Below are 57,671 nucleotides of genomic sequence, written 5' to 3'. Positions count from 1 at the left end.
TCAAAGAGCTATAAAATATGGAGAGCATAAATTAAATAATTTTTTGAAATTTGAATACGATAATTTTATAGAAAATGAAATTGATAAGGAATTAATGGGAGAAGATAGCATTTATTTAAATGTAATATTAAATGAAAATGGTATTTCTTATAATTTAAATAAAAAAAATATAGAACAAAAATTAAATGAAGAGTTTCAAAATGGTTATAAAAAATTTTTTTTAGAAAAAAGTAAAAAATATAATTTTATAAAAGATATAGAAAAAATAAATGGTAATGGTTTGAAAATAGATTTAGTAGATGATTTAGTATATATAGAAAATAATAGAATAAAATTTAAAATATCTTCTTTGTATAAAAAAAGAAAAATACGAAAGGAAATAACTTTGGATTTTTACATAAAAATACCTAATAAAGGAAATGTAGATAAAAATACAAATGAGTTCATTGAAGTTAGAAATTGGATTAGGAGGAGATAGTTGTGAATAATAAAGGAGTGTGACTTTGATAGAGCTTTTATTATGTCTTTGTATAATTTCTATATTATTGTCAATATCTATTTGTAAATTTTATTTAAAAGATTATAAAATAGATTCATTTGTAAGACAGCTTTGCACTGATATAAGATATGTAAGAATAAAAAATATTAATTCGGATTATTCAACTTATATTTATTATAAGAAAAAGCCTAATGGAGTAAATTCTTATGTATTAAGGGAAGATGGAAAAGATAAAAAAGAAGTTGAACTACCTCAAAATACAGATATTTATTATTCTTGTTCTAAGGTAATATTTAATTTAACAGGTTCTCTGAATTATCAAGGAGATACTATAGTTATAATTGATAGAGATAACAATAAAAAAAGAGAAATTACTATAATTCCCTTTAGTGGAAGAACTTTGATTAAAGAATGTATTTATAAGTATGGAGAAGATATATATGAATAAAAAAGGTTTTACACTTATGGAAGTTATAGTTTCATTAGGACTTACTAGTATATTACTACTTTTATTATTTAATGTTATGTTTTTTAATATAAAAATACTGAAAAAAACTGAAGCTAGAATAGAAATTCAAGAACAAGCTCAATTTATAAAGGAATTTATAGAAGATAAATTGCATATTTCTTCGGGGGTTGATAGTATTATAGATGTAAATGGACATAAAATTAAGAATAAAAATTTTAATAAAGGAGAAATAAAGGAATTAAGGTTTATATTATCAAATAATATAGAAGGAATATATATAGATAATAAGAGAAAAAAGATGTTTTATAGAAGGAATTTGTTGTATAATGGATATGAAATTGGTGATTATGTAAAAAAATTTAATGTTGAAAAAATAAGTGAAGGTAAGGGAATAAGGGTTTGTTTAGAAATGGAAAAAAATAATGAAATTATGAATGTTGAATTTTTGGTTTATTTTAGGAATTATTGTATATCTTAATTTAAGGGAGAGATTAAAATGTACAAATTAAAAAATTATATGGAAGAAATGGTGGATGTTATTTTAGAAAAAGTTTTGCAAAAATATGAAGGGATTTGTAAATGTGAAAAGTGTATTTTGGATATAAAAGCTATAGCTTTAAATAATTTATCACCTAAATATTGTGTAACTCAAAAAGGAAAAGTTTTTGTAAAGTTGAATGAAATGGATAGTCAATTTAATGCAGATATTATGAATCAGTTGGTAAAGGCAATTGAAATAGTTAGTAAAAATCCACATAGTGGGGTTGAGTAGTTTGAAAAATATAGTATTAATAGGATTTATGGCAACAGGAAAAACTACAATAGGGGAAAGTCTTTCTCAAAAAATTAATGCTGATTTTATTGATACTGATTTACTTGTTGAAGAAATAGAAAATATGAGTATTAACAATATATTTAAACAAAAAGGAGAAATTTATTTTAGAGATTTAGAAACTTTTATATTAAAAAAAATAGTTGGTAGAGAAAATATAGTACTATCTACAGGTGGAGGAATAATAGAAAAAGATATTAACATAGATTTGTTAAAAAAAATTGGAATTGTAGTATGGTTAAATGCAAGTAAAAATACTATAATTAGAAATTTGAAAATGTCAAATATACAAAGGCCTTTGTTGGAAAATGAAAATTTAGATAAAAAAATAACTGCTCTTTTGAATAATAGAATTGATAAATATAAAAAAGCTTCTGATATAATAGTAGATGTAGATGATAAAAATATACAAGAAGTAGTTTTTAGTATACTATTCAATTTAAATAAAGTATGATATTATAATAATGGTAAAAATTATATTTTGAGGTGTTTTTGTGAAGAAAATATTGGTTGTAAATGGACCTAACTTGAATTTATTAGGATTTAGAGAGAAAGATGTATATGGAAAAAGCAGTATTGAAGATTTAGAAATTACTATTTTAAATGAATGTAAAAAGCATGATGTAATTGTGGATTTTTTTCAAAGTAATTGTGAAGGAAAAATTATAGATAAGCTTCATGAAAGCATTGGAGTATATGAAGGTATAATAATAAATCCAGGGGCTTATACACATTACAGTTTTGCAATATACGATGCAATAAAGGCTATAAATATACCTACAGTTGAAGTTCATATTTCTAATATTTACTCACGAGAAGAATTTAGACAAAATAGTGTTATAGCCAAGGCTTGTATAGGACAAATATCGGGATTTGGTTTTTATAGCTATGTGCTTGCGGTATATTCTTTAGTTGATTATTTTAAAAAGGGGGAAAATAAATGAATAGTAGAATAAAAAATCTTAAAAATGAAATGAAGAATAGAGATTTAGATGCAGTTTTAATATATAAGCCTGAAAATAGAAGATATATTTCTGGTTTTACAGGAACTGCAGGATATGTGCTTATAACAGAAAGTAAAAATATGTTTTTTACAGATTTTAGATATGTACAACAGGCTTCAAATCAATGTAAGGGGTTTGAAATACTTGAAATATCAAGAACAAAGCCTATAACAGAATATTTACTTGATATGAATATAAAAAAATTAGGATTTGAAGATGATTATATGGATTTTTCTACATATTCTAAATTCACTAATGAACTTAAGGATATAAATTTTGTACCTTTAAAAGGTTTAATGCTTTCTTTAAGAGTTGTTAAAGATGAAGAAGAAATAAATACAATAGCAAAAGCTGCTAATATTGCAGATGAAGCTTTTGATCATATATTAAAATTTATAAAACCAGGAATTTCTGAGAAAGATATAGCTTTAGAAATTGAGTATTTTATGAAGAAAAAAGGTGCTTCAGGTATATCTTTTGATTCTATAGTTGCTTCTGGAAAAAGATCTTCTCTTCCACATGGAGTTGCAAGTGAGAAGTTAATAGAAGAAGGAGATTTCTTGACATTAGATTTTGGTTGTATATATAATGGATATTGTTCTGATATGACTAGAACTATAGTTGTGGGAAAAGCAAATGATGAGCAAAAGAAAATATATGATATTGTATTGAATGCTCAAATTAAAGCTTTAGAAGCTATAAAGCCAGGGATTACTGGTTGTGAGCTAGATAAAATTGCTAGGGATGTTATAACAAATGCAGGATATGGAGATAAATTTGGACATGGGCTTGGCCATGGCGTAGGTCTTGAAGTTCATGAAATGCCTCATGTAAATTCATTAGGTAAAAATCCATTATTACCTGGTATGGTTATAACAGATGAACCTGGTATTTATATTCCTGATTTTGGAGGAGTTAGAATAGAAGATTTGGTTGTTGTTATAGAAGATGGATATAAAGTATTATCTAACTCACCTAAGGAATTAATAGAATTATCATACTAAAAAATTAAATAATGGAGGGATAATAATGGTTTCAGCAGGAGATTTTAGAAAAGGAGTTACTTTTGTAAAAGATGGTCAACCATGTTTAGTAGTTGATTTTCAACATGTTAAACCTGGTAAAGGAGCAGCATTTGTTAGAACGAAATATAAAAATTTAAAAACGGGAGCTATAAGGGAAGAAGCTTTTAACCCATCTGATAAATTCCCAAAAGCTCACATAGAAACAAAACAAATGCAGTATTTATACAATGATGGAGAATTATATTATTTTATGGATAATGAAACTTATGATCAAGTACCTTTAAATTATGAGCAAGTTGAAGAAGCTATAAAATTTTTAAAAGAAAATGATAATGCTACAATTAGATTTTATGAAGGGCAAGCTTTTCAAGTTGAAGCACCAAACTTTGTAGAACTTGAAGTTGTAGATACTGAACCAGGAGTAAAAGGGGATACTGCAACTAATGTAACAAAAGCAGCAACAGTTGAAACTGGAGCAGTAGTTCAAGTACCTTTATTTGTAAATAAAGGAGATAAAATAAAAATAGATACTAGAACAGGAGAATATTTATCTAGAGTTTAATGTACCTTCTTATTGGATATAATATATATATCTTAATATGAATAGGGAAGTTAAAATTATAATAAGGAGGTATATAATATGCAATATTTATATGAAAAAGTAGCATATTTAAAAGGATTGGCAGAAGGCTTAGGAATTGACGAAAGTAGTAAAGAAGGAAAACTTTTAATGCAAATAGTTGATGTTTTAGATGATTTTGCTGATGCAATAGTTGAAATTGAAGAAGAACAAAGCGAAATGGCTGAATACATAGAGTCGATAGATGAAGATTTAGAAGATCTAGAAGATGAAGTATATGAAGATGATATTGACGATGAAGAATTTGAGTATATAGAAGTTGAATGCCCGAATTGTGGAGAAGAAGTTGAAATAGATGAAGATTTACTATACGATGAAGATGTAGATATTCTTTGCCCAAATTGTAAAGAGGTTATATTATTTGCAGAAGATGAATGCCACTGCCATGAAGATCATGATTATATTGATTGCCACTGTGGAGAGCATGAAGAGAAATAAAAGAGAAATTTGCATAAAAAATGACTGCTTTTAGCAGTCGTTTTTTATTTAAATTTCTTTGCAATAATGTATTAAACATAGTAAACTATAATTTGAAAAAATAACTTAAAAGCAAATTGTTTATATAAATAGTGATAAATATAATAAAGAAAGGAGGAACTGTTACTCAAATATGAGTAATAGTTAATATAATCATGTTAAAAAATGATGTAAAAAATTTTATAAAAAAATTTGAAGAAGAAATACAATATAAATTTAAAAACAAAGATTATTTAATAGAAGCATTAACTCATAGTTCTTATGCAAATGAAAATAAAAAAAGCAATATAAAATACAATGAAAGATTAGAATTTTTAGGTGATTCAGTACTTGGAATAATAATAAGTCATTACTTATTTGTAAATCAAAAGGATTTACCAGAAGGAGAACTTACAAAGCTTAGAGCAAATATAGTATGTGAAGAGTCATTAAGTGATGTAGCAAAAGAATTAAATTTAGGGAAATATTTATTATTAGGAAAAGGAGAAGAAATAAGTGGAGGACGAGAGAGAATATCAATACTTGCTGATGCCATGGAAGCGATTATTGGAGCGATTTATTTAGATGGAGGGCTTGAAGAAGTTACTGAATTTGTACTTTCTTCTATGAAAAATACAATACATGATTCTATAAAAGGTAAAATATTTAGAGATTATAAAACTTATCTTCAAGAAATTTTACAGAGTAAAACAACTGAGAAAATATTTTATAATGTAATAGAAGAATTTGGCCCAGATCATAATAAAAAATTTATAGTTGAAGTAAAATTGGGAGATCAAATATTAGGTAAAGGTGAAGGAAAAAGTAAAAAAGAAGCAGAACAAATGGCTGCAAAAGAAGCATTAAAGAAGGTTGATAAGCGATGAAAAGAAGGATAATACCTATATTTGTACCTCATAGAGGGTGTCCACATGATTGTATATTTTGTAATCAGAAAAAAATAACAGGAGTATGTACTGATATTAAAGAAGAAGAAATAAAAAATACAATAGAAAGTTATTTAAAAACTATAGATAAAAATTATCACATAGAAATTGCTTTTTTTGGAGGAAGTTTTACTGCAATAGATATAAAAATGCAAAAAAAGTTTTTATCTATAGCTAAGAAGTATGTGGATAAAGGGATTGTAAAAGATATAAGGCTTTCTACAAGACCTGATTGTATAGATGAAAATATTCTTGAGGTATTAAAAGAAAATAAGGTTACTATTATAGAACTTGGAGTTCAATCAATGAATATAGATGTTTTAGATGCTAGTATAAGAGGTCATAGTGATTTAGATGTTGTAAATTCATCGAAATTAATAAAAAAATATGGATTTAAATTAGGACTTCAAATGATGGTAGGTCTTCCTTTAGATAACGAGCAAAAGTGTATATATACTGCAAAAAGATTTATAAACTTAAAACCGGATTTTGTTAGAATATATCCGACGTTAGTTGTAAAAGATACTGGACTTGAAAAGTTATATAATCAAAAAAAATACAAACCATTTGATTTAGAAGAGACAATAGAAATAGTAAAAAAGCTTTTAGTTTTATTTTATACAAATAATATAAACGTTATAAGAGTAGGACTTCAACCTACAGAAGATATAACACTTGGAAGGGATGTAATTTCTGGGCCGTATCATCCTTCAATAAGAGAACTTATAGAATCTAGAATTTATAGAGATTACATTGAATTTATTATAAAAAATAAAAATATAAAAGAAGAAATAATATTATATGTAAATAAAAAAAATATATCTAAGATAATTGGAAATAAAAAGAATAATATAAAGTATTTAAAGGAAAAACATAAGATAAATTTGAAAGTTAAAGAGAAAAAACTAGATTTTGACGAAATTTGTTTTAATTACAATAACATAGAATATAAAACTAATATTCAAAAAATTTACAACAAATTATATGATATTTATAAATTCTAGTATGGGGGGATTTTTTTGTATTTAAAAAAATTAGAATTAAAAGGCTTTAAATCCTTTCCTGTTAAAACTGATATTGTATTTGAAAATGGCATAACATCAATTGTAGGACCTAACGGAAGTGGAAAAAGTAATGTATTAGATGCAATTAGATGGGTTTTAGGTGAACAAAGTATTAAAAGTTTGAGAGGAGATAAGTTAGAAGATGTAATATTTGTCGGTTCAGATACTAAAAAACCTATGAATTATTGTGAAGTAATACTTACGATAGACAATAAGGATGGGATTTTAGATATAGATTATAGTGAAGTTGCTATAAAAAGAAGGGCGTATAGATCAGGAGAAAGTGAATTTTATATAAATAATAAACTTTGTAGATTAAAAGATATAAAAGAGCTTTTTTTAGATACAGGAATAGGAAGAGAAGGATATTCAATAATTGAGCAAGGAAAAATAGATGAAATATTGAGTAATAATTCAAATAATAGAAGAAGAGTATTTGATGAAGCGTGTGGAATATCTAAATATAGATATAAAAAGCAAGAAGGAGAAAAAAATTTAAAAAATACAAAAGAAAATCTAGATAGAATAAATGACATATTTTATGAAATAGAAAATCAGTTAAAACCTCTAGAAATCCAAAAGGATAAATCTTTAAAATATATGCGATTAAAAGATGAATTAAAGGTATTAGAGGTAAACAATTATATAAGAGAAATTGAATTTTTGGATTTACAATTAAAAGAATTGAATAATCACAGTAAAATACTTTTAGATCAATTAAATGAGTCTAGTGAAATTAAAAATAAGCAAGAGCAAGAAATTTTAAATTTAGAAAAGGATATATCTTTTTTAGAAGAAAAAATAACTGATTTTAATGAAAATATACATAAATTAAAAGCAGAGATAGATCATAAAACAGCAGATTTAAACTTATTAAATGAAAAAATAAAAAATATAGAAAATAATAAAGAGAGAAAAGAAAAAGAATTAATAGAATTAGAATTAAAAAGAGAAAAAAACGAACAACAGTTATGGGTTTTATTAGATGAAAATAAAAAGTTGAATTTAAATTTGAAAAAGTTAGAGGAACAAAGTAATTTTGTTCAAGAAAAAACAAGTAAATATAGAGAAGATTTAAAAATAAAAGAAGAAAAAGTAGAAAGTTTAAAAAACAATATAATAAATTTATTGGACGAAAAAAATGAAAAAAATATAAGACTTTCAAGTTTTAATACTAATTTGGAAAATATACAAAATAGACAAGCTGAACTAAAAAAAGAATTGAAAGATATAAATTTAAGGGTAGCTGATATACAAAAAGAGTTGAACAAAAATTTAAAATTGAAAAATGAATACAATGAAAAATTGAATAAACTTGTAAAAAACAAAAATATAGAAATAAATAATTTGAATAAATTAAAAAGAGATATAAAAGAGATTGAAATAAATATCAATAATAAAAATTTGAAGATAAATGAATATAGCTCAAAATTAAATATATACTATGAAATGGAAAAACAGTATGAAGGATTTAATAAAGGTGTAAAACAAGTACTTAAGAATAAAAATTTAAAAGGAATATTTGGTGCAGTAGCTGAAATTATAAAAGTTCCTAAAAAATATGAAACAGCAATAGAAGTAGCATTAGGAGCTGTTGTTCAAAATATAATTACACAAGATGAAGTTAGTGCTAAACTTGCAATAGAGTATTTAAAGAAAAATAATTTAGGGAGAGTTACATTTTTGCCTTTAAATATAATAAAAGGAAAAAAGATAAATGTAAATGAAGTTTCAAAGTTTAAAGGTTTTTTAGGAATAGCAAGTGATATTGTAGAATGTGAATCTAAATTTCAAAATATAATAGAAAATGTATTGGGAAGGACTATATTAGTTGAAAATATTGATGTAGCTATAAAACTTGGAAAAATTATTAATCATAAATATAAAATAGTTACGCTTGAAGGTGATGTATTTAACGCAGGAGGAGCTTTGACTGGAGGGAGTATTAGAACTGTAAATAATTTGCTTTCAAGAAAAAGAGTTATAAGAGAATTTGAACAAAACATAAGTGATTTTAATATTGATTTGGAAAAGCTTATAAGGGAAAAAAGTATTTTAGAAAATAAATTAGAAACTAAAGAAAAAGATATATTTAATTTAGATATTGAAATTAAAAATCAAGAGAAAATAAACTTAACTATCGATTCTAACATTAACAAATTAAAAGAAGATATATATAATCTAAATAATATAAAATTAAAATTAGAGAGAGAAAAAAATGGGTTAAAAGAGAATTTAGATTATACAAATAAATGTATAGGTTCCTTGAAAGAAGAAATAAATAAATTAGAAGAAGAAATATTGAAATTAGAAAAAGAAATTAAATATATTACACAACAAAAAGAAAATAATAAACAAAAATATGAAAAGGACTTAGAAATTTTAAACAATACGAATCTCGATTTTGCTAAACTTTCTCAAGTGTATAAAAATAATGAAAAAGAAATACATAGAATTAATGAAGAAATTGATAATATAAAAAAAGAATTAAATCAAAAAAAAGAGGAAATTAAAAAACATCAAATGGAAAGAGAAGAATTAGGAGAAAGATTAATACTTATAAAAGTAGAGAAAGAAGAACTTAAAGAGAGAATAAATGATGTTGAGAAAAAATTTAAAGAATATAAAAAAGAAAAATTAATAATTTTAAATGAATTAAAGAATAAAAAGGAAATTTTAAAAAATACAGAAGAAAAATATTTAGATTTAAAAGAAAGTTTATATAAGTTAGACAGCAAAATAGATAAATTAGAAGTAAGTCAAGAAAATTATTTTAATAATCTTTGGGAAAATTATGAAATGACTTTTCATGATGCATTAAAATTAAAAGTTGATAATATTGATGTAGATAAAAAGAAAATAGAAAATATAAAATTACAGATTAAAAAATTGGGAAATGTAAATTTAGATTCTATAGAAGAATATAAAGAAGTGAAGAAAAGATATGATTTTTATAAAGAACAAAAACAGGATTTAGAAAAATCTATACAATCCATAGAGAAGCTTATAAGAGATTTAGAAATAAATATGAGAACAGAATTTAGTGTTAATTTTGAAAAAATTAACAAACATTTTATAGTAGTGTATAAAAAATTATTTGGAGGAGGACATGGTGAACTTAGAATAGTTGATAAATCAAACATACTTGAAAGTGATATTGAAATAATAGCTCAACCTCCGGGAAAAAAATTAAAAAATATAAATCTTTTATCAGGAGGAGAAAAAGCTTTAACTGCTATATCTATACTTTTTGCAATACTTCTTACAAAACCAACTCCTTTTTGTATATTAGATGAAATAGAAGCACCTCTTGATGATGCAAATATATATAGATATGGTGAATTTTTAAAGGAATTATCTAAAAATACACAATTTATAATTATTACTCACAGAAGAGGTACTATGGAAGTTTCTGATTATATATATGGAGTTACTATGCAAGAAAAAGGAGTATCTAAAGTAGTAAGTTTGGAATTAAAACAAGCAAAAAAAATGACAGAAGAAAATGTTGGTTAGGAGGGAACTTTGATGTTTAAAAAAATATTTGATAAGTTTAAAAAAAAGGAAAATGAAGAATTAAAAAATAGCGAGGAATTAGAACAAGAAAAAACTGTAGAACAAGAGGAGATTGTAGAACGAGTTGATGAAGAAGAAAAAGAATATGAATTAAATGAAAAAAAAGAAGAAAATTCTAATAAATTCAGTTTATTTTCAAGATTAAAAGAAGGATTATCTAAAACTAAAAAAGGAATTACAGATAGAGTAGATAATCTTTTGAAAATCTATGTAAAAGTAGATGAAGAATTATTTGAAGAATTAGAAGAAATATTAATAACTTCAGATGTAGGGGTTAATACTACTATGAAAATCGTAGATGAACTTAGAGATAGAGTTAAGAGCAAAAAAATAACTGAGAGTTTTAAAGTTAAAGAGGAACTTAAGGATATATTGACTAATATTTTAATAGATGAAGAAAGCAAGCTCAATATAGAACCTTCTCCGGCAATAATATTAGTTGTAGGAGTAAATGGAGTTGGAAAAACTACTACTATAGGAAAAATGGCTAATAGATTTAAAAAAGAAGGTAAAAATGTTCTTTTAGCTGCAGGAGATACATTTAGAGCAGCAGCTATAGATCAACTTGAAGTTTGGGCTAATAGAGTAGGTGTAGATATAGTTAAACATTCTGAAGGGTCTGATCCAGGAGCAGTTATATTTGATGCTATAAAGGCAGCAAAATCTAGAAAAGCAGATGTTTTAATATGTGATACTGCTGGTAGACTACATAACAAAAAAAATCTAATGAATGAATTAGGAAAGGTATTTAAGATAGTAAATAAGGAATATCCAGATGCTACAAAAGAAATTTTACTTGTAGTAGATGCTACTACTGGTCAAAATGCAGTTTCTCAAGCTAAGGTTTTTAAAGAAGTTGCTAATATTACAGGTATAGTTTTAACAAAACTCGATGGGACTGCTAAAGGTGGAATAGTTCTTGCTGTAAAATCAGAACTTGATGTTCCGGTAAAATTAATTGGTGTAGGAGAAAGAATGGAGGATCTTCAAGATTTTAATGCTAAGGATTTTGTAAACGCATTATTTGGGGATGAAAATGAATAAAAAAATGTTGACAATATGATTTATATAATATAAAATACTTCTGTAAAGGTTGTGAACTTTACACTTATATTTCTTTAGGAAGTGTTAATATGAATCTAGATAGGGCTATAGAGATTAGTATTCTATTTGATTTTTATAAAGAACTTTTGACTGAAAAGCAAAGAGAAGTAGTTAATTTATATTATAATGAAGATTACTCTTTAGGAGAAATTAGCGAAAATCTTAACATTTCAAGACAAGGGGTATATGATACTTTAAAAAGAGCAGAAAAAATTTTGCAGGAGTATGAAAAAAAATTACAGTTAGTTAAAAAGTTTAATGAAAGAAATAGATGGGTTGAATATATATATAAAGAAATTGTCGATATAAAAAAAGATATAAAATCTAGTAAAGACTGTTCTATTTTAGTCCCTAAGATTGAAAATTTAGAAGAAATTTGTAGGGAGTTGTTAGGATGATTTTTGAAGGATTAGCTGAAAAACTTCAAAATACTTTTGCTAAATTAAAAGGCAAAGGTAAATTAAGTGAAAAAGATGTAAAAGATGCTATGAGGGAGGTAAAACTTGCACTTCTTGAAGCAGATGTTAACTTTAAAGTTGTAAAAGATTTTGTAAATAAAGTTAAGGAAAGAGCTGTAGGACAAGAAGTAATGGAAAGTTTAACTCCTGGGCAGCATGTAATAAAGATTGTAAATGAAGAACTTACTGATTTGATGGGAAGTGTACAGAGTAAAATAAGTTTTTCTTCAAAGCCACCAACTATAATAATGTTGGTTGGACTTCAGGGAGCAGGTAAAACTACAACAGGTGGAAAGCTTGGAGGGCTTTTTAAAAAACAAGGAAAAAGACCTTTATTAGTTGCATGTGATGTATATAGACCTGCTGCTATAAAACAATTGCAAGTTGTTGGAGAAAAATTAGATATTCCTGTTTTTTCTATGGGAGATAAAGAAAATCCTGTAAATATAGCTAAAGCTGGAATAAGTCATGCTGTTAAAAATAATAACGATTTAGTTATTATAGATACAGCTGGTAGACTTCATATAGATGAAGGTTTAATGGATGAACTTAAGAATATAAAATCAGAAGTTAAACCACATGAAATACTTCTTGTTGTAGATTCTATGACAGGACAAGATGCAGTAAATGTAGCTCAAAGTTTTAATGAAGCTCTAGGAATAGATGGAGTTGTACTTACAAAGTTAGATGGAGATACTAGAGGAGGAGCTGCACTTTCGGTAAGAGCAGTTACAAATAAACCTATAAAATTTATAGGTATGGGAGAGAAACTGGATGATTTAGAACCGTTTTATCCTGATAGAATAGCATCTAGAATTCTTGGAATGGGAGATGTTCTTTCTTTAATTGAAAAGGCTGAACAAGCTATAGATATAAAAAAAGCTAAAGAATTAGAAGAAAAAATAAAAAAACAGGAATTTGATTTTGAAGATTTTTTAACTCAAATGGAGCAAATAAAAAAATTAGGACCTTTAAATAAAATTATAGAAATGATTCCTGGTATAAGTGGAGCAAAAGAACTTAAAAATATTGATTTTGATGATAAAGAAATAGTTAGAATACAAGCTATCATACAGTCAATGACTAAGAAAGAGAGAAAAGATCCATCGATATTAAATGCTAGTAGAAGAAGAAGAATAGCAAAAGGTAGTGGAACTACAGTACAAGAAGTAAATAGGCTTGTGAAACAGTTTGAACAAACTAGAAAAATGATGAAGCAATTTGCTGATTTAGAAAAAAGCATGAAAAAGGGAGGAAAATTCAAATTTCCTTTCTTTGGAAGATAGATTAAAATTTTAAGGGAGGTGAAATAAATGGCAGTTAAAATAAGATTAAGAAGAATGGGTGCTAAGAAAAAGCCTTTTTATAGAATAGTTGTTGCTGATTCTCGTGCTCCAAGAGATGGTAGATTTATAGAGGAAATAGGATACTATAATCCTGTATCTGAGCCAAAGCAAATCAAAATAGATGATGAAAAGGCAACTAAATGGTTAAAAAATGGTGCTCAACCAACTGATACTGTTAGAGCATTATTTAAGAAAAACGGTATTATTGAATAATTGTATAAGTATCCTTCTAATAGGAGGTAGAAGTCATGGGAGAATTAGTAGAAAAAATAGCTAAATCTCTAGTTGACAACCCTGATGAAGTAGTTGTTAATGAGATAGAAGGAACACAATCTGTAATTGTGGAATTAAAAGTTGCCCAAGAAGATATGGGTAAAGTGATAGGAAAACAGGGTAGAATTGCTAAGGCTATTAGAACTTTAGTAAAAGCCGCTGCTGTTAGAAAAAATAAAAAAGTAAGTGTTGAAATCATACAGTAAGGATTAGGGCAAACCTAATCCTTTTTGTGTATTTTTAAATTGATAAATGTAGAGTAGGTGATTTTATGGTAAAATACTTTAAAGTTGGACAAATAGTAAACACTCAAGGATTAAAAGGAGAAATGAGAGTATATCCTTTGACTGATTATAAAGAAAGATTTGAAGAATTAGATTGGGTATATATTGGTGATGATTTAGATACAAAATATGAAATAGAAAAAGTAAGATATAAAAATAATCTGGTAATATTAAAAATAAAAGGAATAGATAATATTAATGAAGTAGAAAAAATAAGAAATGAATATCTAAAAATACCTAGAGAAAATGCAAGAAAGCTTGAAGAAGATGAATATTTTATAGCTGATTTAATAGGAATTAAAGTTTATACTGTAAAAGGTGATTATATAGGAGTATTAGATGATGTAATACAAACAGGAGCTAATGATGTATATATTATAAAAAATGAAGAAGGGAAAGAATTTTTAATACCAGCTGTTAAACAAATTGTTCCTGAAATAAATATAGAAGAGAAAAAGATTATAATAGATCCAATAAAAGGAATGATTGATTAATGAGATTTCATATAATGACATTGTTTCCACAAGTATTTAAAGGGTATTTAAGTGAAAGTATAATAAAAAGAGCAGTTGAAAAAAAGAAAGTAGAAATATATTTGTATAATATAAGAGATTTTTCAAAAAATAAGCATAAAAAAGTTGATGATTATCCATTTGGAGGGGGAGCTGGTATGGTTATGACTCCTCAGCCTATATATGATACATATAGGCATATAGTAGAAAAATTTGATATAAAAAATCCAAAAGTTATATATTTGACTCCAAAGGGAAAAGTGTATAATCAAGAATTAGCTCAAAACTTTTCGACTGATAAAGATATAATACTTCTTTGTGGACATTATGAAGGTGTAGATCAAAGAATAATAGATTTAATTGTAACAGATGAAATTTCTATAGGAGACTATGTATTAACAGGTGGAGAACTTCCTGCGCTTATATTGGTAGATTCTATATCAAGACTTATTCCTGGTGTTTTAGGTCAAGAAGAATCTTTTATGGAAGAATCTTTTAAGGATAATTTGCTTGAATATCCACATTATACGAGACCAAGAGAATTTATGAAACAAAAAGTGCCTGATGTATTACTTTCTGGAAATCATAAAAAAATAGATGAATGGAGAAGACAACAATCTATAGAGATAACTTTAAAAAGAAGACCTGATTTAATAAAAAATGCGAACATTACTGATAAAGATAAGAAATATATAGAAAAAATTAATAAAAAGTATTGAAAATGATTTATTTTCGTGATAAAATCTAAAAGGTTGAAAATTACGGACGTTCCTCTGATATAAAAATTAAGAACGTCTAGGATAGGAGGAAGTAAAATGATGGACATAATAAGAGCTATCGAAAATGAACAATTAAGAAATGATTTACCAGAGTTTGGAGCTGGGGACACAGTAAGAGTACACCTTAAAATTAAAGAAGGAAAAAGAGAAAGAATTCAGGTATTTGAAGGTGTAGTTATTAAAAGACAAGGTGGAGGAGTTAGAGAAACTTTCACTGTAAGAAAAATATCTTTTGGTGTAGGGGTTGAAAAAATACTACCTGTTCATTCGCCAAAAATTGAAAAAATTGAAGTTGTAAGAAAAGGTAAAGTTAGAAGAGCTAAAATCAACTATATTCGTGAAAGAGTTGGTAAAGCTGCTAAAATTAAAGAGGCTAAATAGTTTGTTTAATGGGGACTGTTATTCAGTCCCTTTTAAATTATATTTTTCTGATAAATAAAACATAAATTAATAAAATGGATGTGATAATATGGAAAATATGAATGACAGTATGAACATAAATTGGTATCCTGGTCATATGAAAAAGACCAAGGATTTATTAAAAGCTAATTTAAAGCTTATAGACGTGGTTGTAGAGCTTTTAGATAGTAGAATACCTTATAGTAGTAAAAATCCTGATATAGATAAGATAATACAGGGAAAACCAAAAGTTGTGGTATTAAATAAATCAGATATGGCTGATTCTGTAAAATTAAAAATGTGGCAAGATTATTATTCTTCATTAGGTATTAAAGCTATTCCTGTAAATACTATTAAAGGAGAAGGTGTGGATAGAATAATAGAAGAATGTAAAAATGTTACAAAGGAAAAGATGAAATCTTTAATTAAAAAAGGAAGGAAAGAAAGACCTATAAGAGTTATGATTGTTGGAGTTCCTAATGTTGGGAAATCATCACTTATAAATAGGTTAACAGGTAAAAAGAGTACACAAACAGGAGATAGACCCGGAGTAACTAAGGGAAAACAATGGGTTAAATTAAAAGGGAATTTAGAACTTTTAGATACTCCTGGAATATTATGGCCGAAGTTTGATGATGAACAGGTAGCTCTTAATTTAGCATTTACAAGAGCTATAAAAGATGAAGTGTTAGATGTAGAAACTCTTGCTTTAAAACTTATAGAAAAATTAATGGATATAGCTCCTGAAAATTTAAAACGAAGATATAAATTAAATGAATTGGGAGAAACTCCTTTAGATATAATGAATGCGATTGGAGAAAAAAGAGGGTGTTTTATGGCTGGTAGAGAACTAGATTATACTAGAATTGCTAATATGATTTTAAACGAGTTTAGAGAAGGAAAAATAGGAAATATAACTTTAGAAATTCCGGATGATGTAGTTGATAAATAGAGGAAGAATAATTCTTTCTCTATTTTTTTAAAATTTATAGATAATACAGTTATATAGGGAGATGAAATTATGTTTGAAAATATGAATGTAAAGAAAATAAATGAATTTATAAATAATGTAGAAATAAAAGATTATGTGAAATATATAGATATGCTAAAAAATGATAAGAGAAAGTCTGTTCAAAAGATAGCTTTAAAGCTTTCTAAAAAATTAGATGATATAAAAAAAGAAGAAGAGAGAATTGAAAAATTAAAAATATATGAAAGAGAAGGATATAATAGTGGATATAAATATATAGGTGGTGTGGATGAAGCTGGAAGAGGGCCACTTGCTGGTCCTGTAGTTGCTGCAGTTGTAGTATTAAATGAGGATACAGTGATAAAAGGAATAAATGATTCTAAAAAATTAAGTGAAAAAAAAAGAGAAGAATTATTTGAAATAATAAAAAAAGAAGCAATAGATTATGGCATAGGAATAGTTGGCAATGAAGAGATAGATAAATTTAATATTTTAAATGCAACTTATATGGCTATGAAAAAGGCGTTGAATAATCTTAAAAATAAGCCGGATTATTTATTAGTAGATGCAGAAATTATACCGAATGTAGGTATACCTCAAAATTCTATAATACAAGGAGATGCTAAATCAATATCAATAGCTGCAGCAAGTATACTTGCTAAAGTTACTAGGGATAAAATAATGTGCGAATATGACGAAATATATCCTGAATATAGATTTTCAAAACATAAAGGATATGGAACGAAAGAACATTATGAAGCTATTGAAAAATATGGAATAACTTCTATTCATAGAAAGTCTTTTTTAAAATCTATTTTAAATGGTGATTAGTATGAGAATTTCAGGATATACTGATTTTAATTTAAGAGCAATTTTATTAAAAAATAATGTTGAATTAGTTGAGTTTTTAGAAAAAAATAGTGTATTTACAGGTAAGGTAATAGATGTAAAGTCAAATACAGTTAAAATTTTACTTCAAAATGGAAAGGAGTTTTTAGCAAATAGTAATATACCACTTGAAAATTTATTAGGTGAAGAAGTTAGTTTTAAAGTTTTAAAAGGAGTTAGCGGGTTTGTTCTTCAGCCTAAAATAGAAGGAACGTCATTTGAAAAAGAGTTGGATTTAAAAATAAATAATTTGATAAATGAACTTAATATACAAAGTAATAAAGAAAATAAAGATTTAATAAAGGAAATGATAAAACAAAATATACCTGTTAATAATAAAAATTTTAATTTTTTAAAAGAAAATATAGTATCGTTTAAAATTTTATCTAATTTATCGGAAGAACAAATACAAAATTTAGATAAGGATATTGAAAATATAGAAAATAAGGAAATAAGAGAAATAGTTAAGAATATGTACATAAATAAAGAAGGTAAGAATATACAAAATATTTTAGGAGAATTAAAAAATTTAAATTTAGAAGAAAAAGATATATTATTTTTGTTTAAAAATAATTTTAAATTAAATACTGAGAATATGAAAATATTAGATAGTTTTTTGAAAGGGGAAAATATTGGAGATTTATTAAATAAAATTAATTTTTTATTTAATAACAGTAAATTAAATTCTAAAAATATAAATTTTGATGAAAATAGTTTTGAAGAAATAGTTTCTTCTAAAGGTAAAGTTTTTGTCAAAGAAAATAAAAATATTAAGGATATAATTAAAAGTATTATAAAAGATTTTGAAGTAGATAAAGAAGTTAATATTAAAGAAATGAAAAAAAATTTAGAATATTTAATAAAAAGTTTGGGATTAAAAAATGATATAAAATTGGGAGAGATGGAAGAAAAGGAATTGAGTAATATAAATCAAAAGTTGGAATTTTTAAATAATATGTCAAATGAGTATATGTATTTTCAGATACCTTTTTATTATAAAGAATATAAAAATTTAGCTGAAATTTTGATAAATGATAAAAATACAAAAAAAGAAAAAAATGGTAGAGCAATAAGTATATTTATATCATTAAATACCAATAATTTAGATAGGGTAGATAGCATATTAAATTATTGCAATAAGGAACTTAAAATTTTATTTAGGATGAAAAATGAAAATATATTAAAATTATTTAAATTAAGTGAAAATAAATTAATAAATGTATTAAATAAAGTAGGAATAAAAAATATTAAGATTAGTTATAAAATTAAAGAAGAAAGTGAAAGTATATTAAGTAATTTAGAGTGTATGAATAATAAGTTTTCTAAATTTGATATATGGGTGTGATTTTATGGAATTAAAGAAGGGAATTAAAATTGCGACTGCTTTAAAATACAATATAGATGAGTATAATGCGCCAAAACTTATAGGTAAGGGAAAAGGAAAAGTTGCAGAAAATATAATACAAAAGGCTAAGGAAAATAAAATACCTATATATGAAGATGAGAAATTAGCAAGACAGCTTGAAAGTTTGGAAATAGGAGATGAAATACCTCCTGAGCTTTATGAAGCGATTGCTCAGATTTTAGTGTTTATTGCTGATATAGATTCTAAAAAGGGGCATTGATATGAATAATAGAGAAAAAGGTATTTTAGGAGAGAAAATAGCAAGTGATTATTTGATAAAAAATAATTTTAAAATATTACAAAAAAATTATAAAACTAAGTATGGAGAAATAGATTTAATAGTTTCAAAGGATGGAAAGATAATATTTGTAGAAGTTAAATCGAGAAATTCATTGAATTATGGTTATCCAAGTGAGTCTGTGAATTATAGGAAGCAAAGCAAAATAATTTATACTGCAAAACATTATATATTATCTAATAATATAAAAAATAATGATTTTAGATTTGATGTAATTGAAGTATATTTGAAAAATAAGAATATTAATCATATAGAGAATGCATTTTGGGGTTATTAGGAGGAAAACAGTATGTTTTGTAATATTAAAAGTGCTTGTTTGTTAGGAATAGATGGATTTATTGTAGATGTAGAAATAGATTTATCTAAGGGGATACCTGTATTCAATATAGTTGGACTTCCCGATGCTTCAATAAGAGAATCGAAAGAAAGAATAAAGTCTGCTATTTTAAATAGTGGATATGATTTTCCGAATTGTAGAATAGTTATAAATTTATCTCCTGCTGATATAAAAAAGGAAGGACCTTATTTTGATTTAGCCATGGCTGTGGGCATACTTAATAGAAACTATGATTTTAATGAAGAATATATTAAAGATAGTTTATTTTTGGGTGAATTATCATTAGATGGAAAACTAAAAAAAATAAGAGGAGTACTTCCTATAATTATTGAGGCTAAAAATAGAAAATTTAAGAGAGTATTTCTTCCATTAGAAAATATAAAAGAAGCATCGTATATAGATGGAATAGAATTGTATGGAATTAAAAATTTAATAGAGTTAATTGGTTTTTTAACAAATAAAAGGAAATTAAATATATATGTAAAAGAAAAAATAGATTTAAAAGATGAATATAAATTAGATTTTTCAGATATAAAAGGAAATTATTTTGTCAAAAGAGCAGTTGAGATAGCGGCAGCTGGAAATCATAATTTGTTAATGATAGGTCCGCCAGGATCTGGAAAAACAATGATTGCCAAGAGAATTAATACAATACTCCCAGATATGACAGAGGAAGAAATTATTGAAGTAAGTAAGATATATAGTGCAACTGGGCTTATAGATGAGAATATAGGAATTATTACTAAAAGACCGTTTAGGTCTCCGCATCATACGATAACAAAAACTGCGCTTATTGGTGGCGGAAATGATGCGAGACCTGGAGAAGTAGTACTTGCTCATAGAGGGGTATTATTTTTAGATGAACTTTTGGAATTTGATAGAAAAATTTTAGAAACTTTAAGACAACCAATAGAAGATAAGTATGTTAATATATCTAGAGTTAAAATAAATTTAAAATATCCTTGTAATGTTCTTTTAATAGCTTCTATGAATCCTTGTCCATGTGGTTATTTTGGAGATGCAACTAAAGAATGCAAATGTTCAACTAGTGAAGTAAAAAGGTACTTAAATAAAATTTCGGGGCCATTACTTGACAGATTTGATTTGTATGTTGAAGTTACATCTTTAAATTATGATGAATTTCAGAAAAATGAAGATGTAGAAAATTCGAGTCAAGTAAAAAAGAGAATAGAAAAAGCACGAAAAATTCAAATGGACAGATATAAAAATGAGAATATATTTACAAATAATGAAATAAACTCAAAAGATATTGATAAACATTGTTGTTTAAATAAAGAAAGTAAAAATTTTATTAAAAGTGTGTTTACAAAATATAAATTTAGTTCGAGGAGTTATTATAAACTTTTAAAAACAGCGAGAACTATAGCGGATTTAGAAGGAGAAGAAAAAATAAATGTAAATCACATATCAGAAGCTTTATCTTTTAGAAAGGCGTATTTTAATTATTGGGGATAATAAGAGAGAAAGGAACTGTCTTTTAAATTGATTCAAGACAGTTCCTTTATTGCTAAAATAATCCAAATATAAATGAAATTACAGCTATTCTAAAAAACAAACTAGTAAGAGAAGTTATAACACCTATTGTAATTGCCCAATATCCAAGTTTTTTTGCATCAGAATATATTGCAATTAAGCCTAGTACAATTCCAATTACTCCAAATGTTATAGGAGAAGTAAATAATGACACAATAGAAGATAAAATAGCTAAGTAACCAATTATATTTGATTTTTCAAATGTATTGTTGTAAGTTTCATTTTTAGTATAATTAGGAGTAAACTCTGCACCGTATTCTACATTGTTGTTGAAATTTTTGTTATTGTGTTTTTTACTCATTAAATCACATCCTTTTTATTTTATAGTGTTTAATAATAGTCTTTTCATTTTTTTGAATAATAATTAGTTAAATTATTACAATTTTAATTTGTAGTTATCTTTTTTATTTTGCATTTTATATTATTTAATGTATAATGATAGTTAAAATGTACATAATATCCATTAAATTATTAATTTGAGGTGGCTATTCATGAAAATTGATGATATATACCTTTTGTTGTGGCATATAAATGGAATAGGATATAAAACTATTCAGAAATTAGAAAATTATTTTAATGGATTTGAGAATTTTTATGAGGTAGATAAAACTGAAATATATAAAATTCCAAATATAAGTTTAAAAGTAAAGGAAAATATAGTAAACTATAGAAGTTCAACTTATTTAGAGATGATAAAAGAAAATATGTATAAAAATAATATAAGTTATATAACTATAAATAATCCTAGATATCCAAAAAAATTGAAAAATATATATAATCCACCATATGTACTTTTTGTTAAAGGAAATGTAGATATATTAAGTGAGTTTAGCATAGCCATGGTTGGCTCTAGAAAACCTACAATTTATGGTATTTGGTGTGCAAAAAAATTTAGTAGTGAGTTATCATCATTAGGGATTAATATAATTAGCGGAATGGCTTTAGGAATAGATTTTTATAGTCATTTAGGTTGTTTAAATAACAAAGGGAAAACTATAGCTGTTTTAGGTTCTTCTATTGATAAGGTATATCCAAAAGAAAATATAAACCTTATGAATGATATAATAGAAGATGGTGGAGCTGTAATTTCTGAATATCCTTTAGGGACATCAGCAAGACCAATTTATTTTCCAATGAGAAATAGAATAATAAGTGGAATATCTGATGGAGTTTTGATTGTTGAAGCCGGAGAAAAAAGTGGGGCTTTAATAACTATGGATTATGCTTTAGAACATGGGAAAAATGTTTTTTCTATACCTGGAAATATAAATTCTCAAATGAGTAAAGGGACTAATAAAATAATAAAAGAAGGAGCAAAAATGATTACTTGTGTTGATGATATATTAGAAGAATATAATATTTTTTATGAAAAAAATTTATATGTTTTAGATAAAGAAGATATAGAATTATCTAAAGATGAACAAAAGATGGTAAATATTTTAAAAGAATATGGATCTTTACATGTGGATTTGATTTGTAAATATACAAAATTAAACATTAAAGATATATTAGGTATTTTAAATGTTTTAGAAATAAAAGGTATAGTAAGTGAATTAGGAAATAAAATATATAGTATAAACAATTAGGTTAATATTGAATTGGGGGTGCATTTAATGGCAAAAAATTTAGTTATAGTTGAATCACCAGCTAAAGCCAAAACCATAGGAAAATTTTTAGGGAGAAACTATATAGTTAAAGCATCCGTTGGACATGTTAGAGATTTGCCTAAAAGTAAATTAGGTGTAGATATAGAAAATGATTTTGAACCTTATTATATAAATATTAGAGGAAAAGGACCTATAATAAATGAATTAAAAAAAGAAGCAAAAAAAGCAGATAAAATATTTTTAGCAACAGACCCAGATAGAGAAGGAGAAGCTATATCTTGGCATTTAGCGTACATTTTAAAATTAGAAGAATGTCAAAATTGTAGAATAGAATTTAATGAAATAACTAAGGATGCTATAAAAAAAGCAATAAAAAACCCTAGAACTATAGATAAAAAATTGGTGGATGCTCAACAGGCAAGAAGAATTTTAGATAGGCTTTTAGGATATAAAATAAGTCCTCTTCTTTGGCAAAAAATAAGAAAAGGACTTAGTGCAGGAAGAGTGCAATCTGTTGCTACAAAAATAATATGTGATAGAGAAAAGGAGATAAAAGAATTTATACCAGAGGAATATTGGTCTATAGATTTAGTATGTAAAACTTTTAATGATGAATTTGAATTTAAGTTTTATGGAAATGAAAATAAAAAAATTGATTTAAAAAATAAGGAGCAAGTAGATGCTATATTAGATGAAATAAAAGATAAAAATTTAATTGTAGAAAAAATAGAAGTGAAGGAGAGAAAAAAATCGCCTCCTAAACCTTTTACGACTAGTATTCTTCAACAAGAAGCTGCTAATAAATTAGGATTTTCAACTAAAAAAACAATGATAATTGCACAGCAGTTATATGAAGGTATAGAGATAAAAGGAGAAGGAACAGTAGGTCTTATATCTTATATAAGAACAGATTCTCAAAGAATTTCTGAAGAAGCTATAAGTAAAGGAAAAGAATATATAACGGATAGCTTTGGAGATAAATATTTTAAAGGGTTTGAAAATAAAAAGCTTAAAAGCAAAAAAGTACAAGATGCTCATGAAGCTATAAGACCAACTTCTGTTTTTAGAACACCGGATTTCATAAAGGATTCTTTAAATAATGATCAATATAAGTTATACAATCTTATATGGTCAAGATTTGTAGCGAGTCTTATGGAAGATGCAATATATGAAAATTATAATGTTTTAGCTAAAATAGGGAATTATATATTTAAAACTTCAGGACATAAATTAAAATTTGATGGATTTTTGAAAGTATATTCTTTTTCTAGTAAAGAAGATAAATTAATTCCAGAAATTAGTGAAGGAATAGAATTGAAAGTTGAAAAGGTATTACCAAAACAGCATTTTACACAGCCACCAGCTAGATATACAGAAGCTAGTTTGGTTAAAACATTAGAAGAATTAGGAATAGGCAGACCTAGTACTTATGCTCCAACAATTGCTACTATACTTGCAAGAGAATATGTTGAAAAAAATGGAAATAGTTTAGTTCCTACAGAACTTGGAATGTTAGTTACAGAAATAATGGAGGAGAACTTTCAAAAATTTGTAGATTTAGATTTTACAGCTGAAATGGAAAATATGTTAGATTTAGTAGAAGAAGGAGTAAAGGATTGGAAAGAAGTGGTTAAACAAGTTTATGAACCTTTAGAAGAAGCGATAGAAATTGCTAAAGAAAGGATAGAAAAGGTATCTATTGAACAAGAAACTGATGAAATTTGTGAAAAATGTGGTTCAAATATGGTTATTAAATATGGAAGATTTGGGAAATTTTTAGCGTGTAAGAACTATCCGGAATGTAAAAACACAAAGCCTCTTCTTAATAAAACAGGAATTAAATGCCCTAAATGTGAAGAAGGAGAAATAATAATAAGAAAAAGTAAAAAAGGTAGAGTATTTTATGGTTGCTCTAAATATCCAGAGTGTGATTTTGTATCTTGGAATAAGCCCACAGGTGAAAAATGTGAAAAATGTGGAGAATATTTAGTTTATAAAGAGACAAAAAAAGAACAAAAAATAATATGTTCAAATAAGGAATGTGATTTTGAAAAAAAGTCGAAAATTAGCTAAATTGATGTTGATTAATTTCTTAAACTATGATAATATTTCAAATGTGCATTGTATATATTATTTAAAATTATAACAATTCTAAATAATTTTAATTTATGGATAAATATATATGGTTTTAAAGAGGAGGATAAATATGGCTAGTGAACTACTAGAAAAAACTAGAAAAATAAATAAAATATTACAAAGATCTGGTACTACTCCTGTTTCATTTCCGGAATTGTGTGAAATACTAAGTGAGGTTTTGAACACTAATACTTATATTATTAATGGAAAAGGAAAGGTATTAGGATTACATTTAACTGATGTTAAAGATAGTGCGGTAATAGTTGATGAAGAAACTGGTGAGCAAAGATTACCAGAGGAATATACACAAAATATAATGAAAGTTGGAGAAACAGTAGAAAATATTACAGGAGATAAGTTTTTAGAAATATTTAAGTATGATATAGAAAGTTATAATAAATTTACAACTCTTGTTCCTATTATTGGCAGTGGACAAAGACTTGGTACTTTAATTTTGTCTAGATATGAAAATAAGTTTACAGATGAAGATATAGTATTAGCAGAGTATAGTGCTACGGTTGTTGGTCTTGAAATACTTAGAGCTAAGTCTGAAGAAATGGAAGAAGAAATGAGAAAAAAAGCTGTAGTTCAAATGGCTATAGGAACTCTTTCTTATTCAGAACTTGAAGCTGTAGAGCACATATTTAATGAATTAGATGGAACAGAAGGGTTACTTGTTGCTAGTAAAATAGCAGATAGAGTGGGGATTACCAGATCTGTAATAGTAAATGCTTTGAGAAAATTTGAAAGTGCTGGAGTTATAGAATCTAGGTCTTTAGGAATGAAAGGAACTCACATTAAAATATTAAATGAAAAATTATTAGATGAGTTAAATAAACTTAAAAAATAGTTAGATTATTTTAAAGTCCTAATATTATTTTAACTTGCTTTTAGCAATAAAATAATATTAGGACTTTTTTCGAATTAGTATTTTAAAAATAATAAAAGAAGGAATGGTGATAAATATTGATAAAGCCATTAGCTGATAAGATAAGGCCTAAAGATATAAAAGATGTTGTAGGACAAAGTCATTTGTTAGAAGATGGTAAAATTTTAAATAGAATATTACGTTCTGGACATGTAACTAATATGATATTTTATGGTCCGCCTGGAGTAGGAAAAACAACTGTTGCGAATATTATTGCCAAAATTACAAATAAAAAGTTTTATAAGATAAATGCTACAAATGCATCTTTAGATGATATAAAAGAAATTATAAAAGATTTAGATAGCTTAATGACTTTAAATGGAGTAGTTTTATATTTGGATGAAATTCAAAATTTCAATAAAAAACAGCAACAATCGCTTCTTGAATTTATGGAAAATGGAAAAATAATATTGATTGCAAGTACGACAGAGAATCCCTATCGTTATATTTATAAAGCGATACTTAGTAGATCGACAATAATTGAATTTAAAATGTTAAACAAGGATGATATAATTAAAGGATTAAGGAGGGCAATAGACATAGCTAAAGCTGATTTAAGTGATATAAATATAAAATATGATGAGTTGGCTTTAGATTATGTTGCAACTGTTAGTAATGGAGATTTAAGAAAAGCTATTAATGCTATTGAATTAGCTATATACTCTACAAAAGTAGATGAAAATAAAAGCATATATATAGATGTAGATACTGTCAAAGAATGTACTCAAAAAAAGATTTTAAATTACGATAAATTTGGAGATAATTATTATGATATTTTAAGTGCTTTTCAGAAATCTATTAGAGGAAGTGATCCTGACGCTTCTATTCATTATCTTGCAAGACTTGTTAAAGCTGGAGATTTGGTATCTATTTGTAGAAGATTACTTGTAATAGCCTGTGAAGATATTGGAATGGCTTATCCTAATGCTATAACTATAGTAAAATCTTGTGTTGATAGTGCTATGCAATTAGGATTTCCTGAAGCTAGAATACCACTTTCACAAGCTACATTAGTGCTTGCTACGGCTCCTAAGTCAAATTCAGCATATAAAGCTATAGATCTTGCTCTTGAAGATTTAGAGTCAAAAGATGTTGGTGATATACCTATATATCTTAAAGATTCTCATTATAGTGGTGCTGATAAATTAGGGAGAGGAATTGAATATAAATATCCTCATAATTATAAAAATAATTATATAAAACAGCAATATCTTCCTGATAATATTAAAAATTCTGTTTATTATATTCCAGGAGAAAACAAGATGGAAGAAAAAGTGAAAACCTATTTAAAATATATTAAAAATTATTAGATATGTTTAAAATATAAAAGAGGGATTTTCCCTCTTTAATTAATGTGCATATTTTTTTTTATAATATTCTTTGTTTTTTACTATTTTATTTAATATATCAATTAAGGTATCAATTTCAGTATAATCATTATATAGTCCAAAACTGATGCGAACTATTCCGGGATGAGAAAGATTGGGATTTACAATTCTTTTTTCGATTTCTTCTTTGGAAATGTTTAAAAGTCGTTGAATATAAGGTTGTGCACAGAAACAGCCATTTCTAACTGCTATTCCTCTTTCGCAAGAAAGTATTTGAGCTGTTATTTCATGAGATAGACCTTCTATATTGAAAGGAATAATACTGGTTCTATCTTTGTAATTTTTACAATCTCCATATAATTTGATATCAGGTATTAATTTGAGATTTTCTATTGTGTATTTTGTTAAGTTCCATTCGTGTAATTCTAAATTATTCATTCCCAATTTATTTAATGTTTTTATAGCTTTTATAAGAGCTATAACTCCCATTATATTAGGAGTACCAGCTTCATATTTTTCAGGAGGATGAGTCCATTCAATAAAATCGTGTGTTACGATATTTACTGTCCCACCACCAACATAATCTGGAGATTTTTTTTCAAATATAGATTTAGGTCCAATAAGGACACCAATTCCGAAAGGTGCATACATTTTGTGTGCAGAAAAAGCAAGGTAATCTATGTGTTCTTTAGAATGTTGAGGTTTCATATCCATGGCAACGTGAGGTATTAATTGTGCTCCATCAACGACTATTTTTGAACCGTATTTATGTGCTAATGAAGCTATTTTGTATATAGGATTTTTATATCCTGTGACATTTGATACACCAGTTACGGTTACGAGTTTTACGTTTCCATTATATTTTATAAGTTTATTTTCTAAGTCTTTTAGATCTAATCTTCCTAATTTATCGATATTGACATAATCTACTTTATATTTTTTTCTCCATGGTAAATCATTAGAGTGATGTTCCATACATGTAGATAAAACTATAAATTCATCATGATTTTGAGAAAGTACATTACAAAGCATATTGATTGCTTCTGTGGTATTTTTTACATATATGACAGTATTGTATTTAAGATCTGCTTTGACGAAATCTGCAACTATTTTTTTTGATTTATCGTATATTTCAGAAGAAAGTTGAGATTTATAACCTTTACCTCTGTGAATTGAAGAATACCATTTTGAAAAATTTATAATTTCATTTAAAACAGCTACAAAAGGTGGAGTTGTTGCTGCGTTGTCAAAATTAATATATTTAACTAATTTTCCATTGCTAATAGGAATTTTAGTGTTAATTCCAACAATAAGTTTTTTGTATTTATTAGGTTTCACATTATTCACCTACTTAAAATAATAATTTTTGTATTATTTTATGAGCTAATTATGTAAAGGTGAAAAATGTGAAAAAATTTTCAAATTAATATTTGGAAATTTTATTTGTATAAATTTTCATTAAAAGTCAAGAAACTGGCAAATAATGCCCCTAAATTGTTTAAAGTGATGTCTAACATTGTATCATTTAATCCATGTTGACTTTGTGCATGAGATAATGTATCAATAGTATGTTCTAAAATTTCAAAAAGTTGTCCTAAGAAACCACCTAATATAAATGTAAAAATAAATATAAAAAATTTAGAATTGTCTTTTAAAAAATTTAATTTTTTAAAAATAGAAATAAATAATAAAGATATAGCTAGAGTTCCATAAAAATGTAGAAATTTATCCCACCACGAAATATTATCGTAAAATTTTAGAGTTTTACCTATAAAAGAATGGAAAATAGGTAGTAGAAAATTAAGTAATATACAAAATTTATTAATTTGTGTATTTGTTATTTTTTTAAATAATAAAATAAATATATTGTAAATTAGCACTAAAAAAACTCCAAATAATTCTAAATATTTTTTGTTAAATAAAAAAATAAGTAAAGAATAAATTTGAAGGAGTAAGGAAATTAAAACTATTATTTTTAAAAAAGAGTTTTTTTTCATAAATTTCTCCTAATTATTAAATTTTCATTATTGTATTTTATCCATAAAGAGGATTTTTATAACGTATAAAATGTTATTATAATTTTAATCAAGAAAAGGAAATTTTATCAAAAATTTAATGATTCAATTGACAATTAATCAATTTAAGTATATAATGAAATAAATTAATTTAATAAAGAAAAAACAAAAAAGAGTTAATTTAATAAAGAGAGACTATAAAGAGAAGAGTAGATATGAGAATTTGAGTCTTTTATCTCTTTTATAGGGGATGAAAGGCTTTTTTGTTTAAGTGTTATTGAGATTAAACAAATTATAAAATCGGAATAATATATTTATTAATTAACATTTAATTTGGAAAGAAGGAGTTGATAAAATGGAGAAAAAATTTAGAAAAATATTAGTTGCTAATAGAGGAGAAATAGCTATAAGAATTTTTAGAGCTTGTTCAGAACTTGGAATTAGAACTGTTGGTATTTATTCAAAAGAAGATAAATATAGTCTTTTTAGGAGTAAAGCAGATGAATCTTATTTAATAGGAGAAGATAAGGGGCCTATTGAAGCATATCTTGATATGGAAGAAATAATTCATGTTGCAAAGAAAAAAGGAGTTGACGCTATTCATCCTGGATATGGTTTTTTATCAGAAAATCCTAAATTTGCTAAAATGTGTAGGGATAATGATATAGAATTTATAGGACCTTCTCCTGAAGTTATGGATAAGATGGGGGATAAAATAAATTCTAAAAAGATTGCAAAAGAAGTTAATGTTCCTACTATACCTGGAGTTGAACGTTCTATTTCAAATACTGATGAAGCTAAAAAAATCGCAAAAGAAATAGGATATCCAATAATGCTTAAAGCCTCTAATGGTGGGGGCGGAAGAGGAATGAGAGTTATAGAAAAAGAAGAAGATTTAGTTGTAGAATTTGAAAGAGCAGTAAGTGAATCTAAAAAAGCTTTTGGAAGAGCATCTATATTTATAGAAAAATATTTAAAAAAACCAAAACATATAGAAGTTCAAATACTTGGAGATAAATATGGTAATATAGTTCATCTTTATGAAAGAGATTGTTCAGTACAGAGAAGACATCAAAAAATAATAGAGTATGCACCGGCATTTTCTTTAAGTGAAGAAGTTAGAAAAAAAATATGTGATGATGCTTTAAAGCTTGCAAAACATGTTGGATATTATAGTGCAGGTACTCTTGAATTTTTAGTTGATGAAGATGAAAATTATTATTTTATAGAAATGAATCCTAGAATACAAGTTGAACACACAGTATCTGAAATGGTAACTGGAATTGACATAGTTCAAAGCCAAATTCTTATAGCTCAAGGTTATTCTTTAAATAGTGAAGAAATAAATATTAAATCTCAAGATGATATTAAATTAAATGGGTATTCAATACAATGTAGAATAACAACAGAAGATCCTAAAAATAAATTTATGCCTGATACTGGTAAAATTCATGTATATAGAACTGGTTCAGGTTTTGGTATAAGACTTGATGGGGGGAATGGATTTACAGGTGCACGAATAACACCTTATTATGACAGTCTTTTAGTTAAGACTATATCTTGGGATAGAACTTTTAAAGGAGCAGTTAGAAAAATATTGAGATCTATAAAAGAGCTTAGAATTAGAGGAGTTAAAACTAATGTAGGTTTTTTAGTTAATGTTTTAAATCATCCAGATTTTTTAGAAGGTAAGTGTGATACAAAATTTGTTGATGAAACAGAAGAACTATTTAAAATAAAGGAAGGAAAAGATAGGGGTACAAAGCTTTTACAATTTATAGGAAATGTAATAGTAAACGAAAATAAAGAAGTAAAAAAAGATTTTGATATACCTAAGGTTCCTAAAATTGATGATGGTGTTATTAAAAAAGGATCGAGAGATTTGTTTAAAGAACTTGGAGCTGATAAATTTATAGATTATATTAAAAATGAAAAAAAATTATTAATAACAGATACGACAATGAGAGATGCTCATCAATCTTTATTTGCTACAAGAATTAGGACTAATGATCTTTTGAAAATATCAAAGGCAGTAAGTTATTATATGAACGATTTATTTTCTCTTGAAATGTGGGGAGGAGCTACATTTGATGTTGCTTATAGATTTTTAAAGGAATCGCCATGGATAAGACTTGAAAAACTTAGAGAAAATATACCAAATATAATGTTTCAAATGCTTCTTAGAGCATCTAATGCAGTGGGATATAAAAATTATCCTGATAATGTTTTAAAGGAATTTATAAAAGAATCAGCTAATAAAGGAATAGATATATTTAGAATATTTGACAGTTTAAATTGGATAGAAAATATGAGACTTCCTATATATGAAGCTTTAAATACAGGTAGTATTGTTGAAGGAACCATTTGTTATAGTGGAGATATATTAGATTCTAGTAAAACTAAATATACACTTAAGTATTATGTAAATATGGCAAAAGAACTTGAAAAAATGGGAGTTCATATTATAGCTATAAAGGATATGGCAGGACTTTTAAAACCGTATGCAGCATATAAGCTTGTGAAAGCATTAAAAGAAGAAATATCTATTCCAATTCATCTGCATACACATGATACAAGTGGAAATGGAATGTCAACTTTACTTATGGCATCAGAAGCAGGAGTTGATATAGTAGATACTGCAGTAGAGTCCATGGCAGGACTTACAAGTCAGCCATCTTTAAACAGTTTAATTGAAGCTTTAAAAAATACTTCTAGAGATACAAAAATAAATCTTGAAGGAATATATGATATAAGTGAATATTATAAAGAACTTAGAAAAGTATATTATAAATTTGAAAGTGAACTTAAAACTTCTTCAGCAGAAATATATAAATACGAAATACCAGGAGGACAGTATACTAATTTAAAACCACAAGTTGAAAGTTTAGGTCTCGGAAATAAATTTAAAGAAGTAAAAGAAAATTATAAAGAAGCTAATGAAATATTAGGAGATATTATAAAAGTTACACCTTCATCAAAAGTTGTAGGAGATTTAGCTATATTTATGACTAAAAATGGACTTAATAAAGAAAATATAGTTAAAAAAGGAAAAAATCTATCATTTCCAGATTCAGTAGTAGATTACTTTAAAGGTATGATAGGTCAACCTGAAGGAGGATTTCCTGAGGATTTACAAAAGGTTGTATTAAAGGGTGAAAAACCTATTAATGTAAGGGCAGGAGAGCTCTTAGAAAATGTAGATTTTGATGAAATTAAAAAAATGCTTGATGATAAATTTAAAATAAATGCTAATATAAGAAATATACTAAGTTATTGCTTGTATCCAAAAGTATATAAAGAATATTTATCTCATTTGAAAGAATATAATGATGTATCAAAACTTGAAAGTCATGTATTTTTCTATGGTCTTAATAAAGGTGAAGAATGTGAAGTTGAAATAGAACCAGGAAAAGTTCTTACAATAAAATTGATAGAAATATTTGATGTTAAAGAAGATGGGAAAAGAACATTAATATTTGAATTAAATGGTATGAGAAGAGAGGTAGAAATAGAAGATAAAAGTTTTGCTTCAAGTATTAAAACAGTTATTAAAGCAGATATTGATAATAAATTTGAAGTAGGAGCGAGTATTCCTGGGAAAGTTGTTAAAGTATTAGTAAAAGAAGGAGATTCTGTAAAAGAGAATCAGCCAGTTGTAATAATTGAAGCTATGAAAATGGAAACAACAATAGTATCTAAAGTTAATGCTATAATAGATAAAGTATATGTGAAAGAAGGAGATATGGTATCTGATAGAGAATTATTAATTACAATGAAAGAATAATATAAAAGCTAAAAAGAATCCTTAATTTAAAGGGATTCTTTCTTTGTTGAAGGAGGTGAATGAAGTGAGTGAAAGGGAAATAATTGAAAAAACAAAGACAATAAATACAAGAGAAAGTCTTAGAAAAGATTTTGAAAAAATAGGTTTAAAAGAAGGAATGACAGTAATTGTTCATTCATCATTGAGTTCCATAGGTTGGGTATGTGGAGGAGCTGTTGCTGTAATACAAGCTTTAATGGATATTATTACTCCATTAGGAACTATTGTTATGCCAGCTCATAGTGGAGATTATTCAGATCCATGTTATTGGGAAAATCCATCAGTACCAAGAGAATGGTGGCAAACTATAAAAGATACTATGCCAGCTTATGAACCAGACATAACACCTACTAATGGTATGGGAATTATTGCAGAGACATTTCGTAAATTTCCAAATGTTATAAGAAGTGCACATCCAACATTATCTTTTACTTCATGGGGAAAAAATTCAGAATATATAGTGAATAATCATTCTTTAGATAATGCTTTAGGAAAGAATTCTCCACTGCAAAGAATATATGATTTAGATGGTTGGGTTTTATTATTAGGAGTAGGTTATGGCAGTAATACGTCATTTCACTTATCAGAATATAGAATACCTAATCAAAAGCCTTTTAAAGCGGGAGCTCCAATTATTGAAAATGAACACAGAGTTTGGAAGGAATATAATGATATAGAATTTAATACAGATGTATTTGAAGAAATAGGAAAAGATTTTGAAAAAAAACATGAAGTAATAATTAATTATATAGGAAAAAGTAAGACAAGACTTTTTAAACAAAGAGAAGCTGTTGATTTTGCTCAAAAATGGCTTGAGAAATTATAAAGATATTTTAGAGTTTGTATAAAATCAAATTAATATTAAGAAATATATAAAAAATAAAGCTGTTTAATATATCAGCTTTATTTTTTATTTTTAACATCAAAATAAACTTCTTCTCTTTCTTCCACTGAATAAGCATAAATAACATCTTTTAAATTAACATTTTCTTCTTTAAGTTTATTATTAAGCCATTTTTCATCTTTATGTATTAATTTTAAATTTTTCTTTTGTACTTTTCCATCTATTATAACTGCTATAGGTAATTTTTCGGGTTCAACAGGAATGTTTAAATCGGAAATAGAAACATTTCTAACAGAAGATTTTGGTATTATACTTATTTCACCTGTTGGTTCTAAAATTGCGTATTCAACATCATCTAATTTTGGATAGCCATTGGTTCTAAGTATAGATATTAATTGTATTAATGAAATGTGTTCTTTTTTAAGATTTTTTTCATCTATTTTCCCTTGTTTTATCAAAATTGTTGGCTCACCTAGTAAAAATTTATTAAATAATTGATTTAATGATAGTTTTGAATAAATAATATAAAATAATGTTAATGATATTAATGAAATGACAGTTGGTTTTATTTTAGAGTTAATTAAAGGTTCAGAAATAATTGTTCCAATAATTACTATAGCCATTAAATCATATGGTGTAAGTTGAGTAATAGCTGATTTACCCATAATTCTCATTATTATTATACCTACTGTAAACAATAATATATTTTTAGTTATAATAGTTAACATTTTATCAGCTCCTATATTATTTCTTTTTAAGTATTATTTTTTACATAACGATAAGTTTTTATAATTTAAAAAATTAGCTTGTAATGTAGAATATAATTTGATAATATTGCTGTATGTGTTTGAACAAAATATAAGCAGGTGATGATATGATGAATAGCAAATTTTTACCAATTAGTAAACAAGATATGATAAATAGAGGATGGGAACAGTTAGATTTTGTATTAGTTACAGGAGATGCTTATGTAGATCATCATAGCTTTGGGACAGCAATAATTTCAAGAGTTTTAGAAGATGAAGGGTATAAAGTGGGAATAATAGCTCAACCAAATTGGAAAAATGCAGATGATTTTAGAAAATTAGGAAGACCGAGATTGGGTTTCTTGGTAAATTCAGGAAATATGGATTCGATGGTTAATCATTATACTGTAAGTAAAAAAAGAAGAGAAAAAGATTTATACTCTCCAGGTGGAAAAATGGGGTTAAGACCTGATAGGGCTACAATTGTTTATTGTAATAGAATAAGAGAAGCTTATAAAGATATTCCCATTATAATAGGTGGAGTAGAAGCAAGTCTTAGAAGATTTTCACATTACGATTATTGGGAAAATAAAGTTAGAAAATCTATTTTAATAGATAGCAGTGCGGATTTATTAGTATATGGAATGGGAGAAAGAGCGGTAATTGAAATAGCTAATAATTTAAATGATGGATTTGATATAAAGTATATAAGGCATATACCTGGTACATGTTATATTTTAGACAATTTAGAGGAGTTATATGATGATTATATAGAAATTCCATCTTATAAAGAAGTGTCTAAAGATAAATACAAGTATGCACAAGCATTTAAAATACAATATGAAGAACAAGATCCTGTTAGAGGAAAAATTTTAGTGCAAAAGCATGCAAGCAAATATCTAGTTCAAAATAAGCCTCAAATGCCTTTAAGTAGGGAGGAATTAGATAAAGTTTATGCATTACCTTATCAAAAAAATTATCATCCAATATATGAAAAACAGGGTGGAATACCAGCAATTGAAGAAGTTAAATTTAGTATAGTAAGTTCAAGAGGATGTTTTGGAAATTGTTCATTTTGTGCTATAGCATTTCATCAAGGAAGAATTGTGCAAAGCAGAAGTGAAGAATCTATAATAGAAGAAGCGAAACAAATTACGAAAAACCCTGATTTTAAAGGATATATACATGATGTAGGAGGGCCTACTGCTAATTTTAGAAAGCCAGCTTGTGAGAAACAATTAAAGTTAGGTGCTTGTAAAAATAAACAGTGTTTATATCCTAGACCTTGTAAAAATTTAGATGTTGATCATACAGAATATTTAAATCTTCTTAGAAAATTGAGGAAATTACCTAATGTTAAAAAAGTATTTGTGCGTTCAGGGCTTAGATATGATTATATTATGGCTGATAAAAGTGACACTTTCTTTAAAGAACTGGTTGAACATCATGTAAGTGGACAGTTAAAGGTAGCACCTGAGCATATATCTCATGAAGTTTTGAAATATATGGGAAAACCATCTGGGAAAATTTATGATAGATTTAGGGAGAAATTTTTTAGAATAAATGAAAAAATAGGTAAAAAACAGTATATAATACCATATTTGATGTCTAGTCATCCTGGAAGTACATTAGAATCGGCAATAGAACTTGCAGAATATTTAAGAGATATTCGTTATCAACCAGAACAAGTTCAAGATTTTTATCCTACTCCTGGAACTTTATCAACAGCTATGTTTTATACGGGACTTGATCCAAGAACAATGAAAGAAGTTTATGTGCCAAAAAGTAAGAGTGAAAAAGCAATGCAAAGAGCTTTACTTCAATATAGAAATCCTAAAAATTATAATTTAGTATATGAAGCTCTAATAAAAGCAAACAGACAAGATCTTATTGGGTATGGAGCAAAATGTTTAATAAAGCCAAAAAATAATAAAAATAACAGTAGTAAAAGAAACAAAAATAAATTTAAAAACAAAAAAAGGCACAAATAATTATAGAGCCTCAATACTGTTTAAACAGTATTGAGGCTCTATTAGTACAGTTGACAGGTTCGTTGCTATCAAATTATAATTACATAGTAATAATTATGTAAAATTTAAAGAAAAGAGGTATATTATGAAAAGTCAAAAGAAGACAACTAAAACAGTAGTATTAGTTATGATAATAATGATAGTAAGTAGACTGCTTGGGTTTGTTCGCGAAGTTATAATGACAAATACATTTGGAAGAGGAATGGAGACGGATGCATTTTTTGCGGCGTTTACAATACCTGATGTTATGTATTATTTATTAGTTGGTGGCGCTTTAAGTTCAGCTTTTATTCCTGTTTTTACTAGTTACTTATCAAAAGGAGATGAAGAAGAAGGTTGGAAAGTGGCATCTACATTTATAAATATTTCTATTATTTTACTTTTATTATTATCGGTTTTAGGTATGATATTTGCAGATTATTTAGTCCCTTTTGTGGCTTACAATTTTAAAGGAGAGCAATTAAATCTTACAGTTGAACTTACTAGATTTATGTTTCCAGCTGTTACTTTTACAGCACTTGCAGGTCTTGAAACGGGAATTTTGAATTCATATAAAATATTTAATGTTCCATCAATAGGTCCTATTTTATATAATATAGGTATTATTTTCGGAACGATATTTTTATCATCCGAATTTGGAATAAAAGGTATGGCTATAGGAGTTGTTTGTGGTGCTGTATCGAATTTTTTATTTCAATTTTTATTTGTTATAAAAAAAGCGAAAAAATATAAGTTTATACTTGATTTAAAACATCCTGGAGTTAAAAAAATATTTAAGTTAATTATTCCGGCATTTATTGGACTTTCTGTTACTCAAATTAATCTTATAGTTAATCAAAATATAGCATCGGGATTTGATGAGGGGAGTATTACAGCGCTTAGACTTGCAAATAGAATAATGCAACTTCCTCTTGGGATTTTTTCTGTGAGTATTGCAACTGTAATTTTTCCGACGATAACATCTCAAATTGCAAGAGGAGAGTTGAATGATTTTAGAGAAACTTTTTCGATGGGTATGAGGAATATATTCTTTGTTACAATTCCATCTGCTATAGGACTTATGACTATAGGAGTTCCTTTAATTAGATTATTATTTGTTCGTGGAGCATTTAATGAATATGATGCACAAATCACTGCAAGTATTTTGATTTTTTATACTTTGGGGCTTGCTTTTCAAGGAGGAGTACAACTTTTAACTAGAGGATTTTATGCAAATCATGATACAAAAACTCCTGTTAAAATAAGTTTTGTAGCCGTTTTGGGAAATATATTGTTAAGTTTATTTTTAGGACTTACTACTCCGATGAATGTAAAGGGTTTGGCTTTTGCTTATTCTATTACTAGTTTTATTAATATGAGTATGTTATTTAACACTCTTAGAAAAAAAATGGGAGGAATAAATGGAAAAGAAATATTAGTTTCAGGACTTAAAACTACATTTGCATCTATCGTTATGGGAGTATTTATTATTATTTTAAATTTAATATTTAGTAAATATTTTAATGTTTATGATAAGCAAATTCAATTGCTTCAAGTAAGTATAGGGGTTTTATTAGGAGCAGGGGTATTTTTATTTACAGCAAATATTTTAAAAATGCAAGAAGTAAGAGACATGATACTTATATTGAAGAGAAAAAAGATTAAAAATTAGAATGTTGACAAAAATACTTGGATATAATATACTTAAATCAGAATTCAGAGTTTTTTACTAGGAATTAAAAGTACTAAATTTAACATATAAGGCAAAACTGTATGGTGTTAATATAATTTATATGATTGTGGAAAAGAACATATACTAAAAAATATAAATCAAGTAACTACTCTACATTTTCATTATGGAAAATTAGTTACTTGATTTAAACAAAGAGAGGTGAATAAAAGTACCGTTGGCTTGCGGTATAGCATTGTAGAGATATGCTATTATGTACACTAATATTTGTAAAAATATTGAGTGTATGAATAGAATCTATATATTTATTTAAAAATATATAGATTTTATAAAGCCGATATATTGAAATTATCTACAAAAGGAAGATATGGATTAAAAGCAATGTTTCAATTAGCATTAGATGAAAGTAATGGACCAGTTCCTTTAAAATATATAGCAGAACAGCAAAATTTATCAGATCAATATTTAGAGCAAATATTTTCTTCTCTTAGAAGAGCTGGGCTTGTAAAAAGCATAAGAGGAGCTCAAGGAGGATATTTGCTTTCAAGAGATGCGAGTAAAATTACTGTAGGAGATATAATAAGGGTTCTAGAAGGGCCTGTAGCTCCTTCGGATTGTGTTTTAGATGAAGAAAGTGATTGTAAAAATTCAGGACACTGCGTAACTCAAGTTGTATGGGAAAAGATAAAAGAAAGTGTAGAATCTGTTATAGACTCTATAACTCTTCAAAATATGATAGATGATTATAAAAACAAAATGAAGGATATAAATGGTTAGGGGGATAAGTCAAATGGAAAAAAGAAATGTTTATATGGATTATGCAGCGACAACTCCTGTTAAGAGAGAAGTGCTTGAAGCGATGCTTCCGTATTATAGTGATTTGTTTGGAAATGCATCTAGTATTCACAAATTTGGTAGAGATGTAAAAGGAGCTTTGGATAGGGCAAGAGATGAAGTTGCAAAACTTATAAATGCAGATTCTTCGGAAATTTATTTTACAGCTGGAGGGTCTGAATCAGATAACTGGGCAATAAAAGGAGTTGCATTTGCTAATAAAGATAAAGGGAATCACATTATAACTACTAAAATAGAGCATCATGCAGTATTGCATACTTGTGAATATTTAGAAAAATATCATGGGTTTGAAGTAACTTATTTAAATGTGGATAAAGAAGGTAGAATAAGTTTAGAAGAGTTAGAAAACTCTATAACTGATAAAACAATACTTATATCTATAATGTTTGCTAATAATGAAATAGGAACAATTCAACCTATAAAAGAAATAGCGGAAATAGCAAAGAAAAAGGGGATACTATTTCATACAGATGGTGTACAGGCATTAGGGAATATTCATATAGATGTAAAAGATTTAGACGTAGATTTAATGGCTATGTCATCTCATAAAATATATGGACCTAAAGGAGTAGGAGCATTATATATTAAAAAAGGTGTAAAACTTCATCCTTTAATACATGGTGGAGCTCAAGAAAAGAGAAGAAGAGCTGGAACTGAAAATATAGCAGGAATAGTTGGGTTTGGTAAAGCTGCTGAACTTGCTAGAGTTAATTTAGATGAGCATATAGATAAACTTACAAAGCTTAGAGATAAGCTTATAAAAGGAGTTTTAGAAAAAATACCTTATACAAGATTAAATGGAAGTTTAGAGTATAGACTACCTGGAAATACTAATTTTTGTTTTGAATTTATAGAGGGAGAATCTCTTCTTTTAAGTCTTGATATGGTTGGAATAGCTGGATCGAGTGGTTCGGCATGTACTTCAGGATCTTTAGATCCATCACATGTTTTAATGGCTATAGGTCTTACTCATGAAATAGCACATGGTTCTTTAAGGTTATCTCTTGGAGATATGAATACTGAAGATGATGTCGATTATGTCTTAGAACATCTTCCTAAAATTGTAGAAAGATTAAGATCGATATCACCATTATATGAAAAAGTAACTAAAGGGGGAAATGATAATGTATAGTGAAAAGGTAATGGATCATTTTATGAATCCTAGAAATGTTGGAGAAATAGAAAATGCAGATGGCATAGGAGAAGTAGGAAATGCTAAATGTGGAGATATAATGAAAATATATTTAAAGATAGAAGATAATATAATAAAAGATGTTAAGTTTAAAACATTTGGATGTGGTTCGGCAATTGCAACATCGAGTATGGCTACAGAAATGATAATGGGGAAAAGTGTTGAGGAGGCTTTAAAGCTTACAAATAAAGCAGTAGCAGAAGCTTTAGATGGTCTTCCAGCAGTTAAAATGCATTGTTCGGTTTTAGCAGAACAAGCTGTTAAATCTGCAATAATAGATTATGCTAAGAAGAATAATATTCACATAGATGGACTTGAAGATGTTAAAATAGATGATGAACATGATCATCATCATGTTGAAGAAGAATAAAAATATTACCCGGGAAAAATCCCGGGTTTAATTTTGAAAATATGGTAAAAATAAATATATTGAGGTGATATTTTTGAAAAAGAGAGTAATGATAGGAATGAGTGGAGGAGTAGATAGTTCTGTTGCTGCATATTTATTAAAAGAACAAGGTTATGATGTGATTGGAGTTACAATGAAGCTTTGGCAAGATGAAGATGAAGAGTTAATAGAAAAAGAAGGTGGATGTTGCTCTTTATCTGCGGTAGAGGATGCGAGACGAGTTGCAGATAAAATAGGAATTCCTTTCTATGTAATGAATTTCAAAAATGTATTTAAAGAAAAAGTAATAAATTATTTTATAGATGAATATATAAAAGGAAGAACTCCAAATCCTTGTATTGCATGTAACAAATATATAAAATCGGGAGAATTTTTTGAAAGAGCAAAAAAAATAGGATGTGATTATATAGCTACAGGACATTATGCAAAAATAGAATTTGATAAAAAGTTAAATAGATATTTATTGAAAAAATCTATTACAGATGCAAAAGATCAAACGTATGCACTTTATAATATGACTCAATATGAACTTAAACATACATTATTTCCACTTGGGTATTATACAAAAGAAAAAATAAGAGAAATAGCTGAAGAAATAGGATTGGTTGTTGCTAATAAACCTGATAGTCAAGAAATATGTTTTGTAAAAGATAATGATTATGCTAAATATGTAAAAGAACATAGTAATAGAAAAATAAAAGAGGGATATTTTATAGATAAAGATGGAAACATATTAGGAAAGCATAAAGGAATTATAAATTATACTATTGGTCAAAGAAAAGGACTTGGAATAGCTCTTGGAAAGCCGATGTATGTAGTAGATATATTACCACAAAAAAATGCAGTGGTATTAGGTGAACATGATGAAGTTTTTAGCAAAGGTTTAATAGCTAGTAATGTGAATTTTATACCTTTTGATGATATAAAAGAACCTATAAGAGTTAAAGCTAAAATAAGATATTCGGCAAAACCGCAAGATGCTGTAGTATATAAAGAAGGAAATGATAAAATAAAGATAGTATTTGATGAAAAACAAAGAGCAATAACTCCAGGTCAATCTGTTGTTATGTATGATAATGATGTTGTAGTAGGTGGTGGAATAATAGAAAAAAGAATATAATTTTGTAAATTTTACTCAGTATATATTCACCTCTTTAGTAAAAAATATTCTTAAGAAAGGGGTGAAATTATGAGAAGAAATGGAAATATAGTAAATCCTATGGTTATAGGAGGAGTTTTAGGTGCTGCAGCTTCTATGTATGCTGTCTCTAGAATGAATATAGGTCAAAGAAGAATGGTTTACAAAGCAGGGCGAAATATGGCTAGATTTGCAAATAAGATGGTAAATAGAATGGATAGAAATTGGTTTTAACTTGTTGACATATTTGTATTTCTTATATAAAATCTAAATGTGTAAAAATTAATATGCGAAATACTATGAAGAGGACTAGTAAATTAACTGATTCTTATAGAGAAGGAATCCATGGCTGGAAGATTCCTAGATAGGTTAATTGAAGCTACCTTGGAGTAACAACTTTGAAAAAATTTTAGTAGAGGTTGTCGGAAAATTTCCGTTAAAATTAAGGTTTATTTTATCCTAAGAGGCTAATTTTTAGCAAATAGGGTGGTACCGCGAGAGTTTATCCCTCGTCCCTATGTTTTTCATAGAGATGAGGGTTTTATTTTGTACATAAAGGAGGAAATATAATGAAAAAAATAGGATTAAATGAAATTAGAAGTAAATTTTTAGATTTTTTTGAATCAAAAGGTCACTTATCAAGAGGGAGCTTTTCGCTTGTTCCGCAAAATGATTCGAGTTTACTTCTTATAAATGCAGGTATGGCTCCATTAAAAAATTATTTTATGGGAAAAGAGGAGCCACCAAAAAAAAGAATGGCTACTTGTCAAAAGTGTATAAGAACAGGAGATATAGAAAACGTAGGAAAAACGGCAAGACATGCGACGTTTTTTGAAATGCTTGGAAATTTTTCTTTTGGAGATTATTTTAAAAGAGAATCAATAAGTTGGGGATGGGAATTTGTAACAAAACATCTTGAAATTCCAGAAGATAGAATATGGGTTTCTATATATGAAAATGATGAAGAAGCGTTTGAAATATGGAATAAAGAAATAGGATTCCCAAAAGAGAGAATAGTAAGACTTGGTAAAGAGGATAACTTTTGGGAAATAGGAACAGGACCTTGTGGCCCGTGCTCAGAACTTTATTTTGATAGAGGAGAAAAATATGGTTGCAAAAGTCCAGATTGTAAGCCTGGATGTGATTGTGATAGATTTATAGAGTTTTGGAATCATGTATTTACTCAATTTGATAAAGATGAAAATGGAAACTATAATCCTCTACCTAATCCGAATATAGATACAGGAATGGGACTTGAAAGAATAGCTTGTATAATGCAAGATGTTGATAATATATTTGAAATAGATACCATAAAACATATATTAAATGGAGTAGTAGAAATTGCTAATGTTGAATATGGAAAAAATAAAAAAAATGATGCGTCTATAAGAATAATAACAGACCATATAAGAGCAGTTACTTTTCTTGTCGCTGATGGAGTATTACCTTCAAATGAAGGAAGAGGATATGTGCTTAGAAGACTTTTAAGGAGAGCTGCAAGACATGGAAAAATTTTAGGAATACAAGGTTCATTTTTATATAATTTAATGGATAAAGTGGTAGAAGTTAGTGCAGATGCTTATCCTGAACTTTTAGAAAAGAAAGATTATATAAAGAAAGTGTTAAAAATAGAAGAAGAAAGATTTGAGGAAACAATTGATCAAGGTATAGAAATACTAAAATCATACATAAATGAATTAAAAGAAAATAAAAATAAAGTTTTATCAGGAAAAAACGCATTTAAGCTTTATGATACGTATGGATTTCCTATAGATTTAACTAAAGAAATGTTAGAAGAAGAAGGATTTGAAGTAGATGAACAATCTTTTGAAGAAGAAATGGAAAAACAAAGAAATAGAGCAAGAAATGCAAGACAAAATGATGAAAGTGAAGGATGGAAAGAAGATGTATTTTCTAAAATAGATAAAAGCATTAAAACTGAGTTTGTAGGATATTCTTCTTTAGAAGAAAGTGCTGTTGTTTTAGCTATAGTAAATGATAATGAATTAGTGAATGAAGCTCATAATGGAGAAAAAGTTACAATAATACTTGATAAAACACCTTTTTATGCAGAAAGTGGAGGACAAGTAGGTGATAGAGGAATTTTATTTAATGAAAAATTTGAAGGAGATGTAATTGATACTAAAAAAGGAGCAAATGAAAGAATTCATCACGAAGTTGTAATTAAAAAAGGAAGTATAAATGTTAAAGATAGATTAAATGCTAAAGTTGAAAAAGAATTGAGAATGAATAGTGCAAGAAATCACTCTGCGACACATATACTTCATAAAGTGTTAAAAGAAGTTTTAGGAGATCATGTTCAACAAGCAGGTTCACTTGTTACTCCACAAAGGCTTAGATTTGATTTTACTCATTTTGAAGCTATTTCAAGAGAAGAATTATCAAAAATTGAAATGATGGTAAACAATAAAGTTATGGAGTCTTTAGATATTACTGCTGATGAAATGACAATAGATGAAGCTAAGAAAATAGGAGCTACTGCTTTATTTGGAGAAAAGTATGGAGAGGTAGTAAGAGTTGTATCTATGGGAGATTATTCTCGTGAGCTTTGTGGTGGAACTCATCTTAAAAACACAGCACAGATTGGAATTTTCAAAATACTTTCAGAATCAGGTGTAGCTGCTGGAGTTAGAAGAATAGAAGCTATAACTGGAATGAGTGTATATAATTATATAAATGAAAAAGAAAATACGATAAAAGATATATGCAATACACTAAAAACAAAAGAAGATAATGTTACAATTAAAGTAAAATCTCTTGTAGATGAAGTGAAAGATTTAAATAAAGAGTTAAATTCTATAAAGAACAAATTAGCCATGGCTTCTGTTGATGATGCGATAACTAAAAACGAAGTAAAAGGAGTAAATTTAATTGTAGCAAAATTTGAAGGAATGGACATGAATTCTTTAAGAAACATAGGAGATAATCTTAAAGATAAATTTGGATCAGGAGTAATAGTTCTTGCTAATGTAGCTAATGATAAAGTTAATTTTATAGTAACAGCTACAAAAGATGTTGTAAAAAGAGGAGTACATTGTGGAAATATAATAAGAGAAGTAGCTAAAATTGCTGGTGGAAATGGTGGAGGAAGACCGGATATGGCACAAGCTGGTGGTAAAGACGTATCTAAAGTAAAAGAAGCTTTAATGTATGCAAAAGAAGTATTAGAAAATCAAATTAATGAATAATCAAAAAGGAGCATTCTGCTCCTTTTTGCTATTTAACAAATATGTTATAATAGGTTATTATAAAATAACATAATAAAAAGAGGTGTTAAATGTGGGAAAAAATATAGATTATACAATGAAATTTGAGGGAAATATAGAGGAAAAAATTACACCAGAAACAATTATATTGAAAGTATATGATGCTTTAGTTGAAAAAGGATATAATCCTATAAATCAGTTGATAGGATATCTTTTATCAGGAGATCCAACTTATATAACAAGTCATAATAATGCTAGAAGTTTAATAAAAAAATTTGAAAGAGATGAACTATTAGAAGAAATTTTAAAAAAATACCTAGAAGGAAAGTAGGGAGAATAAATTGAAAAGAAAATTTTTAGTAATGGTTTTAATAGTAGTTACAGCACTTAATTTTATAAGTAATATTTCTTTTTCACAAAACAAAGGAAAAGTCATTTTAATAAATATAAATAGAACTAGCATAAGCGATTTAAAAGAAATTGATTCTCTTAATAAAGAAATGGATAAAAGAGGATATATAGGGCTTATGAATATTAGGGGTTCAAATGGAACTTCTGATATAAAGTCGTATGCTACAATAGGATCTGGAACTAGAGCTTATTTAAGTAAAGGGGATATAGATTTTAGAACTATAAATGAGGAAAATGATTATATTTATTTAAGAAGAACAGGTATTAAAGGAAAACATATAAACAATTTAAATATAAACAAGCTTAAAAATGATAATTTAAAAGGAGAATATGGTGCATTTTTAGGTGCACTTGGTTATGAATTTAAAAATAACAATTTAAGTTTAGCTGTTTTGGGAAATGCAGATACAGATGAACAAAATCATAGAGAAATTTGTCTTATTGCCATGGATGACAATGGACAAATAGAAAAAGGGAACATAGATGATTTAAATATTAAAGATGATTTGATGCCATTTGGAATAAAAACTGATTATAAAAAACTTTTAGGTGAAACAAAAAAGTATTATAAAAATAGTGATTTATTAATAGTAGAGCTTGGAGACACATATAGACTTGACCTTTATAAAGAAAATTTAAATAAACAGACCTATAATAAATTAAAACAGGATATTAATAAAAATATAAGTGGTTATTTAAATGAAATTTTTAAGATGGTAAATAAAGAAGATAGAGTATACATTATAAGTACCTATCCTAAAATGCAGGATTATAAAAATGGATACAAGCTTTCTTATGTAATATTATTTGAAGGAGATAAAAAGGGACTTTTATCTTCTGCTACAACTAGAAGAAAAGGTATAATAGGGAATGTCGATATTCCTGTAGATATTTTAGATTATTTTGGAATAAATTCTAAGCTTATGGTAGGTAAAAAAATTGAAAAAATTTTGGAAAATAACAATATAAATTTATTAATAGGAGATTATGAAAAGACTGTATCTAATTCTAAAATTAGAGTACCAGTCCTTTATACGTATGCTGCGCTTGAAATGATAGTGTGGATATTAACAGTATTAGCGTTGTTTTTTAAAAATAATATTCCGAAAAATAGTTTTAAAATATTAAGTTCTTTTTTAAAGTTTACAATGACTATACCATTTGCTTTATTAATTGCTCCTTTGTTTAATTTTAAGAGTGTACTATCTATAATTGCGTGTACAGTAATTGTTTTAATTTCAGTATATTATTTAGTTCATAAATTTATAAAAGATGATTTGAATAAATTAATAGCTTTGGGATTATTAGTATCTATTGGGGTCTTAATTGATGGAGTTAGTGGACAAAACATGATAAAAAATTCTCTTTTGGGATATGACCCAATTATTGGAGCAAGGTATTATGGTATAGGGAATGAATATATGGGAGTTCTTATAGGTTCATTGATTTTTTCGCTTGTTGGTCTTTTGGAAAAAAATAAAATTGCTAAAAAAACAATTTTAATTATATTATTGATTTCAGTAGTTATATTAGGACATCCTAAAATGGGAGCTAATGTAGGAGGAACTATTACAGCTGTATTTTCATTTTTATATTTAATTCTTAGATTATATGATATAAAAATAGATATGAAAAAAATTATATTAATATGTATTGCTGTAGTTTGTGTAGTTGCTTCAATGGCGGTAATAGACATTTTCTTTATAGGTAGTAAATCTCATTTAGCAGGAGCTATACAAAAAATAATATCAGGAGGACCTTTAGTTATAATACAAATTATAAAAAGGAAAATAGAAATGAATTTAAGGCTTATAGGAGTAACTATATGGAGTAAGGTACTTATATCTGGAATTTTAATTGTTGGAGTTTTATTTTATAAACCAATTGGAATATTTAAAAATATTTGTGAAGAATATTCATACCTTACAAAAGGGTGGAGTGCTATTGTAGTAGGAAGCACTGTAGGTTTTTTTGTAAATGATTCTGGTGTGGTCGCTGCAGCTACAAGTATTGCTTATGTTATAATTCCGCTTTTAGTTATTATTACTAAACATGTGGATAAGTTAAGAAAAGTATAGTTATAATTTAAATTTAAGCCATAGATTAATCTATGGCTTAAATTCTTTAAGGGAGTGAAATTATGGAATATAATGTATTAGGCAAAACAGGATTTAAAGTATCTAAAATGTGTTTTGGAGCATTGACAATTGGGCCACTTCAAAAAAATTTTAATCCTAAATATGGAGCGAGTATTATATTGGAAGCTTTTGAAAGTGGTGTTAATTTTATAGATACAGCAGAACTTTATGGAACATATGCTCATATAAATGAAGTTTTTAAATTTTATCAAAGGGATAAAATAATACTTATAACTAAATCTTATTCATATTCTAAAGAAACAGCTAAGGAAAGTTTAGAAAAGGCTTTAAGAGAGATGAATACTGATTATATAGATGGATTTTTACTTCATGAGCAAGAAAGTGAACACACTTTAAGAGGACATTACGAAGCTTTAGAATATTTTATAAAAATGAAAGAAAAAGGATATATTAGAGCAGTAGGAATATCAACTCATACAATTTCAGCAGTAAAAGCAGCATCTAAAATAAATGAAATAGATATTATTCATCCGATAGTAAATAAAGCAGGCATTGGAATTTATGATGGAAATATAGAGCAAATGCTTGAAGCTATAAGAGAAGCTAAGAAAAATAATATAGGAATATATGCAATGAAGCCTTTAGGTGGAGGAAATTTGATACATTCATACGATGAAGCGTTGGATTATGTTTTAAATTTAAAAGAAATTGATTCTATTGCAATAGGGATGCAGTCTAAAGAAGAAGTAAAGGCAAATATATTAAAATTTGAAGGAAAAAAAATTCCTGACGAAATAAAAGAAAAATTGAATAATAAAAAAAGAGAATTGCATATAGCTAATTGGTGTGAAGGATGTGGGAGTTGTGTATCTAAATGTACTCATAAAGCGTTATCTATAGTTAATAATAAAGCAGTAGTAGATAAGGATAAGTGTGTATTATGTGGTTATTGTTCAAAATACTGTAAAGATTTTTGCATAAAAGTTATTTAGGAGGTTGTTATATGAAAAGAATAATGGGGCTTGATGTAGGAGATAAAACAATAGGAGTTGCTGTTAGTGATTTAATAGGGCTTACTGCTCAAGGTATAAAAACTATAAGAAGACAAAGTATAAAAAAAGATTTAGAGGAATTAGAAAAAATAATAAAAGAAAAAGAAGTAGATAAAATAATAGTAGGCCTCCCAAAAAATATGAATGGGACTTTAGGCCCTCAAGGGGAAAAAGTTATGAAATTCTCTGAAAAGTTAAAACAAAAAACTAATTTAGAAATAGAATTTTGGGATGAACGACTTACAACTGTAGCTGCACAAAGGTCATTAATTGAAGCAGATGTAAGTAGAAAAAAAAGAAAAAAAGTTGTGGATATGTTAGCTGCAGTACTTATTCTTCAAGGTTATCTTGATATGAAAAGAAATATATAATTTTTTTATGTTAAATTTATTATTTTTAGTATATAATAATATTAAATATTAAATCAACGAGGTGACGTTATGGAAGAAAATATAGTAACATTAGTAGATGAAGAAGGAAATGAAGTGAAATTTGAAGTCATAATGACTTTAGAAGCTCAGGAGAAAGAATACGCTATACTTATGCCATTAGAGGATAATGGAGAAGAGGCATACATATTTAGAATAGAAGAGCAAGAAGGCGGGGAATATTCAATTATTCCTATAGAGAATGATGAAGAATATGAAAATGTTGTGGCTGTATATGAAACTTTAATGCAAGAAGAAGGATTAGAATAAAAAAGTTACCTATTAATTAGGTAGCTTTTTTTAGAATAAAACTCATGTTGACATTCATTATCATATGAAATATAATTTAAGAATAAAGTGATAATGATTTTAAGTTACACATGGGAGGAGATATTATGACTTTAGATATGGTAAATAGAGGACAAAAAATAGAAATACTATCAATACCAGATGAAAAAATAAGAGTTCAAGCAATAAGGCTTGGACTATATGAAGGAGCTAAGCTTGTCTGTTCTGAGAAGGTTTTAGCTGGACCTGTAGTTCTTCAAAATAGATTTCAAGAAATAGCTATAGGAAGAAAACTTGCACAAACTATAAAAGTAAAAGCAGTATAGGAGGAAGTTATTATGTCCACATGTCATACTTGTAATCCAAATGTAGAAATTGAAGATTTAGATATAAAATTAGTTTTAGCAGGAAATCCTAATGTGGGTAAATCTGTATTTTTTAATTATTTGACTGGAATGTATGTAGATGTATCTAATTTTCCAGGAACTACGGTAGATATAAGTTCTGGTAGATTTGAAAAATATGTAGTGATTGATACTCCAGGAGTTTATGGCATATCATCTTTTAATGATGAAGAAAGAGTAGCTAGAGATGTAATACTACATGCAGATATAATTTTAAATGTAGTAGATGCACTTCACTTAGAAAGAGACTTATTTTTAACTCAACAAATAATTGATACAGGGAAACCTGTAATAGTAGCTCTTAATATGATGGATGATGTTAAAAGAAATGGAATAGAGATAGATATAGATAAACTTTCGGAAGAATTAGGAGTTAAAGTTATACCTACTAGTGCTATAAAGGGAGAAGGTTTAGAAGAAGTTAAAAAAAGTATAAGGCAAGCTAGAGTAGGAAATATATTAGATATTGTAAAAGAAAATAAAGAAAAAATAAAAAACGAAGTAGATTTAGATTCGGAAAAACTTTTAATTCTTGAAGAAGATGAAAATATAATTAAAAGACATAATATAAAAAATGCTCCAAAGTTAAGAGAGGAAATATATACAAAAAGAAGATCTAGAATAGATAGTATAATAGAGATGACTGTTAGACAAATTAATGAAGGTGCTTCTCTTAAAACTAAATTAGGAAGATGGATGGTACAACCTTTAACTGGTATACCTATACTTTTATTTACTTTATATTTAATATATCAGGCAATAGGAGTCTTTGTTGCTCAAACTATAGTTGGTATAACTGAAGAGGTTATAATGGGAGAATATTATTACCATTTTATTATGAATACTTTAGGAAAAGTTATTCCTCTTGATACTTTTATTGGACATTTGTTTTTAGGGGAATTTGGAGTTTTAACAATGGCACCTATATATCTTTTTGGATTGTTACTTCCTTTAGTTGTTGGGTTTTACTTTTTCTTATCAATTCTTGAAGATACAGGGTATCTCCCTAGGATTGCTACATTAGTAGATAGAGCTTTAACTTTTATAGGATTAAATGGTAGAGCTATAATTCCTATAATATTAGGATTTGGTTGTGTTACAATGGCAACGGTGACAACTAGAATATTAGGTTCAAAAAGAGAAAGGTTTATAGCTACAATGCTTCTTGGACTTGCTATACCATGTTCAGCTCAGCTTGGAGTTATAGCAGGACTTATAGCATCTCTTGGTGCTAAATATACATTAATATATATATTTACAATAGTATTAGTATTCGGGATTGTTGGAGTACTTTTGAATAAATTTATGCCAGGTGAGTCAACAACTTTATTAATAGATTTACCGCCTCTTAGAATACCTAAATTTTCAAATATTTTAAAAAAGACTTATGTAAAGTCGAAGATGTTTATATTAGAAGCGGGTCCTTTATTTGTTCTTGGAGCAGCGATAATAACTTTACTTCAAGATACTAAAGCATTAGATGCAATTATAAAAGTTTTTGCACCTATTACGCAAGGTTTCTTAAAATTAGATCCGAGAGTTGCTCAAACTTTTATAATGGGAATTATAAGAAGAGATTTTGGAGCTGCAGGATTAACTGATTTAGCTTCACAAGGAGTACTAAATTCAGCTCAACTTTTAATATCTTTAGTAGTTATAACGTTATTTGTTCCTTGTATAGCAGCTATTATGGTTATATTTAAGGAAAGAAGTTGGAAGGAATCTGTTGCTATATGGATAGGAAGTTTTGTAATCTCATTTTTAGTTGGAGGAATTTTAGCTTTATTTGTAATATAGTTTATTTAAGTCCCATACTATAATAGAAATAGTATAGGGACTTTTTAATAATTTTGAAAGAAGGTGTTGTTGTGGAAATTAAATGTCCTACATGTGGATATACTATAAAAGAAAATAAAGATATGAGATGTCCGAGATGTTATACAAGTTTGTTGGAATTTTTTAAATGTAATGGTAGTTGTAAGAAGTGTAATTTAAAGACTAATTGTAAAAAGTAATAAATCTGATTTTCAGTATATTAGTTAGCGGTCTTGACAAATTATTGTATTTTCAATAAAATATTAATTGAAAAATATTATTATTTGAAAATGTAGGTGATTAAATGGACAATTATATAGAGGTTGTAAAAAATAAGCTAAAAGAAGAAGGTTTTAAGTTAACTCCACAGAGAAGGTCTATAGTAGATATAATGTTAAAGAGTAAAGGTCAACATTTAAATAGTGAAGAGATATATGATTTAGTTAAAAAGCAGTGTCCTGAAATTGGGCTTGCTACTGTGTATAGAACACTTCAATTATTAGATGATATAGGAGCTGTTTCGAAGCTTAATTTAGATGATGGATGTTGTAGATATGAGCTTAATATAAATAATGAATCACATAATCATCATCATTTGATATGTAAAAAATGTAATAAAATAATAGAAGTAGAAGAAGATCTACTTGATACATTAGAAGAACAAATAGAAAAAAACTACGGATTTAAGATTTTTGATCACGATGTGAAGTTTTTTGGCTTATGTAGTGATTGCAAATAACCCCGTGGCATTTGCCATGGGGTTTTTAAAAATTAAATTTTGTATTTTAAAGTATATATAATTATTAAAAAATAAATAAATATGTATATAGCTTCAAATATATTTCCTATAAAACTTCCGACTTTTATAAAGCCTAGAGATATTTTTTTATTAGATATTGGATAAAATATTGGTATACCCATTTTTGTAAAAATATCTCCTAAAAATAAATGAGATAAATAACCAATAGATCCGTATAGTGCTATATATTCGAGACCGAGTAATTTTTCTATTTCTTTTAATAAATAATACATAAACATTGCACCTAAAATACTATGAGTAAATCCTCTATGTTTAAGCCATGGCGCTATTCCAAAGAATATAGATAATGATATAAATGGAAAAGGTGCTTTTATATAGTATAAAGATAAGCATAATATAATAGATAAAAGAGAAAATAAACATTTTCTCAAAATTATATGTTTTAGTTTGTTTTCAATTAATATAATTATACTAAAACTTATTATAAAATTTAGAATTAGATTTTTATTGATGTATATTAAAATAAATAAAGTAATCATATTAATTATATAGAGAGTATATCTGTAAATGGTTTTAGAAAAAGAACTTTTAATAAGTGCATTTGAAATTATTGAATGAGGTTCATCTATATCTGGTAGTAGTGAACAAACTGACGCAAATATAAATCCTGATGGAGTTAGAGGTTTATCGATTAAAAGTGAAGTTTCAATAGCTGTTAGTATTCCTATTGCAAAATGAGTAACACCTTTCATAAATACCTCCTTAAATAAGGGAGTTAAAATAAATGCTATTTATTTGAGAATATCAAAAGAATATATGTTTGTCAAAAATTATTCTATTAACGATATATAAAAATATGGTAAAATAAAAAGGTACTATGGTAATAGTTGGACGTTCTGGGCTATTACCTGATGTAGAAAATGAACGGGTAACATAAGGAATTTATATATAAAAGGAGATGATTTTATTGGTGAGAAAATTTACAAAATTAAAAGTAATACCTTTGGGAGGGTTAAATGAAATAGGAAAAAATATGACTGCTATAGAGTATAAAGATGAGATAATTGTGATAGATTGCGGTCTTAGTTTTCCGGAAGATGAAATGCTTGGGATAGATATTGTAATACCTGATATAACTTATTTATTAAAAAATAGAGACAAGGTAAAGGGAATATTTTTAACTCATGGACATGAGGATCATATAGGAGCTTTGCCTTATGTATTGAAAAAGTTAAATGTACCTGTTTATGGAACCAAACTTACTATAGGACTTGTTGAGGTTAAATTAAAAGAACATAAATTAAATAATGTAAAATTAAATAGAGTAAAACCTAAAGATAAAATTAAATTAAATTTTATGGAAGTTGAGTTTATTAAGACAACTCATAGTATTCCAGATGCATGCTCTATAGCTATTCATACTGAAATCGGAACAATATTTCATACAGGAGATTTTAAAGTAGATTATACTCCTATAGATGAAGATGTGATGGATTTTCATAGAATAGCAGAACTTGGGAAAAAAGGTGTTTTATTGATGCTTGCTGATTCTACAAATGTTGAACGAGCTGGTTATGCAATGTCAGAGAGAACAGTTGGTTCATCTCTTGATGAAATATTTAGAAATGCTAAAAGAAGAATAGTAGTGGCTACATTTGCATCAAATATTCATAGAGTTCAACAGATAATAAATGCAGCATATAAATACAACAGAAAGGTAGCTGTATCTGGAAGATCTATGGTAAATGTAGTGAATGTTGCTAAAGATTTAGGGTATTTAACACTTCCTGAAGATATATTGATAGATCTTAATGAAATAAATGACTATTCACATGATGAATTAGTTATAATAACAACAGGTTCACAGGGAGAACCTATGTCTGCGCTTTCTAGGATGGCATCATCTGAACATAAAAAAATGGAAATAGAAAAAGGAGATTTAGTAGTAATTTCAGCTACTCCTATACCAGGTAATGAAAAGACTGTATCAAAAGTTATAAATCAGTTATTTGAAAAAGGAGCAGAAGTTATATATGATGATTTGGCAGATATACATGTATCAGGGCATGCTTGTCAAGAAGAATTAAAGTTAATGCATAGATTGGTAAAACCTAAATATTTTATGCCAGTTCATGGAGAATATAGACATTTAAAACAGCATGCAGAACTTGCAGTATCGCTTGGAATGCCAAAAGAAAATATATTTACAGTAACTACTGGATGTGTAGTTGAATTTGATAGAAATAGTGCAAGATTAGGAGGATATGTTCCTTCAGGAAATATACTTGTAGATGGATTAGGAGTAGGAGATGTAGGAAATATAGTATTGAGAGATAGAAAGCACTTATCTGAAGATGGTCTTATGGTTGTAGTTGTTACTATTGCTAAAGAAAATGGAAAGGTTATAGCAGGACCTGATATAATATCAAGAGGATTTGTATATGTTAGAGAATCAGAAGATTTAATAGAAAAAGCAAAAGTTGTTGTTAGAGAAGCTTTAACAGAATGTGAAAATAAACAAATAAGAGAATGGGCATATCTCAAAAATACTATAAAAGATGAACTTAAAAATTATCTTTATGAAAGAACAAAGAGAAATCCGATGATTTTACCTATAATCATGGAAGTATAGACTTTTTAAAAAAGCTACAATCTTTAAAGATTGTAGCTTTTTTTTGGTTGTTATTTTTACCAAATCTAGTTTTGTATAATAAAAGCTTTAAAGTGTAAAAATATATCTAAAAATGAAATGAGGTGAATAAAATGAAAAGAAAGTTATGTTTATTTTTAACATTATTATTAACATTATCACAAACAGTTGTGGTATTAGCAAATGAAGATATAAATTTAAGTGCTAAATCTGCAATACTTATGGATGCTAAAAGCGGAACAATTCTTTATGAGAAAAATAGTCATGAAAAACTTCCACCTGCAAGTGTAACAAAAATTATGACTATGCTTTTAACAATGGAAGCACTTGCAGATGGAAGGATAAAGCTAGATGATAAAGTTACAATAAGTGAAAAAGCATCAAGTATGGGAGGTAGTCAACTTTTTTTAGAGCCAGGAGAAGTTAAAACTGTTGATCAATTACTTAAAGGAATGGCAGTAGCTTCTGCTAATGATGCATGTGTGGCCATGGCAGAACATATTTATGGAAGTGAAGAAGCTTTTGTAAAGAAAATGAATGAAAAAGCAAAAGAACTTGGAATGAAAGATACAAATTTTGTAAATACAAATGGACTTCCAGTAGAAAATCATTATACAAGTGCATACGATATAGCTTTAATGTCAAAGGAATTATTAAAATATAAAGATATCCATAAATACCTTACAATATGGATGGATGAGATAGTTGTAGGAAAGAAAAAGAAAAAAATTGGACTTGTAAACACTAATAAACTGATAAGATTTTATAAAGGAGCGAATGGTATAAAAACTGGATTTACAAATGAAGCTAAATTTTGTCTTGCAGCTTCTGCAACTAGGGATAATTTAACTCTTATTTCAGTAGTTTTAGGTGCTCCAACATCTAAAGATAGGTTTAAAGAAGCTTCTTCTTTATTAAATTATGGATTTGCCAATTATGAAACGATGAAAATATATAATAAAAATGATGTAGTTAGTAAAATAAAATTAGAAAAGGCAGACTCTGAATATTTAGAATTACTTTGTAAAGAAGATTTACATGTATTAAACAAAAAAGGAGACAAAAAAGATTTTAAAAAGAAAATAAAAATATATAAAGAAATTAAGTTCCCTATAAAAAAAGGCGATAAATTGGGAGAAATTCAAGTATATCACAATAATAAAATGATTTTAAAATCAGATTTAATATCAGCTAAAGAAGTTAAAAAGGCAAGTTATTTTAAAATGCTTCAGAAAGTAGTAAATACAATATTATAAAAAAATTAAAGCGAATTCTGTAGAATTCGCTTTTGATTTTTAGATTTTGTTATCTAGGAGTTACTCTTCTTATAATTTCTTGAATTTCATTACCTATACCTGTTAGAGGTCTTCCTGAATTTATATCTTGTCCAATTCTTTTTATCCTTTCATATAAATCTGCATCTGCAGTAACTACGACTTTTTTTATGTTTTTATCTGTATTTTTACAAGTAGATTTAATTTTATTTTTTAAATCGTTAGTTAAATTCCCTTCTACATTTTTATCGAGGTCTACTCCAACTAAACAAGTATCTCCTGAAATTGCAACTGTACAATTATTAACTCCAGATAGCTTATTACAGTTTGAAGCTATTTTATTACTTCTATTAGTTAAATTAGTAGTTAAAGGTTGATTTGTATTGTAGTTTCGTGTTATATTTCTTGGCATTATATTTTTTCCGATATATCCAGTATAAGGATTAGTTGGGTAATTAGCTTGTCTATTTGGAGAATATATTCCGGTATTTTGATTTGATGGTGTAGGCGTGACTTGAGCTTGTTTATTTGCACATCCCACGAATGTCAAGGATAAACTCAATATTGCAATTATAGTATATGTTGATGATTTCATTAATTTCACCTCCTGATATATAGTTTGTCAATTTATATACTTTTTATTACTCAAGTTATGTAGAAACTTCTATGAAAAACACATATTTTTTAGAAAAAATAGTAATTTATATATCGTCAAATAAAAAAGTACGAGTTATAGTTGTTGAAGGATTTATATATATTGTAACTGATATTGATTTTGGACTTTTTCTTGTTTCGGAGTTAAAGCTTGTATTAAAATCTATATTAGATTTAATTAATAAGTTAATTAATGTGTTTAATTGAGCGAGTTTAAGAGCGTTCGTACACAAAAATTTTTGAAATATTTCAGTTTGAAGCAAGAGTTTTATTTCTTTGTTGATATTTTCCATTGAAATAAACTCCTTTCTAAGAAGTGTTTTATAATCGAAAGTTATATTTTATAGTATGAAGTATATATTAATATGTGTGATAATATTAACTTGTGCAGTTTTTTCTTTAAAAAAATATATTGTTTTGTTATAATTAATAGGAAACAAAATGAAAATGGGAGAGATGAAAATTGATAATTGATTTTTTAGCAAATATTCCAGGGATACTTTTAGCTGTTTCTGTACATGAATTTGGCCATGGAGCTGTAGCCTATCTTTTAGGAGATGATACAGCTAAAAATGAAGGAAGACTTACAATAGATCCTATTAAACATATAGATCCGATTGGATTTTTAATGCTTATAATTGCACATTTTGGATGGGCGAAACCAGTTCCTGTAAATTCAAATAATTTAAAAAACAAAAGATTAGGAATGTTTTTAATATCATTAGCAGGTCCTGTTTTTAATATAATAATGGCTATAATTACTTTGCATA

The 57,671-nt window shown here is 26.8% G+C and carries 59 protein-coding genes and 1 other annotated feature (2 of these 60 running past the window's edge); of the genes, 53 read left to right on the top strand and 6 right to left on the bottom strand.

Annotated elements, in window-relative coordinates:
- The 26 genes from BUA19_RS03565 to BUA19_RS03440 all read left to right on the top strand — a co-directional run.
- Positions 1-478, top strand: partial view of a hypothetical protein gene (locus BUA19_RS03565; protein WP_178137446.1) — the 3' portion only. It extends 170 nt beyond the left edge of the window; the window shows 478 of its 648 coding nt (coding positions 171-648); its start codon lies beyond the left edge, outside the window; the stop codon is at positions 476-478.
- 25 nt (positions 479-503) lie between these two features.
- Positions 504-947 carry a hypothetical protein gene (locus BUA19_RS03560; RefSeq protein ID WP_084601927.1) on the top strand — a complete coding sequence of 148 codons (444 nt, stop codon included), beginning with the start codon at positions 504-506 and terminating at the stop codon, positions 945-947.
- Positions 940-1,446, top strand: coding sequence for a prepilin-type N-terminal cleavage/methylation domain-containing protein (locus BUA19_RS03555; RefSeq protein WP_178137445.1), 507 nt, complete (start codon positions 940-942; stop codon positions 1,444-1,446). Before BUA19_RS03560 ends, BUA19_RS03555 begins: the two co-directional genes overlap by 8 nt.
- 18 nt (positions 1,447-1,464) lie before the next feature.
- Complete coding sequence (locus tag BUA19_RS03550; RefSeq protein ID WP_072723741.1) at positions 1,465-1,740, top strand: late competence development ComFB family protein; 276 nt, start codon at positions 1,465-1,467, stop codon at positions 1,738-1,740.
- Position 1,741: 1 nt separating this feature from the next.
- The gene (locus tag BUA19_RS03545; RefSeq protein WP_072723739.1) at positions 1,742-2,254 is read left to right on the top strand and encodes a shikimate kinase; all 513 of its coding nucleotides are present in this window, start codon (positions 1,742-1,744) and stop codon (positions 2,252-2,254) included.
- 40 nt (positions 2,255-2,294) lie between these two features.
- Positions 2,295-2,744, top strand: a complete 450-nt coding sequence (gene aroQ, locus BUA19_RS03540) for a type II 3-dehydroquinate dehydratase (RefSeq protein ID WP_072723737.1) — start codon at positions 2,295-2,297, stop codon at positions 2,742-2,744.
- The gene (locus BUA19_RS03535) at positions 2,741-3,808 is read left to right on the top strand and encodes a M24 family metallopeptidase (RefSeq protein ID WP_072723735.1); all 1,068 of its coding nucleotides are present in this window, start codon (positions 2,741-2,743) and stop codon (positions 3,806-3,808) included. The genes aroQ and BUA19_RS03535 overlap by 4 nt, the downstream gene beginning before the upstream one ends.
- Positions 3,809-3,833: 25 nt before the next feature.
- Positions 3,834-4,391 (top strand): elongation factor P, encoded by a 558-nt coding sequence (efp, locus tag BUA19_RS03530; protein WP_072723733.1) that lies wholly within the window; start codon positions 3,834-3,836, stop codon positions 4,389-4,391.
- Positions 4,392-4,469: 78 nt separating this feature from the next.
- Positions 4,470-4,907, top strand: coding sequence for a CD1247 N-terminal domain-containing protein (locus BUA19_RS03525; RefSeq protein ID WP_072723731.1), 438 nt, complete (start codon positions 4,470-4,472; stop codon positions 4,905-4,907).
- 191 nt (positions 4,908-5,098) lie between these two features.
- A complete protein-coding gene (gene rnc / locus BUA19_RS03520; protein ID WP_408645602.1) occupies positions 5,099-5,812 on the top strand; it encodes a ribonuclease III in 714 nt (237 codons plus the stop codon).
- The gene (locus BUA19_RS03515) at positions 5,809-6,876 is read left to right on the top strand and encodes an elongator complex protein 3 (RefSeq protein WP_072723727.1); all 1,068 of its coding nucleotides are present in this window, start codon (positions 5,809-5,811) and stop codon (positions 6,874-6,876) included. Before rnc ends, BUA19_RS03515 begins: the two co-directional genes overlap by 4 nt.
- A gap of 15 nt (positions 6,877-6,891) precedes the next feature.
- Positions 6,892-10,452, top strand: coding sequence for a chromosome segregation protein SMC (gene smc, locus BUA19_RS03510; protein WP_072723725.1), 3,561 nt, complete (start codon positions 6,892-6,894; stop codon positions 10,450-10,452).
- A gap of 12 nt (positions 10,453-10,464) precedes the next feature.
- Positions 10,465-11,556 (top strand): signal recognition particle-docking protein FtsY, encoded by a 1,092-nt coding sequence (gene ftsY / locus BUA19_RS03505; protein WP_143145364.1) that lies wholly within the window; start codon positions 10,465-10,467, stop codon positions 11,554-11,556.
- An 89-nt stretch (positions 11,557-11,645) separates the two neighbouring features.
- Positions 11,646-12,014, top strand: a complete 369-nt coding sequence (gene ylxM, locus BUA19_RS03500) for a YlxM family DNA-binding protein (RefSeq protein ID WP_072723723.1) — start codon at positions 11,646-11,648, stop codon at positions 12,012-12,014.
- On the top strand, positions 12,011-13,360 hold the full coding sequence (ffh, locus tag BUA19_RS03495) for a signal recognition particle protein (protein WP_072723721.1): 1,350 nt from the start codon (positions 12,011-12,013) through the stop codon (positions 13,358-13,360). Before ylxM ends, ffh begins: the two co-directional genes overlap by 4 nt.
- 27 nt (positions 13,361-13,387) lie before the next feature.
- A complete protein-coding gene (gene rpsP / locus BUA19_RS03490) occupies positions 13,388-13,633 on the top strand; it encodes a 30S ribosomal protein S16 (RefSeq protein ID WP_072723719.1) in 246 nt (81 codons plus the stop codon).
- A gap of 35 nt (positions 13,634-13,668) precedes the next feature.
- A complete protein-coding gene (locus BUA19_RS03485; protein WP_072723717.1) occupies positions 13,669-13,899 on the top strand; it encodes a KH domain-containing protein in 231 nt (76 codons plus the stop codon).
- 65 nt (positions 13,900-13,964) lie between these two features.
- Complete coding sequence (rimM, locus tag BUA19_RS03480) at positions 13,965-14,471, top strand: ribosome maturation factor RimM (RefSeq protein ID WP_072723715.1); 507 nt, start codon at positions 13,965-13,967, stop codon at positions 14,469-14,471.
- A complete protein-coding gene (gene trmD, locus BUA19_RS03475; RefSeq protein WP_072723713.1) occupies positions 14,471-15,208 on the top strand; it encodes a tRNA (guanosine(37)-N1)-methyltransferase TrmD in 738 nt (245 codons plus the stop codon). The genes rimM and trmD overlap by 1 nt, the downstream gene beginning before the upstream one ends.
- Positions 15,209-15,304: 96 nt before the next feature.
- Positions 15,305-15,649: a 50S ribosomal protein L19 gene (rplS, locus tag BUA19_RS03470; RefSeq protein WP_143145363.1), complete on the top strand. Its 345-nt coding sequence runs from the start codon at positions 15,305-15,307 to the stop codon at positions 15,647-15,649.
- Between the two features lie 97 nt (positions 15,650-15,746).
- Positions 15,747-16,619 carry a ribosome biogenesis GTPase YlqF gene (gene ylqF, locus BUA19_RS03465; protein ID WP_143145368.1) on the top strand — a complete coding sequence of 291 codons (873 nt, stop codon included), beginning with the start codon at positions 15,747-15,749 and terminating at the stop codon, positions 16,617-16,619.
- Positions 16,620-16,700: 81 nt separating this feature from the next.
- On the top strand, positions 16,701-17,468 hold the full coding sequence (locus BUA19_RS03460; RefSeq protein WP_408645601.1) for a ribonuclease HII: 768 nt from the start codon (positions 16,701-16,703) through the stop codon (positions 17,466-17,468).
- 1 nt (position 17,469) lies between these two features.
- On the top strand, positions 17,470-18,870 hold the full coding sequence (locus tag BUA19_RS03455; RefSeq protein WP_072723708.1) for a hypothetical protein: 1,401 nt from the start codon (positions 17,470-17,472) through the stop codon (positions 18,868-18,870).
- A 4-nt stretch (positions 18,871-18,874) separates the two neighbouring features.
- Positions 18,875-19,150 (top strand): EscU/YscU/HrcU family type III secretion system export apparatus switch protein, encoded by a 276-nt coding sequence (locus tag BUA19_RS03450; RefSeq protein ID WP_072723706.1) that lies wholly within the window; start codon positions 18,875-18,877, stop codon positions 19,148-19,150.
- A 1-nt stretch (position 19,151) separates the two neighbouring features.
- Positions 19,152-19,505 (top strand): YraN family protein, encoded by a 354-nt coding sequence (locus tag BUA19_RS03445; RefSeq protein ID WP_072723704.1) that lies wholly within the window; start codon positions 19,152-19,154, stop codon positions 19,503-19,505.
- Between the two features lie 12 nt (positions 19,506-19,517).
- Positions 19,518-21,041, top strand: a complete 1,524-nt coding sequence (locus BUA19_RS03440; RefSeq protein WP_072723702.1) for a YifB family Mg chelatase-like AAA ATPase — start codon at positions 19,518-19,520, stop codon at positions 21,039-21,041.
- A 52-nt stretch (positions 21,042-21,093) separates the two neighbouring features.
- Here the strand turns inward: BUA19_RS03440 and BUA19_RS03435 are convergent, their stop codons facing one another.
- On the bottom strand, positions 21,094-21,420 hold the full coding sequence (locus tag BUA19_RS03435; protein ID WP_072723700.1) for a hypothetical protein: 327 nt from the start codon (positions 21,418-21,420) through the stop codon (positions 21,094-21,096).
- Positions 21,421-21,610: 190 nt separating this feature from the next.
- Here BUA19_RS03435 and dprA point away from each other — a divergent pair, with 190 nt between their 5' ends.
- From dprA to BUA19_RS03415, 4 genes are all read left to right on the top strand, one after another.
- Complete coding sequence (dprA, locus tag BUA19_RS03430; protein ID WP_072723697.1) at positions 21,611-22,705, top strand: DNA-processing protein DprA; 1,095 nt, start codon at positions 21,611-21,613, stop codon at positions 22,703-22,705.
- Positions 22,706-22,732: 27 nt separating this feature from the next.
- On the top strand, positions 22,733-24,799 hold the full coding sequence (gene topA / locus BUA19_RS03425; RefSeq protein WP_072723695.1) for a type I DNA topoisomerase: 2,067 nt from the start codon (positions 22,733-22,735) through the stop codon (positions 24,797-24,799).
- A gap of 133 nt (positions 24,800-24,932) precedes the next feature.
- Complete coding sequence (gene codY / locus BUA19_RS03420) at positions 24,933-25,712, top strand: GTP-sensing pleiotropic transcriptional regulator CodY (protein WP_072723693.1); 780 nt, start codon at positions 24,933-24,935, stop codon at positions 25,710-25,712.
- Positions 25,713-25,828: 116 nt separating this feature from the next.
- Positions 25,829-27,100 (top strand): replication-associated recombination protein A, encoded by a 1,272-nt coding sequence (locus tag BUA19_RS03415; protein ID WP_330388988.1) that lies wholly within the window; start codon positions 25,829-25,831, stop codon positions 27,098-27,100.
- Positions 27,101-27,139: 39 nt separating this feature from the next.
- Here BUA19_RS03415 and BUA19_RS03410 read toward each other — a convergent pair whose 3' ends face one another.
- On the bottom strand, positions 27,140-28,456 hold the full coding sequence (locus BUA19_RS03410; RefSeq protein ID WP_330388987.1) for an aminotransferase class V-fold PLP-dependent enzyme: 1,317 nt from the start codon (positions 28,454-28,456) through the stop codon (positions 27,140-27,142).
- Between the two features lie 101 nt (positions 28,457-28,557).
- Positions 28,558-29,115 (bottom strand): hypothetical protein, encoded by a 558-nt coding sequence (locus tag BUA19_RS03405; RefSeq protein ID WP_072723689.1) that lies wholly within the window; start codon positions 29,113-29,115, stop codon positions 28,558-28,560.
- A gap of 373 nt (positions 29,116-29,488) precedes the next feature.
- Here BUA19_RS03405 and BUA19_RS03400 point away from each other — a divergent pair, with 373 nt between their 5' ends.
- Positions 29,489-32,917, top strand: coding sequence for a pyruvate carboxylase (locus BUA19_RS03400; RefSeq protein ID WP_072723688.1), 3,429 nt, complete (start codon positions 29,489-29,491; stop codon positions 32,915-32,917).
- Between the two features lie 64 nt (positions 32,918-32,981).
- Positions 32,982-33,782 carry an aminoglycoside N(3)-acetyltransferase gene (locus BUA19_RS03395; protein WP_072723686.1) on the top strand — a complete coding sequence of 267 codons (801 nt, stop codon included), beginning with the start codon at positions 32,982-32,984 and terminating at the stop codon, positions 33,780-33,782.
- 77 nt (positions 33,783-33,859) lie between these two features.
- Here BUA19_RS03395 and BUA19_RS03390 read toward each other — a convergent pair whose 3' ends face one another.
- Positions 33,860-34,528 carry a DUF421 domain-containing protein gene (locus tag BUA19_RS03390; RefSeq protein WP_072723684.1) on the bottom strand — a complete coding sequence of 223 codons (669 nt, stop codon included), beginning with the start codon at positions 34,526-34,528 and terminating at the stop codon, positions 33,860-33,862.
- Between the two features lie 149 nt (positions 34,529-34,677).
- Between BUA19_RS03390 and BUA19_RS03385 the strand changes: the two genes are divergently transcribed.
- The 17 genes from BUA19_RS03385 to BUA19_RS03310 all read left to right on the top strand — a co-directional run bounded on the left by BUA19_RS03385 (position 34,678) and on the right by BUA19_RS03310 (position 52,302).
- Entirely contained in the window at positions 34,678-36,537 is a 1,860-nt protein-coding gene (locus BUA19_RS03385) for a YgiQ family radical SAM protein (RefSeq protein ID WP_072723967.1), read from the top strand.
- Between the two features lie 124 nt (positions 36,538-36,661).
- A complete protein-coding gene (gene murJ / locus BUA19_RS03380) occupies positions 36,662-38,227 on the top strand; it encodes a murein biosynthesis integral membrane protein MurJ (protein WP_072723683.1) in 1,566 nt (521 codons plus the stop codon).
- Between the two features lie 360 nt (positions 38,228-38,587).
- On the top strand, positions 38,588-39,022 hold the full coding sequence (locus BUA19_RS03375) for an RrF2 family transcriptional regulator (protein WP_084601925.1): 435 nt from the start codon (positions 38,588-38,590) through the stop codon (positions 39,020-39,022).
- A 13-nt stretch (positions 39,023-39,035) separates the two neighbouring features.
- Complete coding sequence (nifS, locus tag BUA19_RS03370; RefSeq protein ID WP_072723679.1) at positions 39,036-40,232, top strand: cysteine desulfurase NifS; 1,197 nt, start codon at positions 39,036-39,038, stop codon at positions 40,230-40,232.
- Complete coding sequence (gene nifU / locus BUA19_RS03365; protein ID WP_072723965.1) at positions 40,222-40,662, top strand: Fe-S cluster assembly scaffold protein NifU; 441 nt, start codon at positions 40,222-40,224, stop codon at positions 40,660-40,662. Before nifS ends, nifU begins: the two co-directional genes overlap by 11 nt.
- A 73-nt stretch (positions 40,663-40,735) precedes the next feature.
- A complete protein-coding gene (mnmA, locus tag BUA19_RS03360) occupies positions 40,736-41,821 on the top strand; it encodes a tRNA 2-thiouridine(34) synthase MnmA (protein ID WP_330388986.1) in 1,086 nt (361 codons plus the stop codon).
- Between the two features lie 69 nt (positions 41,822-41,890).
- Complete coding sequence (locus tag BUA19_RS03355) at positions 41,891-42,073, top strand: hypothetical protein (protein ID WP_072723677.1); 183 nt, start codon at positions 41,891-41,893, stop codon at positions 42,071-42,073.
- A 56-nt stretch (positions 42,074-42,129) separates the two neighbouring features.
- Positions 42,130-42,359: a binding site (T-box leader), on the top strand.
- A gap of 49 nt (positions 42,360-42,408) precedes the next feature.
- On the top strand, positions 42,409-45,048 hold the full coding sequence (alaS, locus tag BUA19_RS03350) for an alanine--tRNA ligase (RefSeq protein ID WP_072723676.1): 2,640 nt from the start codon (positions 42,409-42,411) through the stop codon (positions 45,046-45,048).
- Between the two features lie 91 nt (positions 45,049-45,139).
- Positions 45,140-45,397 carry an IreB family regulatory phosphoprotein gene (locus tag BUA19_RS03345; protein ID WP_072723674.1) on the top strand — a complete coding sequence of 86 codons (258 nt, stop codon included), beginning with the start codon at positions 45,140-45,142 and terminating at the stop codon, positions 45,395-45,397.
- 10 nt (positions 45,398-45,407) lie between these two features.
- Positions 45,408-47,555, top strand: a complete 2,148-nt coding sequence (locus BUA19_RS03340; protein WP_072723672.1) for a hypothetical protein — start codon at positions 45,408-45,410, stop codon at positions 47,553-47,555.
- A 62-nt stretch (positions 47,556-47,617) separates the two neighbouring features.
- Entirely contained in the window at positions 47,618-48,568 is a 951-nt protein-coding gene (locus BUA19_RS03335) for an aldo/keto reductase (RefSeq protein WP_072723671.1), read from the top strand.
- 11 nt (positions 48,569-48,579) lie between these two features.
- On the top strand, positions 48,580-48,999 hold the full coding sequence (gene ruvX / locus BUA19_RS03330) for a Holliday junction resolvase RuvX (protein WP_072723669.1): 420 nt from the start codon (positions 48,580-48,582) through the stop codon (positions 48,997-48,999).
- A gap of 69 nt (positions 49,000-49,068) precedes the next feature.
- Positions 49,069-49,326, top strand: coding sequence for a DUF1292 domain-containing protein (locus BUA19_RS03325; protein ID WP_072723667.1), 258 nt, complete (start codon positions 49,069-49,071; stop codon positions 49,324-49,326).
- 125 nt (positions 49,327-49,451) lie between these two features.
- The gene (locus BUA19_RS03320) at positions 49,452-49,670 is read left to right on the top strand and encodes a FeoA family protein (RefSeq protein WP_072723665.1); all 219 of its coding nucleotides are present in this window, start codon (positions 49,452-49,454) and stop codon (positions 49,668-49,670) included.
- Positions 49,671-49,682: 12 nt separating this feature from the next.
- The gene (gene feoB, locus BUA19_RS03315) at positions 49,683-51,545 is read left to right on the top strand and encodes a ferrous iron transport protein B (protein WP_072723663.1); all 1,863 of its coding nucleotides are present in this window, start codon (positions 49,683-49,685) and stop codon (positions 51,543-51,545) included.
- A 71-nt stretch (positions 51,546-51,616) separates the two neighbouring features.
- Positions 51,617-51,763, top strand: a complete 147-nt coding sequence (locus BUA19_RS11685) for a hypothetical protein (protein WP_178137444.1) — start codon at positions 51,617-51,619, stop codon at positions 51,761-51,763.
- Between the two features lie 104 nt (positions 51,764-51,867).
- A complete protein-coding gene (locus BUA19_RS03310) occupies positions 51,868-52,302 on the top strand; it encodes a Fur family transcriptional regulator (protein ID WP_072723661.1) in 435 nt (144 codons plus the stop codon).
- Positions 52,303-52,334: 32 nt separating this feature from the next.
- Here BUA19_RS03310 and BUA19_RS03305 read toward each other — a convergent pair whose 3' ends face one another.
- The gene (locus BUA19_RS03305) at positions 52,335-53,075 is read right to left on the bottom strand and encodes a metal-dependent hydrolase (RefSeq protein ID WP_072723659.1); all 741 of its coding nucleotides are present in this window, start codon (positions 53,073-53,075) and stop codon (positions 52,335-52,337) included.
- A gap of 215 nt (positions 53,076-53,290) precedes the next feature.
- On the opposite strand from BUA19_RS03305, the gene BUA19_RS03300 reads away from it, so the two are divergent.
- Both BUA19_RS03300 and BUA19_RS03295 read left to right on the top strand, forming a co-directional pair.
- Complete coding sequence (locus BUA19_RS03300) at positions 53,291-54,955, top strand: ribonuclease J (RefSeq protein WP_408645600.1); 1,665 nt, start codon at positions 53,291-53,293, stop codon at positions 54,953-54,955.
- A gap of 131 nt (positions 54,956-55,086) precedes the next feature.
- The gene (locus BUA19_RS03295; protein WP_072723655.1) at positions 55,087-56,229 is read left to right on the top strand and encodes a D-alanyl-D-alanine carboxypeptidase family protein; all 1,143 of its coding nucleotides are present in this window, start codon (positions 55,087-55,089) and stop codon (positions 56,227-56,229) included.
- Between the two features lie 49 nt (positions 56,230-56,278).
- Here BUA19_RS03295 and BUA19_RS03290 read toward each other — a convergent pair whose 3' ends face one another.
- The gene (locus BUA19_RS03290) at positions 56,279-56,842 is read right to left on the bottom strand and encodes a YhcN/YlaJ family sporulation lipoprotein (RefSeq protein ID WP_072723653.1); all 564 of its coding nucleotides are present in this window, start codon (positions 56,840-56,842) and stop codon (positions 56,279-56,281) included.
- A gap of 71 nt (positions 56,843-56,913) precedes the next feature.
- Between BUA19_RS03290 and BUA19_RS03285 the strand changes: the two genes are divergently transcribed.
- On the top strand, positions 56,914-57,108 hold the full coding sequence (locus BUA19_RS03285; RefSeq protein WP_072723652.1) for a hypothetical protein: 195 nt from the start codon (positions 56,914-56,916) through the stop codon (positions 57,106-57,108).
- Positions 57,109-57,364: 256 nt separating this feature from the next.
- Positions 57,365-57,671: the 5' portion of a site-2 protease family protein gene (locus tag BUA19_RS03280; RefSeq protein WP_072723650.1), read on the top strand. The gene runs 290 nt beyond the window's last position; the window shows 307 of its 597 coding nt (coding positions 1-307); the start codon lies at positions 57,365-57,367; its stop codon lies off the right edge, out of view.

Source organism: Tepidibacter thalassicus DSM 15285 (genome assembly GCF_900129915.1).
Classification (GTDB): Bacteria; Bacillota; Clostridia; order Peptostreptococcales; family Peptostreptococcaceae; genus Tepidibacter; species Tepidibacter thalassicus.
This window is presented reverse-complemented; position numbering and strand designations above follow the sequence as displayed.

What these genes read in the sequence shown, in the direction of transcription:
- rpsP (WP_072723719.1), top strand. Translation starts at nt 13,388, where the DNA reads ATGGCAGTTAAAATAAGATTAAGAAGAATGGGTGCTAAGAAAAAGCCT.
- dprA (WP_072723697.1), top strand. Translation starts at nt 21,611, where the DNA reads ATGAAAATTGATGATATATACCTTTTGTTGTGGCATATAAATGGAATA.
- BUA19_RS03525 (WP_072723731.1), top strand. Translation starts at nt 4,470, where the DNA reads ATGCAATATTTATATGAAAAAGTAGCATATTTAAAAGGATTGGCAGAA.
- efp (WP_072723733.1), top strand. Translation starts at nt 3,834, where the DNA reads ATGGTTTCAGCAGGAGATTTTAGAAAAGGAGTTACTTTTGTAAAAGAT.
- BUA19_RS03515 (WP_072723727.1), top strand. Translation starts at nt 5,809, where the DNA reads ATGAAAAGAAGGATAATACCTATATTTGTACCTCATAGAGGGTGTCCA.
- BUA19_RS03335 (WP_072723671.1), top strand. Translation starts at nt 47,618, where the DNA reads ATGGAATATAATGTATTAGGCAAAACAGGATTTAAAGTATCTAAAATG.
- rplS (WP_143145363.1), top strand. Translation starts at nt 15,305, where the DNA reads ATGATGGACATAATAAGAGCTATCGAAAATGAACAATTAAGAAATGAT.
- BUA19_RS03445 (WP_072723704.1), top strand. Translation starts at nt 19,152, where the DNA reads ATGAATAATAGAGAAAAAGGTATTTTAGGAGAGAAAATAGCAAGTGAT.
- BUA19_RS03485 (WP_072723717.1), top strand. Translation starts at nt 13,669, where the DNA reads ATGGGAGAATTAGTAGAAAAAATAGCTAAATCTCTAGTTGACAACCCT.
- BUA19_RS03385 (WP_072723967.1), top strand. Translation starts at nt 34,678, where the DNA reads ATGAATAGCAAATTTTTACCAATTAGTAAACAAGATATGATAAATAGA.
- BUA19_RS03435 (WP_072723700.1), bottom strand. Translation starts at nt 21,420, where the DNA reads ATGAGTAAAAAACACAATAACAAAAATTTCAACAACAATGTAGAATAC.
- ylqF (WP_143145368.1), top strand. Translation starts at nt 15,747, where the DNA reads ATGAATGACAGTATGAACATAAATTGGTATCCTGGTCATATGAAAAAG.
- BUA19_RS03390 (WP_072723684.1), bottom strand. Translation starts at nt 34,528, where the DNA reads ATGTTAACTATTATAACTAAAAATATATTATTGTTTACAGTAGGTATA.
- ftsY (WP_143145364.1), top strand. Translation starts at nt 10,465, where the DNA reads ATGTTTAAAAAAATATTTGATAAGTTTAAAAAAAAGGAAAATGAAGAA.
- feoB (WP_072723663.1), top strand. Translation starts at nt 49,683, where the DNA reads ATGTCCACATGTCATACTTGTAATCCAAATGTAGAAATTGAAGATTTA.
- BUA19_RS03305 (WP_072723659.1), bottom strand. Translation starts at nt 53,075, where the DNA reads ATGAAAGGTGTTACTCATTTTGCAATAGGAATACTAACAGCTATTGAA.
- BUA19_RS03320 (WP_072723665.1), top strand. Translation starts at nt 49,452, where the DNA reads ATGACTTTAGATATGGTAAATAGAGGACAAAAAATAGAAATACTATCA.
- BUA19_RS03440 (WP_072723702.1), top strand. Translation starts at nt 19,518, where the DNA reads ATGTTTTGTAATATTAAAAGTGCTTGTTTGTTAGGAATAGATGGATTT.
- BUA19_RS03555 (WP_178137445.1), top strand. Translation starts at nt 940, where the DNA reads ATGAATAAAAAAGGTTTTACACTTATGGAAGTTATAGTTTCATTAGGA.
- BUA19_RS03285 (WP_072723652.1), top strand. Translation starts at nt 56,914, where the DNA reads ATGAAAAACACATATTTTTTAGAAAAAATAGTAATTTATATATCGTCA.
- BUA19_RS03290 (WP_072723653.1), bottom strand. Translation starts at nt 56,842, where the DNA reads ATGAAATCATCAACATATACTATAATTGCAATATTGAGTTTATCCTTG.
- topA (WP_072723695.1), top strand. Translation starts at nt 22,733, where the DNA reads ATGGCAAAAAATTTAGTTATAGTTGAATCACCAGCTAAAGCCAAAACC.
- BUA19_RS03405 (WP_072723689.1), bottom strand. Translation starts at nt 29,115, where the DNA reads ATGAAAAAAAACTCTTTTTTAAAAATAATAGTTTTAATTTCCTTACTC.
- ffh (WP_072723721.1), top strand. Translation starts at nt 12,011, where the DNA reads ATGATTTTTGAAGGATTAGCTGAAAAACTTCAAAATACTTTTGCTAAA.
- BUA19_RS03295 (WP_072723655.1), top strand. Translation starts at nt 55,087, where the DNA reads ATGAAAAGAAAGTTATGTTTATTTTTAACATTATTATTAACATTATCA.
- BUA19_RS03460 (WP_408645601.1), top strand. Translation starts at nt 16,701, where the DNA reads ATGAATGTAAAGAAAATAAATGAATTTATAAATAATGTAGAAATAAAA.
- codY (WP_072723693.1), top strand. Translation starts at nt 24,933, where the DNA reads ATGGCTAGTGAACTACTAGAAAAAACTAGAAAAATAAATAAAATATTA.
- BUA19_RS03310 (WP_072723661.1), top strand. Translation starts at nt 51,868, where the DNA reads ATGGACAATTATATAGAGGTTGTAAAAAATAAGCTAAAAGAAGAAGGT.
- alaS (WP_072723676.1), top strand. Translation starts at nt 42,409, where the DNA reads ATGAAAAAAATAGGATTAAATGAAATTAGAAGTAAATTTTTAGATTTT.
- BUA19_RS03325 (WP_072723667.1), top strand. Translation starts at nt 49,069, where the DNA reads ATGGAAGAAAATATAGTAACATTAGTAGATGAAGAAGGAAATGAAGTG.
- BUA19_RS03450 (WP_072723706.1), top strand. Translation starts at nt 18,875, where the DNA reads ATGGAATTAAAGAAGGGAATTAAAATTGCGACTGCTTTAAAATACAAT.
- BUA19_RS03400 (WP_072723688.1), top strand. Translation starts at nt 29,489, where the DNA reads ATGGAGAAAAAATTTAGAAAAATATTAGTTGCTAATAGAGGAGAAATA.
- BUA19_RS03535 (WP_072723735.1), top strand. Translation starts at nt 2,741, where the DNA reads ATGAATAGTAGAATAAAAAATCTTAAAAATGAAATGAAGAATAGAGAT.
- BUA19_RS03455 (WP_072723708.1), top strand. Translation starts at nt 17,470, where the DNA reads ATGAGAATTTCAGGATATACTGATTTTAATTTAAGAGCAATTTTATTA.
- rimM (WP_072723715.1), top strand. Translation starts at nt 13,965, where the DNA reads ATGGTAAAATACTTTAAAGTTGGACAAATAGTAAACACTCAAGGATTA.
- nifS (WP_072723679.1), top strand. Translation starts at nt 39,036, where the DNA reads ATGGAAAAAAGAAATGTTTATATGGATTATGCAGCGACAACTCCTGTT.
- murJ (WP_072723683.1), top strand. Translation starts at nt 36,662, where the DNA reads ATGAAAAGTCAAAAGAAGACAACTAAAACAGTAGTATTAGTTATGATA.
- ruvX (WP_072723669.1), top strand. Translation starts at nt 48,580, where the DNA reads ATGAAAAGAATAATGGGGCTTGATGTAGGAGATAAAACAATAGGAGTT.
- BUA19_RS03355 (WP_072723677.1), top strand. Translation starts at nt 41,891, where the DNA reads ATGAGAAGAAATGGAAATATAGTAAATCCTATGGTTATAGGAGGAGTT.
- ylxM (WP_072723723.1), top strand. Translation starts at nt 11,646, where the DNA reads ATGAATCTAGATAGGGCTATAGAGATTAGTATTCTATTTGATTTTTAT.
- trmD (WP_072723713.1), top strand. Translation starts at nt 14,471, where the DNA reads ATGAGATTTCATATAATGACATTGTTTCCACAAGTATTTAAAGGGTAT.
- BUA19_RS03550 (WP_072723741.1), top strand. Translation starts at nt 1,465, where the DNA reads ATGTACAAATTAAAAAATTATATGGAAGAAATGGTGGATGTTATTTTA.